48 protein-coding genes and 10 pseudogenes (1 of these 58 running past the window's edge) are annotated in these 57,671 nt (G+C 70.5%); 34 read left to right on the top strand and 24 right to left on the bottom strand.

Annotated features, from left to right (window positions below; all coding sequences use genetic code 11):
* From phnC to BJF85_RS28870, 5 genes are all read right to left on the bottom strand, one after another.
* Positions 1 to 521, bottom strand: the 5' portion of a protein-coding gene (gene phnC / locus BJF85_RS10610; RefSeq protein WP_075846970.1) for a phosphonate ABC transporter ATP-binding protein. The gene continues 271 nt to the left of window position 1, outside the view; only the first 521 of its 792 coding nucleotides appear in the window; it begins with the start codon at positions 519 to 521; the stop codon falls past the left edge of the window.
* Entirely contained in the window at positions 514 to 1,476 is a 963-nt protein-coding gene (locus BJF85_RS10605) for a phosphate/phosphite/phosphonate ABC transporter substrate-binding protein (RefSeq protein ID WP_075846968.1), read from the bottom strand. The genes phnC and BJF85_RS10605 overlap by 8 nt, the downstream gene beginning before the upstream one ends.
* A 31-nt stretch (positions 1,477 to 1,507) precedes the next feature.
* The gene (locus BJF85_RS10600) at positions 1,508 to 2,188 is read right to left on the bottom strand and encodes a phosphonatase-like hydrolase (protein WP_075846966.1); all 681 of its coding nucleotides are present in this window, start codon (positions 2,186 to 2,188) and stop codon (positions 1,508 to 1,510) included.
* A 181-nt stretch (positions 2,189 to 2,369) separates the two neighbouring features.
* Complete coding sequence (locus tag BJF85_RS28875; RefSeq protein WP_222844513.1) at positions 2,370 to 2,555, bottom strand: hypothetical protein; 186 nt, start codon at positions 2,553 to 2,555, stop codon at positions 2,370 to 2,372.
* Positions 2,556 to 2,700: 145 nt separating this feature from the next.
* Positions 2,701 to 3,024 (bottom strand): hypothetical protein, encoded by a 324-nt coding sequence (locus tag BJF85_RS28870; protein ID WP_222844512.1) that lies wholly within the window; start codon positions 3,022 to 3,024, stop codon positions 2,701 to 2,703.
* A 287-nt stretch (positions 3,025 to 3,311) separates the two neighbouring features.
* Between BJF85_RS28870 and BJF85_RS29985 the strand changes: the two genes are divergently transcribed.
* The 6 genes and pseudogenes from BJF85_RS29985 (at position 3,312) to BJF85_RS10575 (ending at position 8,963) form a co-directional block, all read left to right on the top strand.
* Complete coding sequence (locus BJF85_RS29985; protein WP_255375545.1) at positions 3,312 to 3,551, top strand: amidohydrolase family protein; 240 nt, start codon at positions 3,312 to 3,314, stop codon at positions 3,549 to 3,551.
* Positions 3,552 to 3,754: 203 nt separating this feature from the next.
* Positions 3,755 to 3,916: a hypothetical protein gene (locus BJF85_RS28420; RefSeq protein WP_187346898.1), complete on the top strand. Its 162-nt coding sequence runs from the start codon at positions 3,755 to 3,757 to the stop codon at positions 3,914 to 3,916.
* Positions 3,917 to 4,229: 313 nt separating this feature from the next.
* A complete protein-coding gene (locus BJF85_RS10590) occupies positions 4,230 to 5,132 on the top strand; it encodes a septum formation family protein (protein WP_075846964.1) in 903 nt (300 codons plus the stop codon).
* Positions 5,133 to 5,239: 107 nt separating this feature from the next.
* Positions 5,240 to 6,984: pseudogene (locus BJF85_RS10585) on the top strand (alpha/beta hydrolase).
* Positions 6,985 to 7,199: 215 nt separating this feature from the next.
* Positions 7,200 to 7,498, top strand: a pseudogene (locus tag BJF85_RS10580) (helix-turn-helix domain-containing protein).
* Positions 7,499 to 7,568: 70 nt separating this feature from the next.
* Complete coding sequence (locus BJF85_RS10575) at positions 7,569 to 8,963, top strand: Nramp family divalent metal transporter (protein ID WP_075846962.1); 1,395 nt, start codon at positions 7,569 to 7,571, stop codon at positions 8,961 to 8,963.
* Between the two features lie 8 nt (positions 8,964 to 8,971).
* Here the strand turns inward: BJF85_RS10575 and BJF85_RS10570 are convergent, their stop codons facing one another.
* Genes BJF85_RS10570 through BJF85_RS10560 form a run of 3 tightly spaced genes read right to left on the bottom strand, consistent with a single transcriptional unit; the run spans position 8,972 to position 11,593 of the window.
* Complete coding sequence (locus tag BJF85_RS10570; protein WP_075846960.1) at positions 8,972 to 10,129, bottom strand: DUF6297 family protein; 1,158 nt, start codon at positions 10,127 to 10,129, stop codon at positions 8,972 to 8,974.
* Positions 10,126 to 10,743: an ABC transporter ATP-binding protein gene (locus BJF85_RS10565; protein ID WP_075846985.1), complete on the bottom strand. Its 618-nt coding sequence runs from the start codon at positions 10,741 to 10,743 to the stop codon at positions 10,126 to 10,128. Before BJF85_RS10565 ends, BJF85_RS10570 begins: the two co-directional genes overlap by 4 nt.
* Before the next feature lie 10 nt (positions 10,744 to 10,753).
* The gene (locus tag BJF85_RS10560; RefSeq protein WP_075846958.1) at positions 10,754 to 11,593 is read right to left on the bottom strand and encodes a TIGR03621 family F420-dependent LLM class oxidoreductase; all 840 of its coding nucleotides are present in this window, start codon (positions 11,591 to 11,593) and stop codon (positions 10,754 to 10,756) included.
* Between the two features lie 59 nt (positions 11,594 to 11,652).
* Here BJF85_RS10560 and BJF85_RS10555 point away from each other — a divergent pair, with 59 nt between their 5' ends.
* Positions 11,653 to 12,456 carry a class I SAM-dependent methyltransferase gene (locus tag BJF85_RS10555; protein ID WP_075846956.1) on the top strand — a complete coding sequence of 268 codons (804 nt, stop codon included), beginning with the start codon at positions 11,653 to 11,655 and terminating at the stop codon, positions 12,454 to 12,456.
* Between the two features lie 51 nt (positions 12,457 to 12,507).
* Here BJF85_RS10555 and BJF85_RS10550 read toward each other — a convergent pair whose 3' ends face one another.
* From BJF85_RS10550 to BJF85_RS10530, 5 genes and pseudogenes are all read right to left on the bottom strand, one after another.
* Positions 12,508 to 14,337, bottom strand: coding sequence for a phosphoenolpyruvate carboxykinase (GTP) (locus BJF85_RS10550; protein WP_075846954.1), 1,830 nt, complete (start codon positions 14,335 to 14,337; stop codon positions 12,508 to 12,510).
* A gap of 335 nt (positions 14,338 to 14,672) precedes the next feature.
* Positions 14,673 to 15,392, bottom strand: a complete 720-nt coding sequence (locus tag BJF85_RS10545; protein WP_075846952.1) for a hypothetical protein — start codon at positions 15,390 to 15,392, stop codon at positions 14,673 to 14,675.
* A gap of 82 nt (positions 15,393 to 15,474) precedes the next feature.
* The gene (locus BJF85_RS10540) at positions 15,475 to 17,334 is read right to left on the bottom strand and encodes a dynamin family protein (protein ID WP_075846950.1); all 1,860 of its coding nucleotides are present in this window, start codon (positions 17,332 to 17,334) and stop codon (positions 15,475 to 15,477) included.
* Between the two features lie 32 nt (positions 17,335 to 17,366).
* Positions 17,367 to 17,792, bottom strand: coding sequence for a nucleotide exchange factor GrpE (locus BJF85_RS10535; RefSeq protein WP_139320571.1), 426 nt, complete (start codon positions 17,790 to 17,792; stop codon positions 17,367 to 17,369).
* Positions 17,789 to 19,422 (bottom strand): annotated as a pseudogene (locus BJF85_RS10530) (dynamin family protein). The gene BJF85_RS10535 and the pseudogene BJF85_RS10530 overlap by 4 nt, the downstream one beginning before the upstream one ends.
* 185 nt (positions 19,423 to 19,607) lie before the next feature.
* On the opposite strand from BJF85_RS10530, the gene BJF85_RS10525 reads away from it, so the two are divergent.
* Both BJF85_RS10525 and BJF85_RS10520 read left to right on the top strand, forming a co-directional pair.
* A complete protein-coding gene (locus BJF85_RS10525; RefSeq protein WP_083666216.1) occupies positions 19,608 to 21,035 on the top strand; it encodes a sensor histidine kinase in 1,428 nt (475 codons plus the stop codon).
* Positions 21,032 to 21,685 carry a response regulator transcription factor gene (locus BJF85_RS10520; RefSeq protein WP_075846981.1) on the top strand — a complete coding sequence of 218 codons (654 nt, stop codon included), beginning with the start codon at positions 21,032 to 21,034 and terminating at the stop codon, positions 21,683 to 21,685. The genes BJF85_RS10525 and BJF85_RS10520 overlap by 4 nt, the downstream gene beginning before the upstream one ends.
* A 149-nt stretch (positions 21,686 to 21,834) precedes the next feature.
* On the opposite strand, the pseudogene BJF85_RS10515 reads toward BJF85_RS10520, so the two are convergent.
* A pseudogene (locus tag BJF85_RS10515) lies at positions 21,835 to 22,748 on the bottom strand (SDR family oxidoreductase).
* A gap of 492 nt (positions 22,749 to 23,240) precedes the next feature.
* Between BJF85_RS10515 and BJF85_RS10510 the strand changes: the two are divergent.
* The 4 genes and pseudogenes from BJF85_RS10510 to trmB all read left to right on the top strand — a co-directional run bounded on the left by BJF85_RS10510 (position 23,241) and on the right by trmB (position 26,583).
* A complete protein-coding gene (locus BJF85_RS10510) occupies positions 23,241 to 24,179 on the top strand; it encodes an ABC transporter ATP-binding protein (protein ID WP_075846946.1) in 939 nt (312 codons plus the stop codon).
* Between the two features lie 19 nt (positions 24,180 to 24,198).
* Positions 24,199 to 24,950 (top strand): annotated as a pseudogene (locus tag BJF85_RS10505) (hypothetical protein).
* Between the two features lie 402 nt (positions 24,951 to 25,352).
* Positions 25,353 to 25,862 carry a hypothetical protein gene (locus BJF85_RS10500; RefSeq protein ID WP_187346899.1) on the top strand — a complete coding sequence of 170 codons (510 nt, stop codon included), beginning with the start codon at positions 25,353 to 25,355 and terminating at the stop codon, positions 25,860 to 25,862.
* Positions 25,863 to 25,884: 22 nt separating this feature from the next.
* A complete protein-coding gene (gene trmB / locus BJF85_RS10495) occupies positions 25,885 to 26,583 on the top strand; it encodes a tRNA (guanosine(46)-N7)-methyltransferase TrmB (RefSeq protein WP_075846942.1) in 699 nt (232 codons plus the stop codon).
* 109 nt (positions 26,584 to 26,692) lie between these two features.
* Here trmB and BJF85_RS10490 read toward each other — a convergent pair whose 3' ends face one another.
* Positions 26,693 to 29,002 carry an FtsX-like permease family protein gene (locus tag BJF85_RS10490; RefSeq protein WP_075846979.1) on the bottom strand — a complete coding sequence of 770 codons (2,310 nt, stop codon included), beginning with the start codon at positions 29,000 to 29,002 and terminating at the stop codon, positions 26,693 to 26,695.
* Positions 28,999 to 29,754, bottom strand: coding sequence for an ABC transporter ATP-binding protein (locus BJF85_RS10485; RefSeq protein WP_075846940.1), 756 nt, complete (start codon positions 29,752 to 29,754; stop codon positions 28,999 to 29,001). Before BJF85_RS10485 ends, BJF85_RS10490 begins: the two co-directional genes overlap by 4 nt.
* Positions 29,755 to 29,899: 145 nt before the next feature.
* Between BJF85_RS10485 and BJF85_RS10480 the strand changes: the two genes are divergently transcribed.
* The 3 genes and pseudogenes from BJF85_RS10480 to BJF85_RS10470 all read left to right on the top strand — a co-directional run bounded on the left by BJF85_RS10480 (position 29,900) and on the right by BJF85_RS10470 (position 33,728).
* Complete coding sequence (locus BJF85_RS10480) at positions 29,900 to 31,705, top strand: sensor histidine kinase (RefSeq protein WP_083666214.1); 1,806 nt, start codon at positions 29,900 to 29,902, stop codon at positions 31,703 to 31,705.
* Entirely contained in the window at positions 31,702 to 32,358 is a 657-nt protein-coding gene (locus BJF85_RS10475; protein WP_075846938.1) for a response regulator transcription factor, read from the top strand. Before BJF85_RS10480 ends, BJF85_RS10475 begins: the two co-directional genes overlap by 4 nt.
* 45 nt (positions 32,359 to 32,403) lie before the next feature.
* Positions 32,404 to 33,728: pseudogene (locus BJF85_RS10470) on the top strand (amidohydrolase family protein).
* 37 nt (positions 33,729 to 33,765) lie between these two features.
* On the opposite strand, the gene BJF85_RS10465 reads toward BJF85_RS10470, so the two are convergent.
* The 3 genes and pseudogenes from BJF85_RS10465 to BJF85_RS10455 all read right to left on the bottom strand — a co-directional run bounded on the left by BJF85_RS10465 (position 33,766) and on the right by BJF85_RS10455 (position 35,722).
* Entirely contained in the window at positions 33,766 to 34,476 is a 711-nt protein-coding gene (locus tag BJF85_RS10465; RefSeq protein ID WP_075846936.1) for a hypothetical protein, read from the bottom strand.
* Positions 34,476 to 35,353: pseudogene (locus tag BJF85_RS10460) on the bottom strand (ABC transporter ATP-binding protein). The gene BJF85_RS10465 and the pseudogene BJF85_RS10460 overlap by 1 nt, the downstream one beginning before the upstream one ends.
* A 10-nt stretch (positions 35,354 to 35,363) precedes the next feature.
* A pseudogene (locus tag BJF85_RS10455) lies at positions 35,364 to 35,722 on the bottom strand (GntR family transcriptional regulator).
* A 160-nt stretch (positions 35,723 to 35,882) separates the two neighbouring features.
* Here BJF85_RS10455 and BJF85_RS10450 point away from each other — a divergent pair.
* Positions 35,883 to 36,539 carry a TIGR02206 family membrane protein gene (locus tag BJF85_RS10450; protein ID WP_369822141.1) on the top strand — a complete coding sequence of 219 codons (657 nt, stop codon included), beginning with the start codon at positions 35,883 to 35,885 and terminating at the stop codon, positions 36,537 to 36,539.
* A gap of 98 nt (positions 36,540 to 36,637) precedes the next feature.
* Here the strand turns inward: BJF85_RS10450 and BJF85_RS10445 are convergent, their stop codons facing one another.
* Positions 36,638 to 37,327, bottom strand: coding sequence for an SDR family oxidoreductase (locus BJF85_RS10445; RefSeq protein ID WP_075846934.1), 690 nt, complete (start codon positions 37,325 to 37,327; stop codon positions 36,638 to 36,640).
* 100 nt (positions 37,328 to 37,427) lie between these two features.
* Positions 37,428 to 39,481: pseudogene (locus tag BJF85_RS10440) on the bottom strand (PhoX family phosphatase).
* Positions 39,482 to 39,719: 238 nt separating this feature from the next.
* On the opposite strand from BJF85_RS10440, the gene BJF85_RS10435 reads away from it, so the two are divergent.
* Entirely contained in the window at positions 39,720 to 40,361 is a 642-nt protein-coding gene (locus tag BJF85_RS10435; protein ID WP_075846932.1) for an HAD family phosphatase, read from the top strand.
* Between the two features lie 112 nt (positions 40,362 to 40,473).
* On the opposite strand, the gene BJF85_RS10430 is transcribed toward BJF85_RS10435, so the two are convergent.
* Complete coding sequence (locus BJF85_RS10430) at positions 40,474 to 41,562, bottom strand: inositol-3-phosphate synthase (protein WP_075846930.1); 1,089 nt, start codon at positions 41,560 to 41,562, stop codon at positions 40,474 to 40,476.
* Between the two features lie 14 nt (positions 41,563 to 41,576).
* Positions 41,577 to 42,176: a PadR family transcriptional regulator gene (locus BJF85_RS10425; RefSeq protein ID WP_075846928.1), complete on the bottom strand. Its 600-nt coding sequence runs from the start codon at positions 42,174 to 42,176 to the stop codon at positions 41,577 to 41,579.
* 284 nt (positions 42,177 to 42,460) lie between these two features.
* Here BJF85_RS10425 and BJF85_RS10420 point away from each other — a divergent pair.
* The 4 genes and pseudogenes from BJF85_RS10420 to BJF85_RS10410 all read left to right on the top strand — a co-directional run bounded on the left by BJF85_RS10420 (position 42,461) and on the right by BJF85_RS10410 (position 48,063).
* Positions 42,461 to 42,879: pseudogene (locus tag BJF85_RS10420) on the top strand (DUF5318 family protein).
* Positions 42,880 to 43,115: 236 nt separating this feature from the next.
* Positions 43,116 to 43,847 carry a hypothetical protein gene (locus BJF85_RS27250; RefSeq protein WP_139320570.1) on the top strand — a complete coding sequence of 244 codons (732 nt, stop codon included), beginning with the start codon at positions 43,116 to 43,118 and terminating at the stop codon, positions 43,845 to 43,847.
* A 14-nt stretch (positions 43,848 to 43,861) separates the two neighbouring features.
* Positions 43,862 to 46,279 (top strand): transglycosylase domain-containing protein, encoded by a 2,418-nt coding sequence (locus BJF85_RS10415; protein ID WP_083666212.1) that lies wholly within the window; start codon positions 43,862 to 43,864, stop codon positions 46,277 to 46,279.
* Positions 46,280 to 46,473: 194 nt separating this feature from the next.
* The gene (locus tag BJF85_RS10410; RefSeq protein ID WP_075846975.1) at positions 46,474 to 48,063 is read left to right on the top strand and encodes a glycosyltransferase family 87 protein; all 1,590 of its coding nucleotides are present in this window, start codon (positions 46,474 to 46,476) and stop codon (positions 48,061 to 48,063) included.
* Positions 48,064 to 48,070: 7 nt separating this feature from the next.
* Here BJF85_RS10410 and BJF85_RS10405 read toward each other — a convergent pair whose 3' ends face one another.
* A complete protein-coding gene (locus tag BJF85_RS10405; protein ID WP_255375539.1) occupies positions 48,071 to 48,829 on the bottom strand; it encodes a deoxyribonuclease IV in 759 nt (252 codons plus the stop codon).
* Positions 48,830 to 48,972: 143 nt separating this feature from the next.
* On the opposite strand from BJF85_RS10405, the gene BJF85_RS27935 reads away from it, so the two are divergent.
* The 12 genes from BJF85_RS27935 to BJF85_RS10345 all read left to right on the top strand — a co-directional run.
* Positions 48,973 to 49,830 carry a hypothetical protein gene (locus BJF85_RS27935; RefSeq protein WP_222844510.1) on the top strand — a complete coding sequence of 286 codons (858 nt, stop codon included), beginning with the start codon at positions 48,973 to 48,975 and terminating at the stop codon, positions 49,828 to 49,830.
* 149 nt (positions 49,831 to 49,979) lie between these two features.
* Entirely contained in the window at positions 49,980 to 50,951 is a 972-nt protein-coding gene (locus BJF85_RS10395) for a hypothetical protein (RefSeq protein WP_075846922.1), read from the top strand.
* A gap of 226 nt (positions 50,952 to 51,177) precedes the next feature.
* Positions 51,178 to 52,134 (top strand): hypothetical protein, encoded by a 957-nt coding sequence (locus BJF85_RS10390; RefSeq protein WP_083666211.1) that lies wholly within the window; start codon positions 51,178 to 51,180, stop codon positions 52,132 to 52,134.
* 217 nt (positions 52,135 to 52,351) lie between these two features.
* Entirely contained in the window at positions 52,352 to 52,684 is a 333-nt protein-coding gene (gene rpsF, locus BJF85_RS10385) for a 30S ribosomal protein S6 (protein WP_075846920.1), read from the top strand.
* Between the two features lie 10 nt (positions 52,685 to 52,694).
* On the top strand, positions 52,695 to 53,210 hold the full coding sequence (locus tag BJF85_RS10380) for a single-stranded DNA-binding protein (RefSeq protein WP_075846918.1): 516 nt from the start codon (positions 52,695 to 52,697) through the stop codon (positions 53,208 to 53,210).
* Between the two features lie 63 nt (positions 53,211 to 53,273).
* Positions 53,274 to 53,522, top strand: a complete 249-nt coding sequence (gene rpsR / locus BJF85_RS10375; RefSeq protein ID WP_075846916.1) for a 30S ribosomal protein S18 — start codon at positions 53,274 to 53,276, stop codon at positions 53,520 to 53,522.
* Positions 53,523 to 53,536: 14 nt separating this feature from the next.
* Complete coding sequence (gene rplI, locus BJF85_RS10370; RefSeq protein WP_075846914.1) at positions 53,537 to 53,992, top strand: 50S ribosomal protein L9; 456 nt, start codon at positions 53,537 to 53,539, stop codon at positions 53,990 to 53,992.
* Between the two features lie 147 nt (positions 53,993 to 54,139).
* A complete protein-coding gene (locus tag BJF85_RS10365) occupies positions 54,140 to 54,718 on the top strand; it encodes a DUF3558 domain-containing protein (RefSeq protein WP_255375544.1) in 579 nt (192 codons plus the stop codon).
* Complete coding sequence (locus tag BJF85_RS10360; RefSeq protein ID WP_139320568.1) at positions 54,718 to 55,338, top strand: DUF3558 domain-containing protein; 621 nt, start codon at positions 54,718 to 54,720, stop codon at positions 55,336 to 55,338. Before BJF85_RS10365 ends, BJF85_RS10360 begins: the two co-directional genes overlap by 1 nt.
* A gap of 238 nt (positions 55,339 to 55,576) precedes the next feature.
* The gene (locus BJF85_RS10355; RefSeq protein WP_083666207.1) at positions 55,577 to 55,999 is read left to right on the top strand and encodes a hypothetical protein; all 423 of its coding nucleotides are present in this window, start codon (positions 55,577 to 55,579) and stop codon (positions 55,997 to 55,999) included.
* Positions 55,999 to 56,649, top strand: coding sequence for a DUF3558 domain-containing protein (locus BJF85_RS10350; RefSeq protein ID WP_075846908.1), 651 nt, complete (start codon positions 55,999 to 56,001; stop codon positions 56,647 to 56,649). The genes BJF85_RS10355 and BJF85_RS10350 overlap by 1 nt, the downstream gene beginning before the upstream one ends.
* Positions 56,650 to 56,705: 56 nt before the next feature.
* Positions 56,706 to 57,671 (top strand): PPE domain-containing protein (locus BJF85_RS10345; protein WP_075846907.1); only part of this gene is annotated, 966 nt, incomplete at its 3' end.

Genomic DNA, 57,671 nt, shown 5'->3' with positions numbered 1-57,671 from the left:
ACCCGCGGGCCCTGCATCAACGTCCGCGCCAACGCCACCCGCTGCTGCTGGCCACCGGACAACGTGTCCGCACGCTGGTACGCCTGATCGGCCAGGCCCACCCGGTCCAGATGACCCATCGCCTCACGCTTGAGCCGCCCCGACCACGTCAACAACCCGTACCGCGGACCGCGCACCCGGCCGAGCGCCCCGATGAGCACGTTCTCCAGGCACGTCAACCGGCCCAGCAGGTTGAACTGCTGGAACACGAACCCGACGTCCGTGCGCAGCCGCCGCAACCGGGCGGGCCCGCACTCGTGCACGGCGACGTCGCCGACGACGACCTCGCCCTCCGACACCGGATGCAGACCGTTCAGGCACCGCAACAACGTCGACTTGCCCGACCCCGACAGTCCGAGCAGGACGACCAGCTCGCCCGCCTCGACGTCGAGATCCACCCCGTCGACCGCGGTCGTGTCGCCGAACCGCTTGACCAGACCACGCGTGCGCACGACTGTGCGGTCACCGCCTGCCTCAGCCACGGCAGGCCTCCGCCTCGGTCAGGTCGCAGACCTCGCGCACACCGTCGTAATCGGCGTCGGTGGCCGGCTTGACGCCCCACGCGTCCTCGCCGGTGAGCAGGCACTCGCCCTCGCAGTAACCCTGGGAGCGCAGGTAGTCGGCGTTGGCCTTCTCGGTCATCAACTTCGTGAGCCGTTCGACGACGTCCCGGCCGAGTCCGTCGCGGGCGACGAACAACGAACCGGAGATCTTCGGCGACTCCCAGACCTGCTCGAGCTCGCCGCGTTGCAGCTCGCCGTTCTCGACCAGGGTGCGGTCGACCATGCTCTGCATCGAGAAACCGGCGTCGCAGTCGCCGTTCTTCACCGCCAGGGCCGACGCGTCGTGCCCACCGGCGTAGACCGGCTTGAGCGAACGGGACATCTCGTTCTCCGACGCCGAGTCGATCACCCCGGCCTCGACGAGGCCCGCAGCCGGGTAGAGGTAGCCCGACGTGGAACTCGGGTCGACGAAACAGATGTCCTTGCCCGCGAAGTCCTTCAGGTCGTCGATCCCGTTGTCGCCTGCGCGCGTGATGCCCAGCGCGTGGTAACCGGGGTCGTCGTCCTCCGACTCCGTCACCGCGCCCAGCGGAGTGATCTCCGCACCGTTCTCCGTGCCGATCACGTAGCCGAACGAACCGAGGAACGCCATGTCGACGTTGCCCGCCATCAGCCCTTCGATGACGCCGGCGTAGTCGGACGCCTGGCTCAGCTCCACCGTCGCGCCCGTCTCCTCCTCGAGCATCTCGACGATCGGGTCGTAACCGGAGGCCAGGTTGGTCGAATTCTCGTTGGGGATCGCGCCGAGCACGATCGTCGACGGATAACCCTCGGCCGTCGTGGCGTTCTCGTCGGCGGAACCGCCGCAGCCGGCAAGCACCAGGCCGGTCGCGGACAACGCCGCGAGCACTCGGGTGGTCGGGGTGGTGGTCATGGTGGGGACCTCGAATCTGGTGGGGAAGGGGTCAGGAGGCGAGCAGGGCGGGCAGGTCGGCGACGGAGGCCAGCACGTCGGTGTGCGGGACGGTCGCGAAATCGGACGCGGTGTGGGCGCCGGTGAGGACGCCGGCGACGACGCCCGCGCCGGCGCGGTGCCCGGTGAGCAGGTCGGACGTCGTGTCCCCGGCGACCGCGACGTCGTGCACGTCGTCCACGGCCAACCGCAGGACGGCGGTCAGGACCAGGTCCGGGTACGGCCTGCCGCGGCCGGCGTCGGACGGCGACAGCACCAGGTCGGCGATGTCGTGCCAACCGAGCGCGTCGAGGAGTGCATCGCGGGTGTCGGCGGAGAATCCGGTGGTCAGCGCCACCTTCGTGCCCGCGGCGCGCATCGCCGCGATCGCGTCGGCGGCGCCGTCGATCGCGGTGACCCCACCGGAGCGGATCGCGTCGAGGTAGGCCGCCTCGAACGCGGCGTTGGCGCGGTGCGCGGACGTCTCGTCGCCGGTGACGGCGCGGAAGACCTCGATCTTCGACTGGCCCATCGTCTCGACCGTGTAGTCGACGGCCTTCTGCCGTTCCGGCGTTCCGTCGGCGAACCCGACGGCATCGAGCGCCGCGGCGAAGGCCGTCAGCACCGCCCCGTCGTCGCCGACCGTCGTCCCGGCCATGTCGAGGCAGGCCAGGCGGCATCGCGGTGCGGTCATGTCAGGTCCCTTCGCTCGGGCCGACGGACCGGCCGTCGGACGCGACCCCGACTGTCCGCCGCCCGGGGGAACGCCTCACCCGTGCGAGGTGAACCCGAGGAGAACCGTCGTTCATCTTCCGGACGACCTGTCCGGACAGGCTCGGTGGAATGTCTCCCTGGCTGCTCACCACACCCGCCGATTACGACCTGGGGCACGTCCGCGCCGTGCTGCCCGACCGGGTGGTCGACGACGCGCGGATCGTCGTGCGCTCCGGGGTGATCGTCGACGTCGGACCGCACCCGCCCGGCGCGTCGGCCGACGTCGACGGCGGCGGGCTGCACCTGCTGCCCGGGTTGATCGACGTGCACAGCGACTCGTTGAACACCGAATGCCACCCACGTCCCGGCGCCTCCCTCGACCCCGGCCTCGCCCTCGCGTCGACGAGCGCCCGGCTCCGCGGCGCCGGCATCACCACCGCGTTCCACGGGCTTGCCTACCAACAGCGCAGTGCCGTCGGCCTGCCGATCGACTCACCGGCCGCCGACGAACTCGCTCCGACGATCGACGCCGCCGAATCCGGCGGGCTCGTGGAACACCGCGTGCTGCACCGGCTGGACATCCGCTGCCCGTCCGGCCGTCGGCAGCTGGAACAGCGACTGGCCGAGCTCGACGGGTCCCGGCCGGTGGCCGGTGATCGTCCGGTGGTGTCGCACGAGGACCACACGCCGGGCCAGGGTCAGTACGCCGATCCCGCGACGATGCGCCGCTGGCTCGAGGTGGGCGAGGGGATGACGGCGGACCGCGCGGCCGAGCACGTCGCGTGGTGGCAGCGGAGCCGGGAGCAGGATCGGCACGTCCGCGCCGAGACCCTCACGTGGCTCGGCGACCTGCGCGCGCGGACCGGATCCGGTTGTGGGGACACGACCCCGACAGCCCGAAGGAGGTCGACGCCCTGCTCGACCGTGGTGGCCGGGTCGCGGAGTTCCCCACCACGCGCGCGGCCGCGGAACGCGCCCGTGAGGTGGGAGCGCTGGTCGTGGCCGGGGCGCCGAACGTCGTCCGGGGCGGTTCGCATGCCGGCAACGTCTCGGCCGCCGAACTCGCGGCCGCCGGTCTCGTCGACGCGCTCGCCTCCGACTACCTGCCCACGGCGCTGCTGCCCGCGGCCGTCCGGCTCGCCGAACACGGCGTGCGCAGCCTGCCCGAGGCGGTCGCGTTGGTGACGAGCGGACCGGCGAGCGCCGTGGGGTTGGCCGACCGCGGCCGGATCGCCGCCGGCATGCGCGCCGACCTGGTGCTGGCGGACCTGTCCGGCCCGCATCCGCTCGTTCGGTGGGTCGCACGGGGACAGGGCTTCATCGAGCCCTCTACAGGACTCTAGGAACAGTCGTAGAGACCGATATGCGGACCTAGCGGAGATTCTCACCCGGATGGACGACCCTTCGAACGTAACGCTTGCCGTGGATCGTCCGGAAGGTAAGCCAGCTCACCGAAGATTCGGTGGCGGACACCGCGAAGGGCGCGGATAATAAGTGACGTAAGCGTAAAAGTCGATAGCTCCATGAAGGAGATGCCACACCACTGATGTCGAACCTCGCCGCCCGCCTCCGCGTCCGTCGAGCCCACTCCCGCACCCGCCGCGCCGTCACCAAGGCGATCGACACCGCCGCCGCCACGACCGTGCGCGACGAGCTGATCACCATCGCGCAGAAGCACGGCTATCAGAAGCCGAAGGCGCGTGTCTGAACCACACGATCTGTGAGCTGAATTACACTGGGGTTCAGGTGTAACGCTGCCCGTACCGGTGGCGATACCCCTCATGACCCCGTGATGCTGGCGGACCCCCGACCTGGCAGCATCACGGGGTTTCCATATGTCTGGACCTGGGATTTCTCCGATATCGACGGCAAAATCCCCCACGTCCGACGTCGCGAGTGGACACAACCCGCGCCGCGTCGTCGATCTTGCGAAGATCGACGATCACGGCCGCCGGAAGATCGATGTCGGCCATCCGCACCACGACTGTCGACCCCATGGGTTCACTCGATAGAGTGACGCCGTGTCTGGCTCCGGGCGAATCGCACTGGCCGTGTCCGCACTCGCGGCCGCCCTCGTACTGGCCGGCTGTGCCGACCCCACGAGCGGACTCGCCGAACCCGACCTCGCGCGCGCCACCGACGCACCCGACGCACCCCAGCTCGACGACCTGCCGAACGAACCGGCGCACAAGGCCGCCGCCCGGACGATCGTCGCCGGCACGGGGGAGTGCCTCGACTCGCAGCACCCCGGCCCCGTCGACTGCGCCGAACCGCACACCGTCGAGGTGACGAAGGAAGGCACGTTCGGCGGCGACCTCGCCGGCGCGCTCACCGACACCCCGCCCGACGACGCGGCCGTGTTCAACCAGATCTTCCCGCAGTGCCGGCAGGCCGCCGCCGACTACCTCGGCAGCGACGCCTACGACGCCTCGACGCTCGGCGCCTGGCTCGTGTGGGCCGACGCCGACGACTGGAAGGCCGGCAACCGCTGGTACCGCTGCGGCGTCGCCGAACTCGACGGTGACGGCCAGGCGCAGACGCGCAGCGGTTCGGTCCGCGGCGCGCTGGCCGAGGACTTCGGCGACTACCGCCTCTGCTCGACCACCCGCCCGTCCGCCGAGCTGCCCCGACCCGTCCCGTGCGAGGAGTCGCACGTGGCCGAGGCTGTCGGGGTCGTCGGGGTCGGCGCCCCCGACAGCCCGCCGCCCTCGGAACGCGAATTCGACGCGAAGGCCCGCAACGCGTGTGGCACGAAAGTCACCGAATACGTCGGCGAGGAGCGGCGCGACGTGGCACCTTCGTGGCGTTGGCCGGACGAGATCAACTGGCGAAACGGATTCACGAACATCACCTGCTACGCCGAATTTCAGCGCCCGACCTCGGGATCTGCGCAGAACCCAGGGTCGCCCACTTCGCCCAATTAGGACGTTCGGACCCTGTCAACCCCGAATTTGATCCGACTTCCGGCCGGTTGATCCCGGCACGGCCTCCCAGCTTGAATGACCTCGATCATTTCACCGATTGAGGGTTCATGACGGACAAGACACTGCGTTCAGGGCTGCGGCGTTCGAGGCTGGGCGGATCGAGGCTGCGTCGTGCGGTGGTCGCGAGCGCGCTGGCGGGCACGATGGTCGCGACGATCGCGCCGGCCGCCGCCGCGGAGACCGAACCGCCGCGCCAGCAGGAGACCGCCGCGTCGACCGGGGCGAACGAGACGACGCGGGCCCAGCCGGAGGTCGTCGACGAGGTCCCGGCGCGCTACACCGAGCAACAGCTGGACTGGCATCCGTGCACCGAGGAGGAGCTCGACTCGACTCCGCCGCCGGAGCATCCGATGGAGTGCGCCACCTACGTGACGCCGCAGGACTGGAACAACCCCGACGCCGGTGAGGACATCACCATCGCGGTCAGCCGCCTCGCGGCCACCGGCGAGTCCACGGCCAGCGTGCTCACCAACCCCGGCGGTCCGGCGCGCCCGGACGGGACTTCCCGTTGCGGTTCGCCGACCAGGACCGGCTGCGGCAGAACCAGGACGTCATCGGGTTCGACCCGCGCGGCACGGGCCGCAGCACCAACATCACGTGCGGCGGCGCGATCGGCACGGGCGACTCGCTCGACCCGCGTGACCGCAGTCGGGACAACCTCAACCTGATCCTCGACGCCACGGAGTACGCGGCCGATTCGTGCCAGCTCAAGTCCGGCGAACTGGGACCGCTGATCAACACGTTCCAGACCACGCACGACATGGATCTGCTGCGCACGCTGCTGAACCGGGACACGATCAACTGGGTCGGCTACTCGGCGGGCACGTGGCTCGGCGCGCACTACGCGCAGCGGTTCCCCGAGCACACCGGACGGTTCGTGCTCGACTCGGCGACCGAGTTCACGACCACGTGGCAGCGTTCGTTCGACTGGCAGCCGCTCGGGTTCGAACGCCGCTGGCGCGAGGACTTCCTGCCGTGGATCGCGCAGTACGACGAGCGCTACGGCTTCGGCACCACCGGCGAGCAGGCCCGGCAGACCTACGAGGACGTGCGGGCGGCGCTGGCCGAGGAGCCGGTCGAGCTCGACGGGCAGACCGTCGGGCCGAACGAGCTCGACTCGGCGATCGCCGGCATGCTCTACAGCAAGTCGTCGTTCCCGACACTGGCCGAGAACCTGTCCTCGCTGCGCGAGCTGACCGGCGAGGCGCGGACCTCGTCGACCCGCATGCTCGACGCCGTCCGCAGTCTCGTCGACGAGACGAAGTCCCGCGGTCCGCAGCCGCTCGTCGTGGATGGCGGAGTGGACGGCGGGGTCGACGGGGCTGCCGGCCAGGCCGACGACGCCTACGACGCGAGCTTCTGGACGATCCCGTGCAACGAGGGTCCGTGGCACGGCAACCGGACCACCGCCACGATGCAGTCCGAGCTGATGGGCCGGCAGTGGCCGCTGCTCGGCTGGGGTTGGCTGATCCAGCCGTGCATCTTCTGGGAGGGCAAGCCGATCGAGCTGCAGGAGATGGACGGCGAAGGCGTTCCGCCGACGTTGATCGTCCAGTCGGAGAACGACCCGGCGACGCCGCTCGAGGGTGCGCAGCGGGCGCACGAGAACTTCGCCGGCTCGCGGATGATCACCGTGACCGACGAGGGTGACCACGGCATCTACGCGGGCGACAACCCGGCGGTCGACCGGGTCGTCGAGGACTACCTCGTCGACGGCGTCGTGCCCGAGGACCAGAGCCTCCCCGGAGCGCCCCTGCCGACGCCGGACGCACCGCAGGCCGCGAACGGCTGACGCGCGTCCGGCCGACCACGGCCGGGCATCGCAGGACACGGGCCGCCTTCCCCACCGGGGAGGGCGGCCCGTTCCCTGTGCGGACCCCGACGTCCACAGTCGGGGGCGCGGGGTGCACAGGGGTTGTGCACAACTTGCCGCGGGTTTCCACAGAGTTATCCACAGGGTGGAGCGGGTGGGTGGGGACACGGGCGATCGGTATTACTATTGGTGCCATGGTCCGAGTGCCGCTGAGTGACGCCGAACGTGAACGGGGCGAACGCCTGGGCGCCGCCCTCCGGGAGCGCGGGGCGAGCGCAGCATGGTCAGCGTCGCCACCGAAGCGGGCATTTCGGTCGAAACGTTGAGAAAAATCGAAACAGGTCGAATTCCGACACCGGCGTTCTTCACGGTTCTGACCATCGCCGACGCCGTGAATCTGCCTCTCGACAGGCTCCGCGGCACGCTCGACGCCGACGTTTCCACTGGTGACGAGCCCGGCGAAGGGTCGGGGCCACACCTGGTCGCCGGCTGAATCACGCCGACCGCCGACGCGATGAAATACCCTCTATCCGCGTCGGGCCCATTCCTTTACATTGCTCCGCATGTCCCGCGATTCTGATCATGACAATGGTGTCTCCGGAGCCGCCGACCCGTCGGACGCGTCCGATGCCACGTCGTCCGGTGCTGCATCCTCCGGTGCTGCCTCCTCCGGCGCACCGACCGGCACGGCCGAACCGGCGGTTCCGGTCGGTTGGCGGGCGAAGCTCCGCCAGATCGGCCCCGGCATCATGGCCGCGGCCACGGGCGTCGGTGCCGGTGACCTCGTGGCGACGATGGTGGCCGGATCGCGCTTCGGCTACACGCTGCTGTGGGCGGTGATCGTCGGGACGATCTTCAAGATCGCGCTCGGGGAGGCGGTCGGCCGCTGGCACCTGACGTCGGGCAGCACGATGCTGTCGGGCTGGCGCGTGCTGGGCCGGTGGGTGCTGGTCTACTTCGGCGCGTACGCCGTCATCTGGGGTTTCGTGTACGGCGCGACGGCGATGTCGGCGAGCGCGCTGCCGCTGAACGCGTTGTTCCCGGTGCTCGACGTCCGCTACTGGGCGATGTTGGCGGGCGTGTTCGGGTTCGTGCTCGTGTGGTTCGGCCGCTACGCGGTGATCGAGAAGGTCATGACCGTGCTGGTCGGGGTCATGTTCCTGACGGTCGTCGGCACGGCGGTCCTGGTGACGCCGAACCTCGTCGAGACCGCGCAGGGCTTCGTGCCGCGACTGCCGGACGGTTCGTTCGTCTACGTGCTCGGGCTGATCGGCGGCGTCGGCGGAACGATCACCATGGCCGCGTACGGCTACTGGACCCTGGCCAAGGGGTGGCGTTCGGCGCGGTGGCTGTCGATGATGCGCCTCGACAACACCGCGGGCTACGTGACGACGGCGATCTTCGTGCTGGCGATGCTGATCGTCGGTGCCGAACTGCTGATGGGCCAGAACGTCGTCGACGGCGACGAGGGTCTGTTGCTGCTCGGCGACACCCTCGCCGCGGACTACGGCCACTGGGCGCGGATCCCGTTCCTGGTCGGCTTCTTCGCCGTGTCGTTCAGCTCGCTGATCGGTGTGTGGAACGGCGTGAGCCTGCTGTTCGCCGACTGGTGGCGCACGTGGCGACTGCCGCGCTACCGGGCCGGTGAGGCCGACTCGCTCAGCGATTACGACCACCGCGCGGGCATCGGCAGCCCGGTGTTCCGCGGCTACCTCGTGTGGCTGACGTTCCCGCCGATGGCACTGTTGTTCCTGGACAGGCCGTTCCAGCTGACCGTGACGTACGGCGTGCTCGGCGCGCTGTTCATGCCGTTCCTCGCGGGCACGTTGCTGGTGCTGCTGAACTCCAACCGCGTCAGCCGCGAAGGCCGCTCCGGCTGGCTGTCGAACTCCCTGCTGACGATCTGCCTCGCCCTGTTCGCCTACCTCGCCGTCAACGAAATCGTCGGCCTCTTCTGAGGAACCGTTCAGCGCACGATCGCCCAGACCACGCCGAGCACGGCGACCACGAACGCCGCACCGGTCGACATCGCCGCCGTCACGGCAGCGACGAGGACGAGGTCCGGACCACGCAGCAGCTGCGCACCCAGGTGTACCGGCGCCTGGCCGAACGGCGTGTCCGTGACGCCCGGCGTCGAGTAGTCGACAGGTGGGCGAGTCGCTGTCCGGACCACCGCCGCAGCGACGACCACCAACACCGGCCACGTCGTCGTCGGCACCGCACCACCGACGACGCCCACAACACCCGACAGCACCGCACCCCACGCCGCAGCGACCACGACCAGCGCGGCCAGGTGCCACGCCCGCAGCACGGAGTCCGGTTCGTCGAGCCAGCGCCGCAGCCCCGGGGACCGCCACAGCCACCCCGCTCCGCCTCCGAACGGCACCAACGCCGCGTACCCAAGCGCCGCGACGATCACCGGCGTGGGGACCGCAGGCAGGAGCGGGCCGGCCAGGCCGGCGACGGCCGCCAGCAACACGGCGACCGGTGCGAACCGCGCCCGCCCGCGGATGCCCGCGATGACCAACGAGCGCACGGACCGCACGCGCACGGCTACGGGTTTCGCGGCCGGCATCAGCATTCCGGGGTCGAGGAAGGTCACCGACACGGTACGGACGACACGTTCACGCCAGCCGTCGACCAGCCGGTCCCGCCGCGCGGCGGCGGTGACCGGCAGTCGCCACGGCACGCCGATGCCGGCGGCCGCGGGCAACGCGAGCATCCCGCCGCCCACGACCACGGCGGTCAACGCCTGCCACGTCGACGTCGGGACGCTCCACAACGCACCGAGCAACGCGGCGACGTAGGCGAGCGCGACCAGCCGGATCACCCAGTGTGTCCACACGCGACCGCTGATGACGACCGCGCGGTCGCGGCTACGCGTGAAGTCGCGCCACATCAGCTCCGCCGGGTCGGCCCACAGGAACCGCCTGTGCAGCATCGAGGCCCACGTTCCCGCCGCCACTACCGCAACCATCGCCGTCACAAGGACGTCCGCGGTGCCGTGGACATGGAAGACTTCGCGCCAATCGTCGAGCCGGTAGAACACGCTGATCAGCCAGCTGACGACGAACAGGCTCACCAGCGTCGACGTGCCACCGCCGAAGAGTGTCCGCAGGGTCATGACGCCGCGGCGAGGTCGAGCACGTGATCGGCGGCGTCGAGCAGCAGTGGGTGGTGCGTCGCGAGGACGATGACGGCGCCGTCGCCGGTCGCGCGGGTGATGAGCTCGGTCAGCCACTGCCGGCCGTCGGCGTCGAGGGCGCGTTCGGGTTCGTCGAGCAGCAGCACGTCGAACGGACGGGCCGTCGCACCGAGGAGCAGCAACCGCCGGCGTTGTCCCGCCGACAGCGAGCCCGCGGCGACGCCCGCGCGATCGTCGAGGGCGGCGTCGGTAAGCAGGGCGTCGATATCGAGGTCGACGTCGAACGAGCCGGCAAGCAGCTCCAGGTGCTGTGCCGGGGTGAGCTCGGCGAAGAAGTCGGAGTCATCCAGCAGCACGGACACCCGGCGGCGGAAGGCACGGTCGCGTTCGTCCGGACGCTCTCCGCCGACGGTCACGCGGCCTTCGGCGGGTTCCTGCGTGCCATGCACGAGGTTCAGGAAGGTCGACTTGCCGCTGCCGTTCGGCCCGGTCAGTACGAGGCATTCGCCCGGCCGCACATGCTCATCGATGCCGCGGAACAGCCACACGTCGCCGGCCCGCACGCCGAGCCCGTCGGCGACGACCTCCGTCAACACAGCTCCTTCAACGCAGCTCCTCGATGACCTTCGCGAAGGCGTCCAGGTCCTTGTCCATCACCGTGATGTAGGTGAATCCGAACCGTGCACGGTGGGCGCGCAGCTGGTCGGCGAGCTGCCGCTCGGTGCCGACGAGTAACACCGGTGCCTCGCCGAGCTCGGCGGCCGGTCGATCGGGGGCGTACCGGCGGAGGTTCTCCAATGCGGCGGTCCGGTCGCCGGTGATCTCGACATGCTGGATCAGCAGGTTCAGTTCGGGATCGCGGTCACCCGCCTCGGCACGGACGAACGCCACTCGTTCGTCCAGTTCGGACGGGCCGACGAGCGTGGCCGCGGCACCGTCGCGATCGAACCGCACGCCGGTGAAGCCGACGACGTCCGCCTCCCTGGCTGCGATCCGCAGCATGCGGTCGCGCTGTCCACCGAGGACGATCGGCGGCAACCTGCGCTCAGCGTAGTGCTCCCGCAACACGGCAAGGCACCGTTCCAGGTGGTCGAGACGGGAGCCGGGGCCGGGGAACGGCAACCCCGCCGCGTCGAACTCCTCCCTGGCGTATCCGGTGCCGAGGCCGAGTTCCAGCCTGCCGTCGAGGAGCAGGTCGGTGGTGCCGACGTCGCGGGCGAGCAGCGTCGGGTTGTGGAACGCCGTGTTGACGACGAACGTCCCCAGCCGCACCCGTTCGGTCGCCTCGGCTGCCGCGACCAGCGAGGGAAACGGCGCGGGCATACCGATGTGGTCGGGTACGGCGACGACGTCGAACCCGAGGTCCTCGGCTCTGCGGCACCTGTCCTGCCAGTGAGTCCGCTCCCCCGAGGCGAGCATGTTCACGCCGAATCGGAACCCCATGCCCGCACGCTACCGAAAATCGGTCGCCGGGACGGGTCGGTGGATCTACCGTGCCCGGTATGCCCGATGCGATCTTCGCCGACCCCCGGCTCGCGCCGCTGTACGACACGTTCGACGGCGAGCGCGACGACCTCGAGCTCTACCGCGGCATCGTGGCCGAGGTCGGGGCGCGGCGCGTGCTCGACGTCGGGTGCGGGACGGGCGCGCTGGCCGTTCTCCTGGCCGGCGAGGGGTACGACGTCGTCGGCGTCGACCCGGCGGCGGCCTCCCTGGACATCGCCCGCGGCAAGAGCGCCGACGTCGTGTGGGTCCACGGCGACGCGGCCGCACTCACCGACACGGCGCAGACCGGCACTGTCCTGACCGACACCGCGCCGACCGGTACCGCCGAGACCTGTGTCCCGTCGGACTGGCGCGCCGATGTCGCCGTGATGACCGGGAACGTTGCGCAGGTGTTCCTCACCGACGACGACTGGCACGCGACGCTCGGCGCGATCCATGCGGCGCTCCGGCCCGGCGGATGGTTCGTGTTCGAGACGCGGCGGCCCGAGGCGCGCGCCTGGGAGCGGTGGTCGGACGCCGAACCCGGGACGGCCACCGTGCCCGGCGTCGGCGACGTCACCCAGGACCGGACGGTGACCGACGTCGACCTGCCGTTCGTGTCCTTCCGGCACACGTACCGATTTCCGGACGGGACCGTGCTGACATCCGACTCGACGTTGCGGTTCCGCGACCACGACGAGGTCGTCGCGAGCCTGCACGCGGCCGGGTTCGACGTCACCGACGTCCGCGACGCCCCCGACCGCCCAGGCCTGGAACGCGTCTACCTGGCCCGAAGCACCCCGCGCACGTCCCGCACATGACGACGGCTCCCCGCGGAAGTCCCGCGGGGAGCCGTTGTCACGACAGAACGGTCAGCCGAGGCGCTGCTTGAGGGCCTCGAGCTCGTCCTTCAGGGCGGACGGGATCTTGTCCTCACCGATGGAGGCGAACCACTCCTCGATGAGCGGGATCTCCTTCTTCCACTCGTCGACGTCGACGTCCAGGGCGGCCTGGATGTCCTCGAGCGGCTCGGACAGGCCCGACGTCTCGATGTCGTCGGCGCTCGGCACCAGGCCCACCGGGGTCTCGCGGGCGCCTGCCTTGCCCTCGAGACGCTCGACGATCCACTTGAGAACGCGGGTGTTCTCGCCGAAGCCCGGCCACAGGAACCGGCCGTCGTCGCCGCGGCGGAACCAGTTCACGTAGAAGATCTTCGGCAGCTTGGCCTCGTCGGCGTTCTTGCCGGTGTCCAGCCAGTGCTGGAAGTAGTCACCGGCGTGGTAGCCGAGGAACGGCAGCATCGCCATCGGGTCGCGGCGCACCTCGCCGACCTTGCCTGCCGCGGCCGCCGTCTTCTCCGACGACATCGTGGCGCCGAGGAACACGCCCTGCTGCCAGTCGCGCGACTCGTTGACCAGCGGCACCGTCGTCTTGCGGCGGCCACCGAACAGGATCGCCGAGATCGGCACGCCCTTCGGGTCGTCCCACTCGGGCGCGAGCGTCGGGATCTGCGAGATCGGCGCGCAGAAGCGCGAGTTCGGGTGGGCGGCCGGCTCGTCGGAGTCCGGCGTCCAGTCGCGGCCCTTCCAGTCGGTCAGGTGGGCGGGCGCCTCCTTGGACATGCCCTCCCACCAGACGTCGCCGTCGTCGGTCAGGGCGACGTTGGTGTAGACCGTGTTGCCCTTCTCGATCGTCTTCACGGCCACCGGGTTGGTCTTCTCGCCGGTGCCCGGCGCGACACCGAAGAGGCCGAACTCGGGGTTGATCGCGTACAGCCGGCCGTCCTCGCCGAACCGCATCCACGCGATGTCGTCACCGACCGTCTCGGCGCGCCAGCCCGGCAGGGTCGGCTGCAGCATCGCGAGGTTCGTCTTGCCGCAGGCGCTCGGGAACGCGGCCGCCACGTAGTAGGCCTTGTTCTCCGGCGAGATCAGCTTGAGGATCAGCATGTGCTCGGCGAGCCAGCCCTCGTCGCGGGCCATCGCCGAGGCGATGCGCAGCGAGTAGCACTTCTTGCCGAGCAGCGAGTTGCCGCCGTAACCCGAGCCGTAGCTCCAGATCGTGCGCGACTCCGGGAAGTGCGTGATGTACTTCGTGTCGTTGCACGGCCAGGGAACGTCCTGCTCACCGGGCTCGAGCGGCTTGCCGACCGAGTGCAGCGCGGGCACGAAGTCGCGTTCGGTTCCGTCCTCGGTGATGAACTTGTCCAGCGCCTTCTGACCCATGCGGGTCATGACCCCCATGGACGAGACGACGTAGGCGAAGTCGGTCACCTCGATGCCGAGCTTCGGGTTGTCGTCACCGAGCGGACCCATGCAGAAGGGGATGACGTACATCGTCCGCCCACGCATGCAGCCCCGGTAGAGCTCGGTCATGGTGGCCTTCATCTGGTCCGGGTGCATCCAGTTGTTGGTGGGCCCGGCGTCCTCTTCACGCTCCGAGCAGATGAAGGTGCGCTCCTCGACCCGCGCGACGTCGGTCGGGTCGGATGCGGCCCAGAAGGAGTTCGGCCGCTTGTCGAGCTTGACGAACGTGCCAGCCTCGACCAGTTCCTGGTTGATCCGCTCGGCTTCTTCCTCGGAACCGTCCACCCAGACCACACGGTCCGGCGTCGTCAGTTCCGCCACCTCGCGCACCCAAGACAGCACGCCACTGTGCGTGGTCGGTGCGTCGTCCAGCCCTGGGATGGCTACTGCAGTCATCTCTTCTCCTGTCTTCGACGACAAGAGCCCACACCGAACTTCCTCGTTGGGTGCGGGCTCCGTTGCCGGCGACCGAAATGGCTTCACGCACCGCGGCCAAGCGGTGCGTGCGTTTCTTGGGGATTCCCTGAGACTAACGGCCGGATTGCGAACTCAGGCAGGTCAGCTCTGTCGGTTCTCTCACAAGAACGATCAGGGAATCGATTCAGACGCCTAGCGGGAGCTGGTGACGGGCGGATTTCCAGCAGGTGGAAACGACAATTCGACCACCCGAACAGAGCAGAGCCCCGAGGACCTCTGCGGTCCCCGGGGCTCGGTCGTTCGGTACTGGCTGCTCAGTTCTGGCTGATCCACTGGCCGGTGGCCGAGTCGATCTTCGCGACGCCCTCGACGCCGGCGCCCACAGGCTGGGTGCCGTCGCCCCATTCGGCGCCGGCCGAACCGGCCTGGGCCATCGGCGCCGCCGCGGACTCACCGGCGGGCGCACCGGTGCCGGTCGTCTCGGTCCACTCGCCGTCGCCGTCGGTCTCGAGCACCGTCTGGTTGCCGTTCTCGTCGATGACCACGGCGACATCGGCCTGGCCGTCACCGTCGGCGTCGGTGAACGCGATGGTCGTGCCGTCCTCGGTCTCGACGATCGCGGTGTCGTTGGTGCCGTCCTCGTTGGTGTCGATCGTCGCCGGCCCGACCTCCATGTCCCCGTCGCCGAGGTCGGCGGTGATCGTGCCGCCCGCGCCCGCGTCCCGCTCGGGCGCATCCGACGACGGCCCGTCCTCGGACATCTCCACCCACGCGCCGCGCTCGGCGTTGTACTCGGCCTCGACGACGATGTTGCCGCCCGAATCGGCCTGCGCGTAGAGGTCCGCCTCCCCGTCGCCGTTGCTGTCGGCGAACAGCTGCGCGCTGCCGTCGTCGTGCTCGACGACGGCGGCGTCGTACACCCCGTCGCCGCTCAGATCGGTGTTGAGCTCGGCCGTGTATTCCTCGCCCTCCACGGTCACCGTGATGTCTTCCGCGGTGCTCGTGGTGTCAGCGGTTCCGTCGTCGACCCACACTGCTAACTCCCCCTCAACAGGGCTACTGGCTCACATCTACCAATGGGACTCACGTTAGGCCCGTTCGGTTCCCTGCACCAGCTCACTGTTCGGTGCGAGGGCGGTCACGCAGGCCGCGCATCCGGGCGAGCAACGTCTCGGCGCGGTCCCGGCCGTCGGCGAGGTCGGTGACCCGCTTGGTCGCCACGGCGAGGGAGCGCTTGCGTTCCTGCTCGTCCATCCTGATCGTCTTGTCGACCTCTTTGAGCTCGGCCTCGATGGCCTCGATCCGCCTGCTCAGGGCGTCGTCGAGCGCGATGGACAGCTGCTGTTCGGCCTCGATGAGCTGTTCCGACACGAGCTGCTCGAGCGTCGAGCGGGCGTCGGCGATCGACTCGACCAGCCACTGCTTCATGTGCTGCTTGTCGGCCGAGTGCCGCCGCGTGCGCCCGACCCACCAGCCTGCGCCGAGGCCGACGACGATCGTCGCGGGCAGCACCACCGGGTTGAACAGCGCGACCCCGGCCAGCGGCGCCGCGGCGAGCTTGGCCGCGGCCGTTCCGCTGGTCAGACCCATGAACACGAGCAGTTTGTCCTCGGCCGACGACGGCCGTTTGTCCTGCGGCCGGAGCACCACGGGCGGGGTGCCGCCGCGCAGGAACTGGCCGCGGATGACGTCGAGCTCCTCCGGCGAGAACAGGTCGGCCAACGTCGCGTCGGCGACCTCGTTGAGCCGCTGCGCCAACAGCGCCGACACCTGCTGCGACGTCGCCTGCAGCGCGGCGTCGACCTGGGCGGGCAGCTCCTTGAGGGCCTGCCGGTCGGCGCCGTCGACCTGCTGGCGGAAGTGGGCCTGCGCGTCGCGCATGCGCCGCGCGGACTCGTGCGTGACGTCGACCCGCGCCCGCTGCACCTCGCCGCGGAGCTTGAGCTGCCAGCCGCGGGTCGACGAGCGGCGCGCGGTGGTCAGTTCGTCGCGCCGCGCGCGCAGGCTCGCGGCCTCGTCCTCTCCCGAGGTCAACGCACGCTGATCGACGAGCGCCTTCGCGTGCTGTTCGGCCAGCGCCGTGGACAGGGCCCGCATCGTGTTGGCCTCGGCGAGCATCGCGGCCCGGCCCACCAACGTCTCCTGCAGGGCGCCCTGCAGTTCGGCGACGCCGGACTTCTCGCGCAGCGTCGCCGCGGCCTGTTCGCCGGACGCCTTCGCCGCCATCTCGAACATGCGCGCCGACACGGGGTGGAACACCGCCTCGGCGAACCGGGGCGCGTGCTCGGCCAGCAGCGCGCGGTCGGCGTCGAGCACCTCGCGCCAGCCGCGGAACTGGTCGGTCTTGGCCAGCGCGAACAACACGGTCTCGACGCGGTCGCTCATGTCGGCCAGGAACCGCAGCTCCGTCGACGTGAACGGGGCGGACGCGTCGACCACGAACAGCAACGCCGTCGCATTGGCGGCCGCCTCCATGGCCAGTTCGCCGTGCCCCGCGTCGAGCCCGCCCACCCCGGGGGTGTCGACGACGGCGATGCGCTCCAACAGCGGGCACGGCCCGTCGACCTGCACGTACCGCGGCGGGAGCTGCCCCTCGGGCAGTTCGTGCGACGCCGACGCCCACCGCACGAGCTCGTCCATCGGGAAACCCACGGGCGCCAACTGCCCCGGATAGCAGGCCTGCGCCTGCCATTCGGCGGCGTGGTCGAACACCAGATACGTCGACGTCGCGACCTCCGCGTCCACCGGCGACAGCCCCGGTTCGGCCAACAATGCGTTGACCAGCGAACTCTTACCGCGGTTCGTCTCGCCGACCACCACGACGGTCGGTTTCGACGCCGAGGCCCGGCGCTGCTGCTCGACCCACGCGGCCGCCTCCGGGTCCTGACCGCGCAACAACGTCAGCAGCGTCGTCCGCGCCTGTTTGACCTGCGCGGGCAGGCTGACCTTGCCGAGCGAACCAGTCGATGCGGACACACCCGAACCCTAGAACGTCGCCCCGGTCACCTCTACCGGCGCGTGTACACGGTGACGATCGGTGCGCGCAGCAGCCGGTCGTGGTCGGTGAAGCCGGGAACCTCGGTCTCGGCGACGACCCCCTCCAGGCCGGGATCGGTGGTGGGCACGGCGCCGCCCGCCTCGTGTCTGGCCGGGTCGAACCGCACCCCGTCGGGCCGCACCGCGTGCACGCCGACGGCGGCCAGGCTCTGCTCGATGCGTTCGGCGACGCCCTCGCTGTGCGCCCGGTCCAGGGCGTACAGGCAGAGCTGGATCAGCGCCTGCCGGTCGGCCAGCGCCTGGTCGCGGGAGATGCCGCTCGCGAGTGCTACGGGGTCCACATCGGTTTCGGACGCGCTACCCGCCGGTACGGTTCCCTTCCCGGCCGATCCGATGTCGACGGATTCGGTGTCGCTCCGCGAGTCGGACACGTTCACCGGCGCACGCCCTGGTGCGCGGGCGGGGCCGGGTTCTGCCCGCCGCGGCCCTTCAGCCGCTGCCAGAGCAGGAAGTACGCCCGGTGGACGACGTGCGCGACCCGCGCCTGACCCGGCGTCGCGCCGAACGACGCGAACGACCGCCACCAGCCGGCCCGTTCCAGCGCGTAGGCGGCCAACTGGTCGGCGGGCGCGCCGGGCATGCCGAGCTGCGCGGCGACGTCGGCGTTGCTGCCGACGCGCAGCACCTCCTCGGTCAGGTCGTCGGGCATCTCGACCGCACCCGACGTGACCAGGGTCAACGTCTCGAGCAGCCGCAGCTGGTGCGCCTCGGGCCGCGCCAGCAGCATCTCGATGGCGTCGTGCACGCGCTGCTTCTCGGCCCTGTCGCCGGAGTCGTGGGCGAACGCCGTGATCGACGCCAGCGCGGCCGCGGCCTTGATCCCGTCGGCCCTGGCGGCGAACACCTCGGCCAGCCGCGTCCGCACCGCGGCCAACCCGGAGACGTCGAGCAGCTTGCGGTGCAGCGCCCCGACCGTCACACCCGGCTCGGCGCGGATCACGTCGACCGCGTGCCGGATGCCGAACAGGTCCAGCTTCTCCAGCAGCCGCACGCGGACGCCGGCGGGCACGTCGCACTCCCAGCTGGTGAAGATGTCGGCCGAGACGAGCATGACCTCCAGGTCACCGTCGTCGAGCCCGGCCAGCGTGCGCAGCGCCTCCGCCTCGGTCGGGGTGAACGCACCGGTCTCGGTCGATTCGGCGAGCAGGCCGATCACCGGCAGCACGTCCGCCACCCGCGGACGCAGCACCGCGGCCTGCTTGCGCGCGAGCAGCGACGCCGCCGTCCACACGTCACCGTCGGCACCGTCGACCGACTCCGGCGGGATCGTGTCGGCCTTGTTCAGCACGGCGATGGCGTTCACCGGACCGGCCTCGCGGGCGGCCGTCGCGGCCGTGAACGCGGCGAGCGCCTGGTGGTCGTCCGACCGCACGCCCTGCGTGACGACGTACAGCACCGCCTCGGCACCCACGAGCGCACCGCGGGAGTTGTCGTCGAGCGTGTCGTCCTCGGCCGAGGTGTCACCGGTGCTGTCGTCGTCGCCGTCCAGGGAGCCGCTGAGCCGGGTCGCGCCGAGCAGCTTCTGGGTGCGGGCGACCGACGACGAGTCCAGCGACCCGAGCCCCGGGGTGTCGATGACGGTCATGTCTCGCAGCACCGCGTTCGTCAGATACGCCTCGACGTGCGACACCCGATCGATGTCCACCCCCAGCTCGGCCGGGATGCCGCCGTCGGGCGCAAACGGTTGCACCTGCTTCGTCCCGTCGGTGAACACGACCTCGATGCGGTCGACCGTGCCGTACTGGAACCGGGTGACCAGCCGCGTGCACTCGCCGACGGCCGTCGGCGCGACCCGGCGTCCGATCAGGCGTTGACCAGCGTCGACTTCCCCGACTTGATCCGCCCGGCGACGGCGACCTGCAACGGAGCCTCCAGGCGCGTGAGCACCTCGGTGAAACCCGCCGCGGTGCGCCGGCCGACCTGACCGCGCAGCCGGGTGCACAGATCGGCCACCAGCGCCGCGAGCGGCCCGAGCGATCTGCCGCCGTCGGCGTGCCCTGCGTTCACTCCCCGCCCCCTCCGAGTCCTTGCGGTCCGGGACGCATCTTCCCACCCCCGGCCGACATTCCGTAATTCCCCGGCCGCCCGCCCACCCGGGTCATCCTGCGAGGCCACCCGGATGAGACCTCAGACGGACGCGCGCACGCGTGCGAGCCGCCTACCGTGGGTGAGTGCGCCGGATCAGTCTCTGGATGAGAGCCCGCCCCGTCGTGGGCGACAGCCTCATCGCCGTCGTGCTGTTCCTCGTCGACGCGCTGTTCATCATGCTGCTCAACGCGTTCCCGACGCCGGAGACCGAAACCCCTCGCTGGTACGTGGGCCTGCCGCTGGCCGTCGGCCTGCTCGCCGCGATGCCGGCCCGCCGTTCGCACCCGGTGCTCATGGCCTACTGGGTACTCGGCTGGAGCATCCCGCACGTCGCGCTCGGGCTCATGGACGCGCCGCTCAGCGTCGCCGCGGCCAGCTGCATCGCCCTCTACACGCTCGTCGTCTACACCACGCGCAGGACGGCCGCCGTGTACACGGCGTTGACCGTCGGCGTCAGCATGTCGCAGCAGCTCATCGAATTCCCCGACGACGTGCTGGTCAACATGATCACCATCGTGCTGTCCCTGGCGTTGTGCTGGGTGCTCGGCGAGTTCGTGGGCGCGCGCCGGGCGTACCAGGCCGAGGTCGAGGCGCGCCTGGCGTTGCTGGAGAACGAACGCCACCAGTCCACGCGCATCGCCGTCGCCGAGGAACGCGAACGCATCGCCCGCGAACTGCACGACGTCGTCGCGCACTCGGTGAGCGTCATCGTCGTGCACGCCGACGGCGCCTCCTACGCCGTCCGCAAGGACCCCGACCTCGCCGAACGCGCCATCGGCACGATCTCCGAGACCGGCCGCAGCGCCCTCGCCGAACTCCGCGGACTGCTGGCGATCCTGCGCGACAACCGGGACGAGGGGGAGGGCTCCGATTCCGGTTCCGACGGTGCTGACTCCGAGGGTTCCGGGGGCGGAGCCGGTTCGGGCTCCGCCCCCGCGCGGACGCCGCAGCCGACGACCGCCGACCTCGACGAACTCGCCGACCGGATGCGCGGCGCCGGGCTGCTCGTGCGGCTCGAGACCGAGGGCGCGCTCGACGACCTGCCCGCGGGCGTCGCACTCGGCACCTATCGGATCGTGCAGGAGGCGTTGACCAACAGCCTCAAGCACGCGGGCGTGGGCGCGCGGACGCACGTGCGCGTACGCCGCGCCGACGAGGGCGCGGCGGTGAGCATCGACGTCGAGGACGACGGCGCCGGACGCGCCCATCCCGTGCTGGCCGGCCGGGCCGACGTGGACGGAACCGGTGCTGCGGGTGCCGGTGTGGCGGCCGGCGCTTCCGGCTCGGGTTCGTCGGGCGCGGGTGCTGCGGGTGCGGCTGTTCCGGCGAGCGGGAACGGGCTGATCGGAATGCGGGAACGGGTCAACGTCCACGGAGGCACCCTCAAGGCCGGACCGGCTCCGGGCGGCGGCTGGCGGGTGCGTGCGGTGCTGCCCGTGCCCGCCGACCCCCACGGCCCGGGCGGATCGACCGGTGCGAGCGCCGGTGGTGCCGAGTCGCGGGACGCGGACTCCCTAGGGTGGCGTTCATGATCCGGGTGGTGCTGGTCGACGATCAGGAACTGATGCGCGTCGGCTTCCGCATGGTGCTCGGCGCGTCGGACGACCTGGAGGTCGTGGGGGAGGCGGCCAACGGCGACGAGGCGGTGCGGCTCGCGGCGGAGCTCGAACCCGACGTCGTGCTGATGGACGTGCGGATGCCCGTGCTCGACGGAGTGGAGGCGACGCGGCGAATCGTCGCGGCGGCGAGTTCGCGCGTGCTGGTGATGACGACGTTCGACCTCGACGAGTACGTCTACTCGGCGTTGCAGGCCGGGGCGTCGGGGTTCCTGCTGAAGGACACGCCGCCGGACGACCTGCTGTCGGCGCTGCGGTCGGTGGCGCGGGGCGATGCGGTCGTCTCACCTGCGGTGACGCGCCGGCTGCTCGACCGGTTCGTCGACAACGGCCGCATGGCGCCGCGCGACGCGAGCGCGCTCGACGTGCTCACCGACCGCGAACGCGAGGTGCTCGCCCAGGTGGCGCGCGGCCTGTCGAACACGGAGATCGCGGCCGAACTGTTCCTGTCGGAGGCGACCGTGAAGACGCACGTCGGCCGCATCCTCGCGAAACTCGACCTCCGCGACCGCGTCCAAGCCGTCGTCCTCGCCTACGAAACCGGCCTCACCGCCCCCGGCAGTTAAATGCTCCCGAGGGCCCCGTGGTCGCGCCCACCCGTCGCCCGACCACCGCCCCCCCAAGGACGCGCTGGCGCGCGGCTGCGCTCAATGCAACCAATCTTCCCTTCGCGACTCGCGGCCGCCCGCTACTCGCGGCCGACGCCGGCGCGGGCCTATCGGTAGGCCGTCATGTCGACATCGCGGGGGTCGAGGCCGGCGGCGTGGACCTCGGTGAGGAACCGGCCGAAGTCCGGACGGCTGCCGTCGACGTCGGTCACGCCGTAGGTGCGGCCGAGCGTCCACGAGGCGAGCGTCGCGCCGGCGAACCGGCGCACGTCGGGGTCGGTCGCCAACGCCGTCACGCCGCGCGCCAGGTACGTCGCGTCTCGGAGATCGCGAACTCGGGACGTTCGTCGGTGACGGCGTCGCGCCAGGTGTCCTCCGTGACGCCGAACAGGTCGAGCATCGCCTCCGACCGCAGGAACCCCGGTGCGACCGACAACCCGGTGCAGTCGTGTTTCGCCAGCTCGGCGCCCAGTGCCCGCCCGATCGCCCGCACCCCTGACTTCACGAGGTAGTACGGCACGCCCGCGCCGTGGTACTCGTCGTCGTCCCCGTCGGTCACCTCGACGACGAGCCCGCCCGGCGCCGCGACCACGAACGGCAGCAACCGGTGCAGCGCGATCAGGTGCGTCTCCAACCCGCCGCGCACCATCGTCAGGGCACTGTCCAACGACGACTCCCAGTACGCGTGCTCGAAGTCGGCGTACGGATCGCCGCCCCACACGTCGTCGACGAGCACGTCGATGCGCCCGCCCGCCTCGGCGATGCGTGCCGCGAGAGCGTCCACATCGGTCACGTCGGAGAAGTCGCACCGGACGGGGATGCCGTGACCGCCCGCGGCGTCGACGAGGTCGGCGGTCTCCTCGATGGTCTCCCTCCGACCCATCGGTGACGCGTGCTCGCGGGTCGTCCTTCCGGTGACGTACACGGTCGCGCCGGCCCGGCCGAGTTCGACGGCGATCGCCCTGCCGCACCCCCGCGTCGCGCCCGTCACCACGGCGACCTTGCCGGCCAGTCCACCCATCCGTGCCACCCCTTCGCTCGCGCCGCCCCCTCGCCGAACCGCTCGGCCCACCGAGTAACTCACATGCCCCCGACAAAACCGCACCCGCGAGGGGAACGTGCGGTGGGAACTTTGGTCGCGTTCAACGCACCCAACGGCCCCATGGCTGCGTTCAACGCGACTATGGGGCCCTCGGGAGCACCCCTGGGGTGGGGATTCAGGGGGAACTCAGGGTTGTCACGGATCGCCGGGTCGTCCGAAATGCGCGAAGCTATCTGTGCACCGCAGCCAGGACGCCGGAGCACTGTCGAACCCGCAGCCGAACGGCCATCGCGTGTACGACCAGGGGCTGGGGCGAAGTTCGGTCTACAGGATGACGCGCGAGGCGCCGGTTCCCGGCGAAGATGACAGCCACACAGGCACAGCAACACCCGCCACACCACAGGCACCGAGCCGACCAGGGGATTCAGCGGCGGCCCGCCGTAACGGCCGGTGCCGCCACAGGAGGGAATCATGATCGAGGCACAGGGCCTCACCAAGAAGTACGGGGACAAGGTCGCCGTCGAAGACCTCTCGTTCACGGTCAAGGAGGGCAAGGTCACCGGCTTCCTCGGCCCGAACGGTGCGGGTAAGTCCACGACGATGCGCATGATGCTCGGGCTCGACAACCCGACGAGCGGATCGGTGACCATCGGGGGCAAGCGTTACACCGAGCTGCACCATCCACTCCGGACGGTCGGCGCCCTGCTGGAGGCCGGCTGGGTGCATCCGAACCGGTCGGCCCGCGCCCACCTGGCGTGGATGGCGAAGTCGAACAGGATCTCGCCGAAGCGCGTCGACGAGGTCCTCGACATCGTCGGGTTGAGCGAAGTCGCCAACAAGCGCGCGGGCGGGTTCTCGCTGGGCATGTCGCAGCGGCTCGGCATCGCGAGCGCGTTGCTCGGCGACCCCGAGGTGCTGCTGTTCGACGAGCCGGTGAACGGTCTCGACCCGGAGGGCATCCTCTGGATCCGCAAGTTCATGCAGCGCCTCGCCGACGAGGGCCGCACGGTGTTCGTCTCGAGCCACCTGCTCTCGGAGATGGCGTTGACGGCCACCGAGCTCGTCGTCATCGGCAAGGGCAAGCTGATCTCCCAGAGCAGCACCGAGGAGTTCGTCGCCCGTGCCACCGAGAGCACCGTGAAGGTGCGCAGCCCGCATCTCGACCGGCTCCGGCCCGCGCTCGAGCGTGTCGGCGCGGCGGTGACCAGTGCCGACGACGGCCTGCTCGTCTCCGGTGCCAGCAGCGACAAGATCGGCGAGCTGGCCATGGAGAACCAGGTGACGTTGCACGAGCTCGCGCCGCAGCAGGGATCGCTGGAGCAGGCGTTCATGCAGATCACGGGCGACTCGGTCGAGTACCACACCGACGTCGAAGCAGGCTCCGCGACCACAGCCACCGCGGCGAACTGATCAGGGGGATCGAAGAGACATGACACTTCTCGCAGTCGAACGCATCAAGCTCCTCAGCACCCGTTCGCCGTGGTGGTGCGCCATCGCGGCGCTGGCGCTCACGGGCGGGTTCACGGCCCTGGTGGTCGGCTTCTCCACCGAGGAATTCCCGGCGACGGTGGCCTCGACCCAACTCTCGTACAGCTTCGGCATGGCCGTGATCATGGTGTTGGCGGCGCTGGCGGTCACCACGGAGTACCGCTTCGGCACCATGCGCACCACGTTCCAGGCGGTGCCCAACCGCGCTGCGGCGTTGTTGGCCAAGACGGCGGTCGTCGCGCTCGTCGGCCTGGTCATCGGCCTGGCCATGGCCTTCGGCTCGTGGGCCCTCGGCTGGCTCCTCGCGCCCGCCGGTTCCGACCTGGCGCTGAACAGCACGGCGGACTGGCTGAACGTGGCCGGCGTCGGCCCGGCCAGCGCGCTGGCCGCGGTGGTCGCGGTGGCCGTCGGCATCCTCGTGCGGCACAGCGCGGGCGCGTCTCGCTGGTGATGATCTACTTCCTGGCCGTCGAGGGCCTGGTGAATTTCATCCCGAACATCGGGTCGGACATCTACGAGTGGATGCCGTTCAACGTCCTGCACAAGTTCGTCGCCGGTGACGGCGGGGGCGTGCCCGGCGAGCCGGTCTCGACGGCGACGCTGAGCCCGTGGTGGTCGCTGGCCTACTTCGCGGCCTTCGCGGCGGTGCTGCTGGCCATCGCGATCGGCACGGCCCGCAAGCGGGACGCGTAACAGCACCACAGGAACCACACCGGGGGAGCTCCGTCCGCGGGGACAGCGGGGGCTGTCGGACGGAATCCGGGGTAGGGGGAGACCCGGCCGGGCCGCATTCGGGGGCGGCCCGGGCCGGGTCTTTTCGGTTCACTCGTCGGAATCGCCGAGAACAAGATCGACTCGCCGCTCGACCCGCGGCTGCTCCATCCGAATTAAGAATCGGTTAATTGCCTGTGAGTACCCCCACGGCGGCCCACATTTCGCGGCAATTTGGGGGATGCTGGGTGTCAGCCCGTCAGGACTCTACGGAGGTGACCCTTGACGGTGTTCAGTATCTCGCAGGAACCACGCGGCAGCGATGCCCACGACGGTGTCGCGCCCGGCGACGCCCGGAACGACGCACCACCCAGTCTCGAGCCGATGATGGGCCTCGAATGGTCGCAGGCCATCGAGCTGCCGCTCGCCACCGGCGACGCCGCGACGCCCACCGATCTGCGCATGGCGTGGGTGCACCGCGGACCGCTGAGCCAGGTGCTCTCGCTGTACCGCGCCGCGTCCCGATCCGACGAGCCCGTGCCGGCACCGTGGTGGTTGCGCGCACTGTCGGCGGGTCAGCTCGAATCGCGGGACGCCGGATTCCGCGTCGAGGACCGAGTGCACAAATTGCTCAGTAAGCGTCCGGGTTGGGAATTCGTCCCGTGGCCCGAGGACGGGGAATCCGGATACTGGGAATTCATCCCGTCCGAGGGAACGGGCGGCGACCGACGCATCCCCACGACCGTCGTCAACACCGCCCGGCACACCGGCTGGATCGACGTGCTGCCCGCGCACTGCGTCGCGCAGCAGAACGCATCCCCGCCCGCGCCGCTCGCGATCGACGGACTCGCCGGACTACGTGCACGCCTGGGGGAGATCGAAGCGGTCCGCTGACCCGCGGCTATCGTCGACGTTCGTGGAAAGCGAAGGACAGCCGCGGTTGCGCAGCGTCGTCAGCTACGTCAAACGCGGCGGGCGGATGACCGTCGGCCAGCAGCGCGCCTGGGACACGAGGTGGCCCGAACTGGGACGCACCGTGTCCGAGCTCGAACCCGGCGCCATCGACGTCGAGGGCTGGTTCGGCAGGTCGGCGCCCGTGGTGCTCGAGATCGGCTCGGGCATGGGCGAGGCGACGGCGCAGCTCGCGGCCGCCGCGCCCGAGGTCAACTACATCGCCATCGAGGTGTACGAGGCCGGCCTCGGCCAGCTGATGCTGCGGGCGGACAAGCTCGGCGTGGACAACCTGCGCCTGCTGCACGGCGACACGGTGCCGCTGCTGCGCGACCACCTGGCCCCCGAGTCGCTGGCCGGGGTGCGGATCTTCTTCCCGGACCCGTGGCCGAAGAAGCGCCACCACAAGCGCCGGCTGGTCCAGCCCGATTTCGTGGCGTTGGTCGCCTCGCGCATCGCCGCCGGCGGCACGCTGCACCTGGCGACCGACTGGCAGGACTACGCCGACCAGATGCTCGAGGTCTGCTCGGCCGAACCGTCGCTGACCAACCGCTTCGACGGCTGGGCCCCGCGTCCCGAATGGCGTCCGGTGACGAAGTTCGAGCAGCGCGCCGAGGAGGAGGGCCGCATCTCCCACGACCTGATCTTCGAGAAGCGCGCCTGACCGCGCGGGTGGGCTGGGCGTTCCCCCGACGAAACGCCCAGCCCACGTCGCTTCCCCCAGTCACCTCCAGGGGTGCCTCCCCTCCCGTGTAACGCGTTGTGCCCTCGACTTATTCGTCGGCGAGGGGTTCTTGTCGGACGCGGTTGAGGGCCGGGCGGCACACCGACGAGGCGATCAGCGCGACCGCGACACCGAGTACCAGCGGCGCCGCCAGCCACGGGGAGAAGACCACGACCGGATTGTCGGCGTCGTCGACGAGGTTGATGAACCCGACGCCGACGAGCACCCCGGCGACGCCCGCACCGGCCGTGGCGATGAACGCGGGCAGTCCCGACTCGGCGCGCAGCGCCCTGGTCAGCACCCGCACCGGGGTGCCTGCGGCGATGAGCGCGCCGAACGTGCGACGCCGGTCGAGCACCGAGCCCGCCGTCGTGATCGCCGCGCTGCACCCGCCGAGCAGCGCCGCGACGGACAGGCCGATCACCGTCACGCGGCGCAGGTCGGCGAGCTGGTTCTCCTGTCCGGCCAGGCGCACCTCGCGGCTCTGCACCTGCTCCCCGCCGGACCCGGCAACCAACGCGGTCCGGACGATGTCGCCGTTCGCCGCCGTCGACGGCACGGCCACGGTCACCAACGCCTCGTCCGACCCGACACCCGAGCCTGCGTCCGGTCCATCCGGCAGGAGGCGCGAGTCGACGACCACGGTCGATGCGGTGTCCCTCCCATCAGCACTGCCACCGTCACTGCCGCCGCCGAGCGCCTCGACCTGGCGGACCGGGACGTCCCCGAGCGGGGTGCCGGCGTCGGCCATGGGGTCGGCCACGAGCGACAGCGGGCCCTCGCGCAGCGGGTAGGTCGAGTACACGGCGGGTTCGTCGGCGCAGACGTCGCCGAGGTCGAGCGGCAGCACCCGGTTCGCGTCGCCGCAGTCGGCGACGGTGACGACCTGTTCGGCGTCCCGGGAGTCGCCCACCCGCAGGTAGGCGCTGTGGAGCACGGCGGCACGTTCGGTCTGCCCGTACTGCGCCAGCCGCGCGTCGGTCCCGTCGGCGATGCGCTCGGCCTCGGCTCCGGTCGTGTCGACGTACTGCACGCCGTCGCGGAACGACTGCGGTGCGCCGGCCGAGGCCTCCAGGCTCGGCATCAGCGTCAACGCCATCGCCCCGGTGAACACGGCGAGCACGACCCCGGCGGTCGCGCGGTAGGCGCCGCGCGGGTCGTCGGTCAGGCGGCTGCCGGCGAGCAGTCCCGACGGGCGGCGCCAGCTGCGGCGGAACATCCGCCCGACGAGCGCGGTGATCCACGGTCCGGTCAGGTTGATCGAGACGACGATCAACGCCATCGACAGCAGGATCACCGACGCGTCGACGCCGCGCTCCTGGGCGGCGGCGATGAGGTACGCGAACACCAGGCCCGACAGCGGCAGGGGCAGCAGTCGCCACCAGTGCAGTCGTTTCGGGGTGTGCCCGCCGACCGCGCCGAGCGGGGTCGACAGCACCCGGTTCAGCCCCAGCACCGCGGCGACGAGCACCAGGTACGGGACGCCGACCAGGACGGCCAACGTCGTCGGGACGCCGGGGCCGAAGTCGGACAGGTGCCACGTGCCGCCGTCCCACGGCACGAACGTGGCCGCGTAGTACAGCAGCGGACTCGCCGCCAGGCCGAGCAGCGCACCGGCCGCGGCGGCCAGCACGGTCTCGGCGGCGACCATGGAGACCACCTGGCGTGGCGTCGCGCCGGCGAGCCGGAACACCGCGAGTCGCTGTTCCCTGCGGGCGGCGATCAGCCGCGCGGCCGAGGCGATGAGCACGAGGCTCGGCACCGTCAGCACGACCACGCCGACGCCCGCGAGCAGTGACAGCATCGGGTCGACGGTGCCGGTGTCGCCGAACCCGGCCAGCGACGTCGCGGCGGCCGGCATGTCCCCCTGTTCGTGGCCGACGAGCACCACGAGCTGCTCCGGGTAGGCGAGTGCGTCCTGGCCGAGCGTGCCGGTGACCTCGCCGTAGCGGTCGCCGAGTTGCGATCCGGGCGCGCGGTCGAGCAGCGCCGCCAATTCGGGCGACACGAGCGCCTCGCCGGGCGCGGGCAGCCGGTCGATGCCCGCGGGCAGCGGGACGTCGGCCGGGTCGACCAGGGCCGCGACGTCGACGCGCTGGATCTCCCTGCCGTCGGGGGTGACGTCGACGCCGGCGGCGTGCTCGACGGTCCCGCCCTCACCGGTGACCTCGGCGGAGGTGTGCCCGGCGGGCAGCTGCCACGCCGCGCGGTCGGCGCGTTCCTGGGTGGCCCCCGGCAGCGACACCAGCAGCAGGACCAACGCGGTCGCGAACGCCACGCCCACCGCGATGAGCAGTGCGGACGTCCGGGTGCGGGCGTCGGTGCGCAGCACCCGCAGCGCGATCCGGAAGGAGCTCACGGCGCCGTACCCCCTGCCGCCGGGACCGACGCGGCCTGGCACGTGTCGGACTCGATCCGTCCGTCGCGAAGGGACACCGTCCGGGGCAGTCCGGCGGCCAGTTCGCGGTCGTGCGTGACGACCACGACCGCGGATCCGCATTCGGCCGCGGACGCCAGCAGTGCGCCCATCGTGTCGCGGCCGGTGCGGGTGTCGAGGGCGCCGGTCGGCTCGTCGGCGAAGATGACGCTCGGCCGGTGCGCGAGCGCCCGCGCGATCGCGACCCGCTGGGCCTGCCCGCCGGACAGTTCGCCCGGCCGGTTGCGTTCCTTGCCGCCCAGCCCGAGCTCGCTCAGCCGGCTGCGCGCCTCGCCCAGCGCACGCGCGCGGTCGACCCCGGCCAGCAGTGACGGGAGCGCGGCGTTCTCCTCGGCCGTCAGCTCGGCGACGAGCATGCCGCTCTGGAACACGAAGCCGAACTCGCTGCGGCGCAGTTCGCTGCGCGCCGACTCCCCGAGCGTGTCGACGCGCCTGCCGCCGAGCCACACCTCCCCGGAATCCGCGGGCAGGATGCCGGCGAGCACGTGCAGCAGCGTCGACTTGCCCGAACCGGAGGGCCCGACGATCGCCACCGCCTCGCCCGGCGTGATGTCGATGTCCACTCCGGACAGTGCGGTTTCCGAGCCGTAGCGCTTCACGAGGCCACGTCCCCCGAGCGCGGGCCGTGCCTCCGATTCCGCCCGGTGCGGGGCGGTCGAGATCCGTGTCGTCATGGCTGTTGAGCCTGGCCGAACGGCGGCGCCGGCCACTTCGGACGGAAGGCCGGACCTCGGGGCCGCGACATCGGCCGATCGGCCGATGCAGCACCGACCTTCCGGCCGGGTCGCGCCGGCGGTGGTCTGGACTACCGTTCGCCCCATGCACGACACGTCGCCCGGCAGCGGGTCCGCACCCGGTGGTCCGGTGCGGTCCCCTCGCGCTCTCGAACACCGCGTGACCCGGCTGCTGCAGACCGGCGGGCTGTCGGGCATCGTCCTGGCCGCCGCCGTGCTGGTCGACGTCGCCATGATCGCGCCGAGGGCGCTGGACGGCAGCCGGGACGGTGGGGACCTCGTCCTACTGCCGGGCATCGTCGCGTTCGCCGCGTGCGCGATGTGGGCGCGCCGCCGGTCGGTCGTGGCGGGGCTGACCGGCGCCGCCGTGCTCGTCATGAGCTCCGTGCTGACCGCGTCGACCGGCGCGATGCCGTCCATGACGCTGCTGGTCACGATGTCGCTCGCGGAATGCGTCGCGGGCACCCTGCTCGTCTACTACTGCGTCCGGTCGGCGGCGGCGATCCCCGGCGCGGTGACGGTGGTGCTCCTGCTCGTCGCGCAGCTGGGCAGCATGGAAGTCCGCGGCATGTCCGTCCGTGGGCTCGGTCTGGGGGGACTGCTGCTCGGGGCGGCGCTGGTGACGGGAGCGATCGCGTTCGGCACCCTCCATCGCACCGTCAGGGCCCGGAGCCCGTTCGGGGAACTGCTGCGCCACCAGTGGTTGCTCGTCGGCATGCTCGCGCTGACCCTGTTCCTCGACGGGTCCATGATCCTGGGTGGCGACCGGACCTACGTCGTCATGGCCCTGCCCGCGGCGGCGAGTGCGCTGGCCGCGCTGCACGCGACACGCAGGCCGATCCGGGCCGTCGGCGCGCTCGTCGTGATCTACATCCTCAGCAATGTCCTCATGCGGACGGCCGGGCTCGAGGCGTACACCGGGTTCGGCGGCCTGACCACCACCGCGGTGGTCGCGGGCATGATCACGGTCGCCCTCGTCGTGCGGACGCAACCGCCCCTGCGGGCGACCGTCGCCGTCGCGACCCTCAGTGCCGTCGTCGGCAGCGGCGCGATCATCCAGGTGCTGCTGACGAGCCGGGTCGCCGGCACGTCGATGCTGCCGGGGCTGGTCATCTCCGCGTCGCTGCTGCTCGGGATGTCCATCGCGATCGGCATGTTCCTGCGGGCCCGCGACTCGGAACGCACGACCTCGGTCGAAGCGGCCGTCACCGAGGCCCAGACCGCCGAGCGGATGGCGTTGGCGCGCGAACTGCACGACATCGTCGCCCACTACGTCACGGGCATCGTCGTGCAGGCGCAGGCGGCGAAGATCGTCGCGAAGCGCGATCCCGACGTCGTGCCGGACTCGCTCGACCAGATCGAGAACGCCGGCACCGAGGCGCTCGTCGCCATGCGCAGGCTCGTGCGCAGCATGCGCGGCGACGGGGACGGCGTCGTCGACGAGTCGGCCACCACCGACCTCGCGGCCGACCTGCAGGCCCTCGCGACCTCAGGTGCGCACGGGGTGCGGATCGAGCTCGACGCCGACGTCCCGGACGACCTGCCGCAGGAACTCGCGCGGTCGGCCCTGCGGATCGTGCAGGAATCGCTCACCAACGTCAGCAAGCACGCCGCCGGCGCGACGACCGCGTGGGTTTCCGTGCGGCCGGATCCCGATTCCGATGGGGATCCCGAGGATTGCGCCGGGTTGCGCGTTCGGGTGGCCGACGACGGATCGTCCGGTGGTGCGGGGCCGTTGTCGGTGCCGGGCGGCTACGGTCTCGTCGGCATGCGCGAGCGGGTGGCACTGTTGAACGGCACACTGCGCACGGGCCGCGGTGCCGGCGGCTGGGTGGTCGAGGCGTGGCTGCCGCTCGCCGGCGAACCCGCGGGGGACGAGGAGAACGAGTGATCCGGGTGTTGATCGCCGACGATCAGGACATGGTGCGGACCGGGTTCCGCATGATCGTCGACGCGCAGGACGACATGGAGGTCGTCGCCGACGTCGCGGACGGCGTCGACGCGGTGCGCACAGCCCGGGAGCTGCGGCCGGACGTGTGCCTGCTCGACATCCGCATGCCGGGGCTCGACGGGCTCCAGGTGACACGGCAGCTCGCGGGGCCCGACGTGGCCGATCCGCTCAAGGTGGTCGTGGTGACGACGTTCGACCTAGACGAGTACGTGCACAGCGCGCTCACCGGGGGCGCGTCGGGATTCCTGCTCAAGGACGCCGGCCCGGCACTGCTGCTGGAGGCGATCCGCGCGGCGCACCGCGGGGACGCGCTCGTGTCGCCGCAGATCACGGTCCGCCTGCTGGAGCACTTCGCCGACGCGCCGGCGGCCGAGCCCGTGGTGGCCGAGCAGCCGTCGGAACCGTTGACCGCGCGGGAACTGGACGTCGTCCGCGCGACCGCGCAGGGCCGGACGAACACCGAGATCGGCGAGGAGCTGTACCTGTCCCTGTCGACGGTCAAGACGCACCTGGCATCGGTGCAGGCCAAGGTCGGTGCTCGCAACCGCGTCGAGATCGCCGCCTGGGCCTGGCGAAACAACATCCTCGGCTGACTCGGTTGCTCCGGGCCTTGCGCGCGACTCGTTAGAGTGGCCGGCATGGTGTCGCGTGCTCACATCCACCGTCTGACCGCTCCCGTGGTGCTGCCCGCCGACCCGGCGTGTTCCGTGGTCCGCGACGGCGCGGTCGACATCGACGAGTCCGGACGCATCGTCTACTGCGGACCGGCATCCGCGGCACCCGGCGAGGCCGACCGCACCACGGCGAAGGACGGCATCCTCCTGCCCGGCCTGGTCAACACGCACGCCCACAGTCCGATGGTGCTGATGCGCGGCATGGGCGGCGACCTTCCGCTGCTGCGCTGGCTGCGCGAGGTGATCTTCCCGCTCGAGGCGAAACTCCAGCCGTCCGACGTGCGCGCGGGCATGCTGCTCGGCTCGGTCGAGATGCTCCGCCGCGGCGTGACGACCAGCTCCGAGATGTACTTCCACGCCGAGCAGATGGCCGACGCGGTCCTGACCACGGGTGCCCGCGCCGTCATCGGCGGTCCGATCATCGACCTGCCGGGACTGGACTGGCGCACACTCCTCGCCGCCGCCAATTCGTGGATCGACGCCGACGGACTGCGCTCCGGCCCCGGCGAGCGGATCGAACTGTCGTACGCGGGACATTCGGCCTACATGCTGCCGCCCGAAGCACTCGAGGCGATCGCCGACGAGGCCCGCGGCCGCGGTGCGCTCGTGCAGATCCACGTCGCCGAGACCGCCGACGAGGACGCCGAGCAGCGCGCCGCGCACGGCTCGGTTCCCCGGCTGCTCGACAAGGTCGGCCTGCTCGACGGCAGGCTCATCGCGGCCCACTCGGTGCATCTGTCCGATGAGGACATCGCACTGTTCGCCGCCCGCGGCACCGGTGTGGCGCACTGTCCCGGTTCCAACGCCAAGCTCGCCTCCGGCCAGGCCCGACTGGCCGACCTCCGCGCGGCGACATCCATGTCGGGCTGGGCACCGACGGTCCGGCCAGCAACGACGACCTCGACCTGTGGGAGGAGGTCCAGCTGTCGGCGATGCTGGCCCGACTGTCCACACAGGACGCTACCAGGGTGACCGCGGCGGATGCGCTGCTGCTGGCCACCCGTGGTGGCGCCGAGGCTCTCGGCCGCGATGACATCGGGGCGCTCGAACCCGGCCGGTGGGCCGACGTGGTCCACGTCGACGTCGACGATCCCGCGTTCGCCACCGGACTCGACGTTCCCGATCTGCAGCTGCTCGGCAACCTCGTGTGGGCGGCGGGTTCGCGGCGGGTCAGTGACGTCTGGGTCGCCGGCGAACAGGTCGTCGCCGGCGGCGAATCGTCCCGTGTGGACCGCAGCGAAGCGCAGGCGAACGTCGCCGTAGCGGCCGCTCGCCTGCGCTCCACCTGATCCGGCCCGGCCCCCGAACGCCGGGCCGATTCCCCCGTTACCCCACGGCCCTGCGCGAGGTCGCGTAGGTCGCGGCCGCGAACACCACGGCGATCACCGTGGGGTACACGCCCAGCAGCACGACCGTCGGCGTGTCCGTGAAGAACGAGCCGACCGACGACCACCAGTCCTGCCAGCCCACCACTGCGGTCGCCCCGACCAACACCGCTGCGAACGACAGGATCCATACCCACACGCCGAGCTGGCCCCACCGCTGGAAGACGATTCCCGCCCACAAGCCGCAGAACGAGACGAACAGGAACGGTGCGGCGAAAACCAGAATCTGCGTGAGTGGGTTGGCCGTCTCCATGAACGCCAGGTCGAACATCGCGACGTTGACGCCCCAGCCGCCCGTCGCTCGTTCGAGCAAGCGCATTACCCACAACACGACGCCGTACAACAGCGCCTGCCCGACGACCACCGCTCCCGCCGCGAACACGAAGTCCCGTCGCGTGATGCTCATGCCCAAGGCGAAGGGGAGCGTCTGCGACATCGTCTGGACGTGCACGATCGCGGTCGCGATGTAGATGGAGATCACCGCGCCGGTCATCGCCATCCCGTCCTCCGGCTCCGGGAACGGGACGGCGAGGAACAGCGCCAGGTTCACGGCAAACACGCAGAGCAGGATGAACAGCGGAAGCCCGATCACCATGACCTTGTTGACGAGCTGGATCCGTGCGACGTTCAGGATCCGGTTGCCGACAGTCATCACGCTGCCCCCTTCCCGTTGGCCGCACCGGCCGGTGCGGAGTCGGACATCTGCGCGGTGCGCACGACGAGCTGCTGCAACGAGACCGGTTCGACCTGGAGGCTCGTGGTGTCGCGACCTTCGGGAACGCCGGAGACCAACAGACGCGCGAAGCCGCCGACGTCCTCACGGTGCAGCACCCGGTGACCCTCGGCGAAGCGTTCGACCGCCTTCGTCGGACCGCTGACGGTCACGGCCTGGCTGCGCAGGTTGTCGGACAGGTCGTCCATGACGATCCGGCCGCGGTCGATCACGACGACGTGCTCGATCAGGTCCGCGACCTCGTCGATCAGGTGCGTGGACAGCACGATCGTGCGCGGGTGCTCGGCGTAGTCGGCGATCAGGTGGTCGTAGAACGCCTGCCGGGCGACCGCGTCGAGGCCGAGGTACGGCTCGTCGAACAGCGTGATCGGCGCCCGCGCGGCGAGTCCGATGATCACCCCGACCGCCGACAACTGACCGCGCGACAGCTTCTTCGCACGCGTATTCAACGGCAGCCGGAATTCGTCGACGAGCTGCTCGGCGAATTCGGCGTCCCAGTTCGGGAACACCAGGCTCGCGGCTTTCAGCGCATGCTTGGCGACGAAAACGTCCGGGAATTTCTGCGATTCCTTGATGAAGCACACCTGACGCAACACGTCGCGTTCTCGTACGGGTTCTCACCGTGCACGCGAATCTGGCCCGCAGTGGGCACGTCCTGCCCGGTGATCATGCGCATCACCGTGCTCTTGCCCGCGCCGTTGCGGCCGAGCAGGCCGTGGATGCGGTTCTCGTGCAGGTCGAACGACACGTCCTCGACCGCCGTGGTGCGGCGGTAGCGCCTCGTCACCCCCCGCAGGTCGCCACGCTCATTCTTCGTCCCTCCAGTTTTCGATCATCTTCTTGACGTCGTCGGCGTCCATTTCGAGCCGCTTGGCCTCGGCAAGCAGCGGGGCGATGTAGGTCTCGCCGAAGGCGTCTCGGCGGCGTTGCACGAGCTTGTCCCTCGCGCCGGCGGTGACGAACATTCCGACCCCCCGTTTCTTGTAGAGCAGTCCGTCGGCGACGAGTTTGTTGATGCCGTTCGCCGCGGTGGCCTGGTTGATCCGATGGAACGCCGCGAGCTCGTTCGTCGACGCGCCCTGGTCTCCTCGGGCAGCGAGCCGTCGATGATCGACTCCTCGATCTGCTCCGCGATCTGCTGGAACAGCGGCCGCGTGTCGTCCATCAGCCCCACCATCCCCCGAACCACTGGGGTTCCTTAGTCATGTGGGTAACCATGACACCAGTCGACTAATGGTGTCAACTCGGAACGCGAAAAAACCCCGAGGCAGGCGGAACGTCGCTGCGGGCGGCCGCCACCGTTAGAGTCCGCAGGTGTGGAACCGGTGGTCGCAGCCGCGGCGGAGTTCTCCCAGTACGGGCCGTCGCACTGGCTGGCCGTGGGAGTCTTCGCGGTCGGCGCAACGCTGCTCGTCCACCTGGGCCGCAACCAGCGGACAACGGCGCGGGCGCAACGCTTCAGCCGATTCTTCGCGGCGACGCTCCTCGTCGTCAGCGCGGTGGACCTGGTGTACGACGCGGTGCCTCCGAGCCTCGAACGCTCCGTGCCGCTACACCTGTCCGACCTGGTACCGCTGGTCGCCGCGTACGCCCTGCTCTTCCGGCGCCCGTGGGCCCACGCCCTCGCCTACTACTGGGGCTTGGCACTGAGCACCCAGGCGCTGATCTCACCCGCGTTGACAGGGCCGGACTTCCCGCACCCCAACTACCTGCTGTTCTGGGGCGGCCACCTGCTGGCCGTGCTGGCCGCGATCTACCTCACCTGGGGACTGGGCATGCGCGTCGACTGGCGCAGCTACCGACTCGCGATCGCCGTCACGGTGGGATGGGCGGCCGTGACGATGACCTTCAATACCGTCGCCGGCACCAACTACGGCTTCCTCAACGGGACGTCGGACACGGCGTCGATACTGGACGTGCTCGGCCCGTGGCCTGGTACCTCCTGCCGGTCGCCGCACTGTTGCTCGCGGTGTGGGCACTGATGACCTGGCCGTGGGTACGGCTCCGCGACCGCGACCACGCCACGTGAGACGCCACGAGGCCGGGCCGCGACGCGGATGCCCACGGTGCGAGCGGCGGCCTAGCGGTGGGGGCGGGGGCGGACGGTGATGTCGGTCAGGTGCGCGTCGGGGCTCGCCAGGACCGCGGCGGCGACCGCGCCGGCGACCGACTCGGGACGCAGGTACTTCGCGGGGCTGTACTCGCCACCCTCGGCGGCCACGACGGCCTGCTGCATCTCGGTGTCGGTGCGCCCGGGGTAGACCGACGTGACGCGCAGGCCGTTCGGTTCCTCCTCGGCGCGCAGCACGTCGGCGAACGCGCGGGCGCCGAACTTGCTCGCCGCGTACGGGCCCCAGCCCTCGCGCACGGACAGGCCCTGACCGGAGTTGATCACCACGACATGCCCGTTCGCGGCGCGCAGCGCGGGCAGCAACAGGCGGGTGAGCTCGGCGACGGCGACCACGTTGACCTCGTAGTTCCGCCGCCAGGCGTCGGCGGAGGAGTGCGTGACGTCGGCGAGCTGCGCGACGCCCGCCGAATGGACGAGCACGTCGAGCCGGTCGATGCCGGCCGCCGCGTCGGCCACCGCGGCGTCGTCGGCGAGGTCGACGACCCACGGGCGGGCGTCGGGCAGCTGCGCGGCGAGCGCCTCGAGGGCGGCGCTATCGCGGCCGCCGAGGAGGATGCGGTGTGTGTCGGCAAGTGCGCCGGCGACGGCGGCGCCGATACCGCGCGACGCCCCGGTGACGAGTGCGAGTGGACGATCCATACGCGCCACCGTAATCCCGAGGCATGGTCGCGTTGAGCGCGACCATGGGGCCCTCGGGAGCTACATCGGTTGGGCTGGGTGGGGGTTCACCCGATGGGTGTCAGGCGCCGATTCGGCCGCCGCCGGACTTGTAGGTGGCGACGATGGCCGGGCGGGCGTGGCCGCCGTCGGGCCAGGTCGAGCCGGGCTCGCCGCCCTCGCCCGGGTGCTGCACGGCGACGAGCACGATGTCGTCGCGCACGACCGGGCCGCACGTCTCCGCACCGACGGGAACGGTCAGGAACTGCTTGACCTCACCGCGGTTCGGGCCGTCGACCGGCACCGAGAACAGGCCGTCGTTGGAGCCGAGCGCGTTGCCGTCGGTGGAGATCCACAGGTTGCCGTAGCCGTCGAACGCCAGGTTGTCCGGGCAGGAGATCGGGCTGACCTGGCTCTTGTCGAACCCGCCGAAGTAGGTGTCGGCCGTGGCCGGGTCACCGCAGACGAGCAGCAGACGCCACACGAACGTCGTCTCCGCGCCGTCCTCGTCCCACTCGAGGATGTGGCCGTTCTTGTTGCCGTTGCGCGGGTTCGGCTCGTCGGCACCCGCCTCGCCGGTGGCGCCGCGGTCGTCGTTGTTCGTCAACGCGGCGTAGATGCGGCCGTTGACCGGGTTCGGCTCGATGTCCTCGGGGCGGTCCATCTTCGTGGCGCCCGCCTTGTCGGCGGCCAGGCGCGTGAAGACGTACACCTCCTCGGCCGTGAAGCCGTCCACAAAGGACTTGTCGCCGCTGGCCAGCGGCAGCCACTCGCCGGTGCCGTCGAACTGGCCGTCCGAGGGCAGCGTGCCCGAACCGTCGATCTCCTCGGCGGGGCTGTTGCCCGTGAACTTCGCGACGTACAGGGTGCCGTCGTCGAGCAGCGCCATGTTGTGCCGGCGCGCGTGCGCGCTCTTGCCCGGCTTGTACCTGCCGTTGGAGACGAACTTGTAGATGTAGTCGAACCGCTCGTCGTCACCGGAGTAGACCGCGATGCGGCCGTCGCGGGTGATCTTGACGTTGGCGGCCTCGTGCTTGAACCGGCCGAGCGCGGTGTGCTTGATCGGCTTGGCGTTCGGGTCGTTCGGATCGATCTCGACGACCCAGCCGAACCGGTTCGCCTCGTTCGGCTCCTGGCCGAGGTCCCACCGCTTGTCGAACCGCTCCCACAGCCGCGTGCTCGCGCCGGCCTCGAAGCCGTACCGCTCGAGCCGCTCGGCGGTGGCCGGGTCGGTCACCTTGTCGGCATTGCCGAAGTACTGGTGGAAGTTCTCCTCACCCGACAGCACCGTGCCCCACGGCGTGACGCCGCCCGCGCAGTTGTTCTGCGTGCCGCGCACGATCGTGCCCGTCGGGTCCTCCGACGTCTTGAGCAGGTCGGATCCGGCGACCGGGCCGCGCACCTCGAACTCGGTGTCGAGCGTGATGCGGCGGTTGTACCGGCTCGGCACGACCTTCAGACCACCCTCGCGGGTGCGATCGGCCTGGACGACGGTCAGCCCGTGCGCCGCCCACGCGATGCGCACCTGCTCCTCCGTCGGGTTCTCCTCGTCGTAGGCGCCCTCGGGGAACATCTCCGTCTCGGTGGTGTACTCGTGGTTCACCACCAGGAAGTTGCGCTTGCCCGAACCGTCCTGCGGGATCAGGCCGACGAAGTCGTTGTTGTAGCCGAACTGCTGGGCCTGCTTCTCGGCGGTCTGGTTGTGGAGGTCGAACTCCGGACCACCGGGCAGCACCGGGTCGCCCCAGCGGATGACGACCTGCTGCTCGTAGCCCTCCGGGACGACGACCGCGTCCTTGGTGTTCGGCGCGACCGGCTCGAAGTTCGTGCCCGGGGGCGGCGTCGCGGTGCCCGGGCGACCGGCCGGCCCGCGGGCTGCGCGGCCAGCGCCGGGACCTCGGCCGACGCCGTGCCCGACAGCGCGGCGAAGCCCGCCGCCGTCGCGGCCAGCACGCCACCGGCGCGCAGTGCACCGCGCCGCGACACGACATCCCGCACGACGTCGCCGAAGTACTCGTTGTCGGACGTGTTCGGAGCGGGGTGGGAACACTGATTGCCGCACCGGTACTCACACGTCACCGGCGAGCGGCCGGAACGATGGGTGGTCAGCAGCGGGAGCAGTCGCTTGGCGGACACACGGCCTCCAGTCACTCAGTCAGGGGAACGCTGGTGACTCTACGTTCGGCATCCGAGTCGGAATGGTCGAAAAGGTAAACGACGAGCGAACGAGATTCGACGTCGAACACGGAAGCGAACCAATATTTCGTCGGTAAATAGACGAAAAGAGCAAATCGGACCACGAGAGCGCGTCGTGTCCATGACTGCGCGGATGTCCACCATGTACGTACCGGCTACGGGGACGTAGGTTCGGGGGATGCGAGCTGTCGTTTTCGATATGGACGGAGTGCTCGTCGACTCCGAGCAACTCTGGGACGAGGTGCGCCGCGACCTGGTCGCCGAGCACGGCGGGACCTGGACCGACGAGGCGACCCGCGCGTTGCAGGGGATGAGCACCCCGGAATGGGCCGAGTACCTGGTCAACGAACTGGGCACGCAGCTCGCCCCGGAGGAGGCCGCCGCGCGGGTGATCGACGAGATGCGCATGCGGTACGCCGACGGGCCGCCGATCCTGCCGGGCGCGGAGGACACCCTGCGCACGGTGTCGGAGAACCTGCCGACGGCGATCGCCAGTTCGGCACCGCCGGTGCTGATCGACTCCCTGCTGACCGCGACCGGGCTGACCGACCGGATCCGCGTGGCCGTGTCGAGCGAGCAGGTGGCCGCCGGGAAACCGGCACCCGACGTCTATGTCGAGGCCGCCTCGCAGCTGGGCGTACCGGCCGGCGAGTGCGCCGCCGTCGAGGACTCGACCAACGGACTGCGGTCCGCGCTCGCGGCGGGCATGACCGTGTACGCGATCCCGAATCCGCACTTCCCGCCCGACCCGGACGTGGTCGCGCGGACCCATCAGGTGCTCGGGGCGATCGGCGACCTACCCGCGGCGCTCGGCATCTGACAACACGGCGACGCAGGACGCCAACACGGCGACGTGGGGTGCTGACACGGCGACGTGGGATGCTGACACGGCGACTCAGGGGTGGGCACCTGGTGGCGCCCACCCCTGTTCGTCACTCGTCCGAGGTGCCTTCGATGAACTTCTCGACGGCGTCGCGGGCGGTGGAGTCGTCGTACTGCACCGGCGGCGACTTCATGAAGTACGAGGACGCCGACAGGATCGGACCACCGATACCGCGATCCTTGGCGATCTTCGCGGCGCGCAGCGCGTCGATGATGATGCCCGCCGAGTTCGGCGAGTCCCACACCTCGAGCTTGTACTCGAGGTTCAGCGGCACGTCACCGAACGCGCGACCCTCGAGGCGCACGTAGGCCCACTTGCGGTCGGACAGCCACGCGACGTGGTCCGACGGACCGACATGCACGTTGGACTTGCCCATGTCGCGCTCGACCTGCGACGTCACGGCCTGGGTCTTGGAGATCTTCTTCGACTCCAGGCGCTCGGACTCCTTCATGTTGAGGAAGTCCATGTTGCCGCCGACGTTCAGCTGCATCGTGCGGTCGAGCTGCACGCCGCGGTCCTCGAACAGCTTCGCCAGCACGCGGTGCGTGATCGTGGCGCCGACCTGCGACTTGATGTCGTCGCCGACGATCGGCACGCCGGCCCGCTCGAACTTCTCGGCCCACTCGGGGTCGGAGGCGATGAACACCGGGATGGCGTTGACGAACGCGACCCCCGCGTCGATCGCGGCCTGCGCGTAGAAGCGCGTCGCCTCGGTCGAGCCCACCGGCAGGTAGGACACGAGCACGTCGACGTCGGCGGCCTTGAGTGCCGCGGCCACGTCGACGGCCTGCTCGTCGGACTCCTCGATGGTCTCCTTGTAGTACTTGCCCAGACCGTCGAGCGTCTGCCCACGCTGCACCGTGACGCCCAGCGGCGGCACGTCGCACAGCTTGATGGTGTTGTTCTCGCTCGCGAGAATCGCCTCGGACAGGTCCTGGCCGACCTTCTTCGCGTCGACGTCGAACGCGGCGACGAAGTCGACGTCACTGATGTGGTAATCGCCGAACTGGACGTGCATCAAGCCGGGAACGCGCGCACCCCGGTCGGCCTCGCGGTAGTAGTGCACACCCTGAACCAGCGAGGCCGCACAGTTGCCAACGCCCACGATGGCCACCCTCACGCGGCGGTTCTCGCCCATGCCGGTATCTCCCTTTACTCGTGTTCCGTAAAACCTGGTTCACGCCGAGGCGCGGTCGATTCGGACCGGTGTTGCTCGGCCTGTTCATGCGCGATGAGCTCGTTGAGCCAGCGCACCTCCCGCTCGCTGGTCTCGAGCCCCAGCTCGTGCAGCTCACGGGTGTAGCGGTCGATCTTCTCCTCGGCCCTGGCCAACGCTGCCCGAAGACCTTCCCGACGTTCCTCGACCCGCCTGCGCCTGCCCTCCAGAATCCGCATGCGGACATCTGCGGGCGTGCGCGAGAAGAACGTCAGGTGGACGCCGAAACCCTCGTCGTCCCACGTCTGCGGCCCCGCGTCGGCGAGCAGTTCGTCGAACCGCTCCTTGCCCTCCGCTGTGAGCTTGTACACGCGTTTCGACTTGCTCGCCCTGCGGTTCCACGACGTCGTGGGGTCGGCCGCATCGGCCACGTCCTCGGCGATCCAGCCGGCCCGCTGCATCCGGCGCAGGGTCGGGTACAGCGATCCGTAGCTGAACGTGCGGAACATACCCAGCGACTCGTGGAGTCGTTTCCGCAGGACATAACCGTGCATGGGGTGCTCGTGCAGCAGCCCGAGAATCGCGAACTCCAGCACACGTGCACCCCCTTACCGGGAACGAATCGGCGTCGACCGGCGTTTCCGCCTGTCGGGTGATGCCCGGGACATCGTGCGCCGAGCGTCACCCATGACCATGCAATGTACCGACCCACTATATCGCGCCGATACATCGGAGTGGTGGAGCTAACCGTGAGGATACCCCCACGGAGGGCAAACTTCACCGGACCGTTATCGACGTCGACGGCGTGTCGCGTCGCACCGGTCGACGATCCCGCAGAACGGGACGTGGCCTTCCGCCGCGGACCACGTACTCTGTTGAGGTGCAGAACCAGCGGCAAGTCGTCGACTACGCGCTCCGGCGCCGTGCGCTGCTGGCCGAGTTCCGCTCGGGACGGGCCAGCGTCATGGACGTCTGCGACGCCACCCCGCAGTTGCTGCAGGCTGCCAAGTTCCACGGCACGCCTGCCGGTGACGCCTGCCCGGTGTGCGGCAAGCACACGTTGGGGCAGGTCAGCTGGGTGTACGGCGACGAGCTGCAGCACGTTGCGGGTTCGGCGAGGAAGCGGAGGAACTCGAGCGCATGGCCGCGCGATTCAGCGAGTTCACCGTGTACGTGGTGGAGGTCTGCACGGCGTGCGCGTGGAACCACCTGGTGCTCTCGTACGTCCTGGGAACGGCCGACTCGCCGGAGACGGCACCGCGCACTACGCGGACCACACGGAGGACTGCGGGACAGTGACATCTGATGCACTCGAGGCAGTAACGACGTGAGTGCCGCGACCATGTGGCGGGGCCTGCGACAGGTCCACGCCATGCACACGAGAGGGTTGGGTCCGCAGAACGGCGTCCCCCGACGCGCCATTCTGGGAGGGTCTTAGGTGAACGACCAGGGAAATCACGGTTGGCCGGAGCAGGAGCCCGGGCCCCCGCAGCGGCCGCAATGGCCCTCCGGTGGTGACGCTCCGCAATGGCCCGGTGACAGCGGCGACGAACCGCCGAGACCTCCGCGTCCGCCGCGGCAGGCACCCGGCGGCGACCATCGGCAGCCGCCTCCTCCGCCCCGTGGGGATGCCGGCCGACCCGATCAGCCACCCCAGCCTTCCCGCCGTCCCGATCAGCCCCCGCAGCAGCCGCCCCGGCAGGCGGGCGGCCCGCCGCGCCAGCAACCCGGCCAGCCCGGTCCGCCCGGCCAGCCGCCTCAGCACGGCCAGCCGCCGCGGCGTCCTCAGCAGCCGGGCCCCCAGGCGGGGCCCGGTCAGAACCCGCCTCCTCCCGGCGCGTCCGGGCGGCGAACGCCGCCCGCAGAACCCCCAGCAGCCGCCGCGTGATCCGCAGGGTCGTCCCGTTCCGCCGGGCGGTCCGCAGGATCCGACGCAGGCTCGGCGCCAGCCGCCCCGCCGTCCCGAGGACCGCAGACCCGAGGACCGCCGCCCCGAGGGTGGGCGGCCGGATGGTCCGGACCGCGCGGCCGGTGGCGCGGCGGCAGGCGCGGCCGGTGGCCGTGGTCGTCCCGCGGACGGGCGTGGGCAGCCGCCCCGCCGCCCTGAGGACCGCCGTCCGGAGGGTGGCCGTGGCGAGGGCACGCAGCAGCGCCGCGGACTCGGCGGCGCCGCCGCGGCGGGCGCGCGGGTGCGGGCGCGGCCGGTGCGGCCGGGTACGCGGCGAGCCGCGGCGGTCAGCCGCCGGAGCCGCGCGAACCCGAGCTGATCACGCATCAGGACATGAGCGGCACCGGTCGCGGGTACGACCCGTACGACGACCGCTACGACTCCGACCCGTACGGCACCGGCGCGTACGGGTACGACGACGACGGCTTCACCGGCGGCGACCCGAGCGCCCCGGACGGGCTCACCGCGGTCGCCGCGGCCGACGGCCGCGACGATCCGAACGACGACTCCGAACCGGCCGACGGCGGCTCGAAGGGCAAGGCGGCTCTGCTGACCCCCGCGCAACGCAAGAAGCGCCGGTGGCGCATGGTGCGCCGTTCGCTGTACGCCTGCGTGGGCGTGTTCATCGTGCTGCCGGCGCTGGCGTTCGTCATCACATACTTCTTCGTCGACGTGCCGACGCCGGAGGAAGTGGCGGCGAGCCAGGACAAGGTCGTCAGCTACTACTACGCCTCCGGCGACAAGATGGCCGAGGACGCGCCCCAGGACGGGCGCCGGGTGATCCTCAAGCCCGAGGACGTCCCGCCGGTGATGCGGTACGCGGCCTACGCGGCCGAGGACTCCACGTTCGAGAGCAACTCGGGCTTCGACATCAGCGGTATCGCGCGCGCCGCGTGGAACCAGGTGCGCGGCGGCGTCGGCGGTGGTTCGACCATCAGCCAGCAGTACGTGAAGGTCGCCACCGAGAACGACGACTACTCGTACCTGCGCAAGTGGACCGAGATCGTCCGCTCGTTCAAGATGAACAACGAGCAGTCGAAGAGCGAGATCATCACCGGGTACCTGAACACCATCTACTTCGGACGCGGTGCCTACGGTGTCGAGACCGCCGCGCAGGCCTACTACGGCAAGAGCGCCAAGGACCTGAACGCCTCCGAGGCTGCGCTGCTGGCCGGCATGATCCAGCAGCCGGGCCGCAGCGAGGACGAGCAGGTGCGCCAGCAGCGCTGGGGGTACGTGGCCGACCAGATGGTGGCCAACGGCTGGGTGAGCCAGGCCGAGCGCGACGGCATGGAGCTGCCCCGGCTGATCCCCGAGAACGAGTCGCGGCCGGATGCGCTCGACGGTCCGGACGCGTTCGTGAAGAACCGGGTGATGGCCGAGCTGGCCGCGAAGGGCTATTCGCAGGACGCGATCCAGACCGGCGGCTACAAGATCACCACGACGATCGACAAGCGCGCGCAGGAGGCCGCGAAGCAGGCCGTCAACGACATCATGGAGGGCGAACCGGGGAACCTGCGCAAGTCGCTGGTGGCGGTCGACCCGAAGAGCGGTTCGGTGCGGGCCTACTACGGCGGTCCGAACGAACCGGGTGTCGACGAGATGGACTGGGGCAACGTGCAGCGCAACCCCGGTTCGGCGTTCAAGCCGTTCGACTTCACGGCCCTGTTGCAGCAGGGCAAGGGCGGGCTGTACTCGACGTACGACGGGACGTCGCCGCGCGAGTTCAACGGCATCACCATCGGCAACGCCGAGGGCACCGACTGCGGAACGGAATGCACCATCGAGGACGCGATGGCCCGTTCGATCAACACGGTGTTCTACGACATGGTCACCAACGACACCGGGCCGCGGGCGGTGAAGGAGGCCGCGATGGCCGCCGGCATCCCCGAGAAGCACGGCGACCAGCAGACGATGGCCAGCCTCGACGGCAACATCTCCATCGGCGGTGGTGACACGCTGGTGACGCCGACGGACATGGCCGGCGCGTACGCGACGTACGCGGCGGACGGCATCCAGCGGGACACGCACTTCGTGGCGAAGCTGGAGACCTCCGACGGCGAGGTGCTGTTCGACGAGACGACCCCGGCGGCGAAGAAGGGCGAGCCCGCCTTCGACCCGGACGAGGAGCAGAACCAGACGATCACGCGGAACGTCACGGCCTCGATGGAGGGCGTGCTGCCGGAGGCCGACCTGTCCTGCCCGGGTGCGCACGAGTGCGCCGGCAAGACCGGTACGCACCAGTACGTGCAGGGCGGCAGCGAGGACGTCGCGGACGCCGATCCGACGCAGAAGGACAACGCGCAGGCGTGGATGGTCGGCTACTCGCGGCACATCTCGGCCGCGGCGTGGGTCGGCACGGGCACGGGTGAGCCGATCCGCAACGCCGCCGGCGGCATGATCTACGGCAGCGGGCTGCCGGCCGAGATCTGGCAGGAGTTCATGGCGAACTACCTCGAACCGTTGGATCCGGAGCCGTTCCCGCCGCTCGAGGAGGTCATGGGTCCGCAGGAGACCGTCGTGGACGACGCCCCGGCGACGACCGAGGAGACGACGGAGGAGACGACGACCGAGGAGACCACCACGGAGTCCTCGCCGCCGTCGACGACCCGGCCGCCGCCCTCGCCGTCGGAGCCGTCGTCGCCGCCCTCGTCCCCGTCGGAGGACGACGACGAGGACGAGTCGGAGGACCCGGGCGGCCCGATCTGGGGCCGACCGACCGATGATCCGAACGACAACGGCGGTGCGTGAGGTGCGCTTGTAGCATCCGGTGCGTGTCCGGCGATACCTCTTCTCCGTCCTCGCGTGCCCACACCGAGGAGACCGCGGAGAGACGGGTATCGCCGGACACCGCAGCGGAGGACACCGCCCCGGGCACGGGTCCGGACGACACGGCCCCTGACGACACCGCTTCTGACGACACCGCTTCTGACGACACGGCGTCGCTGGGGCCGACGGACCGGGCGATCCCCAGCCGGGAGGAGCCGCTGGTCGCGCGGGCGACGGCGCCGCTCGGCGGTCCGCTGGGCCGGCACGCGACGGTGGGCCGGCACTGGTTCTGGTCTCCGCTGCGGGTGTGCCTGCTGCTGGGCGTGATCGCGCTGTCGCTGTCGTGGTTCGGCAAGGCGGCGTGCATCCAGCAGTACGAGGACCCGTCGGGGCAGCTGCGGCTCGACTGGCAGTCGGGCCGGCAATACGTGGCGATGTGCTACTCGGACATCGTTCCGCTGTACTCGGCGCAGCGCCTCGACCAGGGCGACACGTTCCCGTACGCGACGCACTGGTCGGAGGAGACCCAGGCGGGCGAGCACGAGCGCCGGTACATGGAGTACCCGGTGCTGACGGGCCTGTTCCAATGGGTCAACGCGAAGCTCACGCACGGCTGGACGGGCGTCGCCGATGCCGGATTCCTGCCGGGCGCACTGCCGGTGGCGGTGTACTTCAACATGACGGCGTTGTTCCTGGCCGCGGCGTGGTTGACGGCGATCTGGGCGACGGCGCGGATATCGCGGCACCGACCGTGGGACGCGGCGCTCGTGGCGATCTCGCCGCTGGCGATCGTGCACGCGTTCACCAACTTCGACACCCTCGCGGTCGCGCTGGCCACGTGCGGCCTGTTGGCGTGGTCGAGACACAGACCGGGGCTCGCGGGCCTCCTCATCGGACTCGGTGCCGCGGCCAAGCTGTATCCGCTGTTCCTGCTCGGTCCCTTACTGGTGTTGGGTATCCGCGCGGGCAGAGTGGCCGAGTGGGGGAGGACGTTCCTGGCGGCGGCGGTCGCGTGGTTCGCGGTGAACCTGCCGATCCTGCTGGTGTTCACCGAGGGCTGGCGCGAGTTCTTCCGGCTCAACTCCGAACGCGGGATGGACCCGGACTCGATCTACAACGTCGTCTCGTACTTCACGGGCTGGCCCGGCTTCGACGGCGAGCTCGAACCGGGACAGGCGCCGACCGTGCTCAACACCGTCAGCGGTGTGCTGTTCCTGGCGGGCTGCGCGGTGGTCGCCTACATCGCGTTGACGGCGCCGCGGCGGCCGCGGGTGGCGCAGCTGTGCTTCCTGGTGGTGGCGGCGTTCCTGGTGACCAACAAGGTGTGGAGTCCGCAGTACTCGCTGTGGCTGGTGCCGCTGGCCGTGCTCGCGATCCCGCGCTGGCGGCTGCTGCTGAGCTGGATGGTGATCGACGCGCTCGTGTGGGCGCCGCGGATGTTCTCCTACCTCGGCGTCGAGAACAAGGGACTGCCCGACAGCTGGTTCCTCGGCACGGTGATCGTGCGCGACATCGCCGTGGGCCTGCTGTGCGTGTTGATCGTGCGGGAGATCTACCGGCCGGCGGCCGATCCGGTGCGGTCCGGGCCGACGGCGACCGACGACCCGCTGGGTGGTCCGCTCGCCGGGCAACGGGACGTCGTCGTGCTGCCCGGGTTGTCGACGTTGCTGCCGGCCCGGATCGTGCCGCGGAGACTGCGTCCCTCGGGGCGGCACTCGGCGGAGTCGGACCGGGAGCGAGCGGGATCCTCGGGGCCGCGGTCGTAGCTCCGGTTCAGCCGCGGAGGTGCGCGATGTCGGCGCGCTGGCCCTCGGCCGGGGTCTCGACGACCACCGGGGCTCCGGCCTCGCCGGCCGCAACAGCGACGGCGCGCAGCACGTCGGGGTCGATCGTGCCCTCACCGCCGACGACGTTGGCGTGCCGGTCGCGCTGCGAACCGGCCGCGTCGCGCGAGTTGTTCAGGTGCAGCAGGTCGATGCGGCCGGTGATCGCGAGGACGTCGTCGACGACGGTCTCGAGGTCCCAGCCCGCGGCGTGGGCGTGGCAGGTGTCCAGGCAGAACCCGGCGCCGAACTCGCCGACGGCGTCCCACAGGCGCGCGAGCATGTCGAGGTCGCGGGCCATCGCGGCGTCACCGCCCGCGGTGTTCTCGATGAGGATCGGCACGTCGAACGAGGTCCGTTCGAACAGCTTGCGCCAGTTGGCGACGCCCTCGGCGGGGTCCTCGCCCTTGCGGACGTGCCCGCCGTGCACGACGAGTCCGCGCGCGCCGATCGCCGCGGCCGCCTCCGCGTGCTGCGTGACGCCCTTGCGCGAGGGGATGCGGATGCGGTTGTTCAGGGACGCCACGTTCAACACGTACGGCGAGTGGATGAACACCGCGACGTCGGACGCGAGCAGGTCGTCGCCCCTCGGGTGCGGCTGCGGTTTCTTCCAACTGCGGGTCGGACAGGAAGAACTGGACCGCGTCGCGCCGACGTCCGCGGCTGCCGAGAGCGGATCGTCGTCACCGACGTGGGCACCGATCTGCATACCGCGAGCCTATCTACGTGCGAAGACGATCATCGAGTACCTTCACCCGTGCAACGGAGATCGCTCGCGCGCGTGCGCAGAGTGATGCAGCAACAGCGAGGGGTGGGCTCGTGAGGATCGGCCGGAACACACTGCGGACGACCGTGACGGCAAGCGTCGTCGCGCTGGGGTCGCTCGGCATCGGCGGCGTGGCTTCCGCGCAGGAGGACGCCGAGCCCGAGTTCATCAGGGGCGAGTGCGCTTCCACGCTGAAGGGCGAGGACGGCGAACCGCTGACGCTCGACACCCTGGCGGCGATCAACGGCGGCGAGGGCCTGGCCGGCATCGGCACCGGTGAGGGCAGCGACGCGCTCGTGACCCTGCCGGTGAAGGAGCTGCTCGCGGGGCTCGGCATCAACCGGGCCGAGGTCGTCGTCGATTCGCTCGGGCAGATCTGCGACACCGCCCAGAGCACCGCCAACACGACTGTCAACGCGCTGCGCGCCCCCACGACGCCGGACGAACCCGAACCGGAGCCCGAGCCCGCGCCCGAGCCGGCACCCGAACCGCAGCCCGAACCCGACCCCGCGCCGCCGGAGGACGACCCGGAGACACCGGCTCCCGGTGACGGCGGTCCCGGGGACGACGCGCCTGGTGACGGCGCCGGTGGCGAGACCCCGGACGGGCTCGACCTCGCGGCGCCCGCGCCGGACCCCGGTGCCGCTGCCTCGCCGCTCGAGGACATCGAGATCCCGGGCGGCCCGCAGACCCCGCCGGAGGCCGAACTGCCGCCGGGTGCCGACCTGGACGTGCCGGAGGCGCCGGTCGGCCCGGGCATGGACAGCCCCGAGCAGGGCAACCGTCCCGGCGAGCAGGAGAACGCGGCCCGCAAGTCCGGCACCGCGCAGGCCCTCCCCCAGGCGGGCGAGCGCGACCGGGCACCGCTGGTGCTGTCGGTGGCCGCACTCCTGGTGGTCATCGGCGCGTTGAGCCGGGCGTGGATCGCGCGCAAGAACGCCTGATCGTTGGTGTGCGTGACGCCGCGGGATGTGGTTCGTTAGTTACTACGAACCGATCTCGGAGGGCACGCGATGCGAGACGACGACAATCGCGAGAACCGTGGTGACGGCGAACCGGGCGATCTCGGTGCCTGCGGCGGTCCGGTGGGCGCGTGACCCGCAGGGTCGCGAAGCCGGCGGCCGTCACGACCGCGGGTGTCCTCCTGGCGATGACCGCGGGCGCGGTGGCGCCCGCGCAGGCCCATGCCGAGGGTGAGACCAAGAAGGTGCGGTGCGGCCAGACCGTCACCGCCGAACCCGGCGACCGCATCCAGGGCATCACCGCCCTCGGCGTGCCCCTCGACCTCGGAGTCGTCACCGACACGGTCGGTTCGCTGCTCAGCGGCCTGTGCAAGGTGACGGTGAACGTCGTCGACACGGCCGTGAAGCCGATCCCGGGCGCCGGCGAACCCCTGTCCGACGGCCTCAACAACACGGTCGAGGGCGTCACCGGCGGGGCCCGGCAAATGACCGACTCGCTCGGCAACGGCCAGGTCGTGCCGCGTCCCGACGAGCCCTCCGAACCCTCGGAGCCCGAGCCGTCCGAGCCCGCGCCGTCCGAGCCCGACTCCGGTGCCGGCGACGGCGGTGACTCCGGCAGCGGATCCGGTGGTTCCGACGGCACACGCGAACCGAACAGCCCCGTCGTGGGCGACGGCGGTTCCGGGTCGGGCGGCGGGTTGTCGTACGCGGCCGGTGGGTCGGCGGGCGATCCGGCCCTGCGCTACGCGGGCGTCCCCGCCGCCGACGGCGCGCTGTTCTCCGCGGCGCCCGGCCTGCGCTACGGCGGGCAGATCCCCGGCTACAGCCCCGACTTCGGCCTGCTCGGCGAGACGCCGCCCAGCCCGAACGCGGGCGTGCCGGACATCCGGGCCCTCGAACAGCAGACCCCCGGCCAGTCCACCGGGCACGGCCAGCAGCAGGGCGCCGACGAGGTTCGCAACGCGGGCGAGGCGTCGTCGCTGGCGCAGCAGAGCCCCGCGGGCGGTCCGTCGCTGCCGTTGATGCTGGCGGTGTTCGCGCTGGCGGGTGTCAGCGCCGGCCTCGCCCGCAGCTGGGTGCTGCAGCGCGCCGGCGGCTCCTGAGCCGCGGTCCGTCAGCCGCGGTTGTGACGTCGCGGTTGTGACCGGCCCTGTGACCGGCCCTGTCACCGGTTCGTGGCCGGTTCGCCCGATGCGGGGACGAATCGGGCACGAGCGGTAGCTACCGACCCGTATCCCCAACGCCGAGCGGTCGTTTATCTTGTTGACGCCCTGCCGTGCCAATGAGGTCCAGGCAGGGTAAGCCGTTCGGAAAGGGATACCGTTCGAAGTGCGTACCAACACCGCCCTCAACCGGGTGCTTGGACTGGTGGCCGCGACGGCGGTCGCCGCGGGACTGACCGCGTTGGCCGCGCCGGCCGCAGGCGCTCAGACGCAGGCCCCCGTCAACTCGTGCACCGCGACGGTAGCCGCCCCGATGGGCGCGAAGGTGATGCTGAAGGGCTCGTCCGTCGCCGGCCAGGTCGAGGCCGGCGCCCGTGAGGCCGACCGCTTCCTGCAGTTCACCTTCCCGAAGAACCTCGCCGAGGAGATCAGCAAGCACACGCTCGAGGTCGGCACGGTTCCGCACCGGGCGACCGGTGTCGTCGGCGGGGAGCGGGTCGCGAACATCGTGACCGACATCCTGGACGGCAACCCCGCGCTCGGCTGGCCGCACAAGCGACAGCAGGTGCTCGACTCGATCCACCGCAAGGTTGCCGGCACGTGCGGCATGCCGCTCGAGGCGACGAACCACTCGGCGCCGAGCTCGCAGCCGCAGCGCGGCGGCGGTGACGGCCACTCCGGTGGTTCGGCGCAGCCGCAGCAGCCCGGCGGTCACGGTGGTTCCGGCAGCACGGCGCCCGGCGCGCCGCAGCCCGGTGGTGTGCCCCCGACGCCGGACTCCCCGCAGGGAAGCGGCGACGCGTGGGCCGCGCCGCGCGACTACGGCAACATCCCGTCGGCCGACGCGCCCACCGGCGGCGCGGCCGTGCCGCCGGACATGCGCTACTCGCCGCAGGACGGCGTCCCCGGTGCGCCCGACTCGCCGGAGTTCGGCGTGCTCAGCAGGGTGGGCAGACCGGTGCCGGCGCGCAGGGCGACGTCCGCAACGCGGGCAACGCCGACGCACTGGCCGCCGCGCCGGCTCCCCGGGCCAGGTGCAACTGCCGATGCTGCTCGCCGTCGTCGCCCTCGCCGGCGTCACCGCAGCCTGGTCCGAACCTGGGTCCTCCGCAAGACCACCTAGCTCCGCAAGAAAGCTCCCGAGGCCCCATGGTCGCGCCCACCCGTCGCCCGGCCACCGCCCCCCAAGGACGCGCTCGCGCGCGGCTGCGCCCACCCGTCGCCCGGCATCCGTACCCGGGAGCGGGGGTGTCGGGGGTGGTGGCTAGACTGGCGAGTCGACATTGCCCTCCTGCCACGGACGTTCCGTGGCCGCCCGAGCCCATAGGAGGTGAGTGGTTGTGTCACGCCATTACGAGGTAATGGTCATCCTCGACCCGTCGCTCGACGAGCGGACGGTCGCACCCACCCTGGAGAACTTTCTCAAGGTCATCCGCAACGGCGGTGGCAGCGTGGAGAAGGTTGACGTCTGGGGCCGTCGCAGGCTCTCGTACGAGATCAACAAGAACGCCGAGGGCATCTACGCCGTCCTCGAGCTGATCTCCGAGCCGGCCGACGTGCAGGAGCTCGACCGGCAGCTGTCTCTGCAGGAGACCGTGCTGCGCACCAAGGTGGTCCGCCGCCAGGAGGTGCGTGGAACGAAGCGCGCCGCGAAGATCGCCGCGAAGGCCTGAGGCGGCAGCCATGGCCGGAGACACCATCATCACGGTGGTCGGCAACCTGACCGCGGACCCGGAGCTTCGGTTCACGCCGTCCGGCGCGGCCGTCGCGAACTTCACCGTCGCCTCCACCCCTCGCCAGTTCGACCGGCAGAGCGGTGAGTGGAAGGACGGCGAGGCTCTGTTCCTGCGCTGCAACATCTGGCGCCAGGCGGCGGAGAACGTGGCGGAGACGCTCACGCGCGGCGCCCGGGTCATCGTGCAGGGCCGGCTCAAGCAGCGGTCGTTCGAGACCAAGGAAGGCGAGAAGCGGACCGTCGTCGAACTCGAGGTCGACGAGATCGGTCCGTCGCTGCGGTACGCGACGGCCAAGGTCAACAAGGTCAGCCGCGGCGGTGGCGGTGGCGGCGGTTTCGGTGGCGGCGGCGCGGCTGCGTCGGCCGGTGCCGGCGCCGGTGCCGGTGCGCCTGCCGACGATCCGTGGGGCAGTGCGCCTCCCGCCGGTGGCGGTGGCGGCTTCTCCGACGAGCCGCCGTTCTGAGCTGCTCGCAACGAGCCTTCCCAGACATCAGCAACCACGCAATAAGTTCCCCAGGAGTACACAGTGGCTAAGCCACCCGTTCGTAAGCCGAAGAAGAAGGTCTGCGTCTTCTGCAAGGCCGTGAAGCAGGGCCACCCGGAGGCCATCGACTACAAGGACACCAACCTGCTGCGGAAGTACATCTCCGACCGCGGCAAGATCCGTGCCCGTCGGGTCACCGGCAACTGCAGCCAGCACCAGCGCGACGTCGCCATCGCGGTCAAGAACTCCCGCGAGATGGCGTTGCTGCCCTACACCTCGACCGCTCGCTGAGAAGGGAGTCAGACATGGCGAAGATCATCCTGACGACCGACGTCGCGCACCTGGGCGGTCCCGGCGACATCGTCGAGGTCAAGGACGGCTACGCGCGCAACTACCTGCTGCCGCGCGGCTACGCGATCCCGTCCACGAAGGGCGCGGAGAAGAACGTCCGCACGATCCGGCGTGCCCAGGAGGCCCGTCGCGTGCGCGACCTCGACCACGCCAAGGAGCTGAAGACGCAGCTCGAGGGCCTGGGCCACATCGCCGTCGCGGCGAAGGCGTCCGAGGGCTCGAAGAAGCTGTTCGGTTCCGTGACGACCGCCGACATCGTCGGTGCGATCAAGGCCGCGGGCGGCCCGCTGCTCGACAAGCGGGTCATCCACGTCGACGGTCACATCAAGACCGTCGGCAAGCACTCGGTGACGGCCCGTCTGCACCCGAGCGTGAAGGCGGACGTCCGGCTGGACGTGCAGCCCAAGTAAGCACCCCACGAAAGGTGGCGGTTCTCCGGAGACGGAGGACCGCCACCTTTCGTATGTTTGGACCATGACGCTGTTGAGGGGGGCGCGCGGACGCGCAGCGTGGCGAACCGGTGGGGCTTGTCCGTTGGGGCGGCGGTGGCCGGGTTGGTGCTGACCGCCTGCGGCACGGGCACCGAAGGCGAGGCAACCCCCGACGACGACACCCCGGCAACCCCGGCAGCCGAGTCGTCACCTGCGGGTGGCAACGGCGCCGGCGAGGTGCCGCGGGTCCCCAACCCGGTGGACGTGGCACCACTGGAGCAGGACCCCTGCGCGGCGCTGGACGATCAGCAGATCGACGAGCTCAACCTCGAAGCTGGCCAGCCCGAGGAATTGACGGACGGCGAGTGGATCTGCAAATACCGCTATGCAGCCGATACAAACACCGTCGTGTCCTTCGTCCAATCGCCGACGCTTACCAACGGCTTGAGCGACGTCTACGACCGGAAAGATGCGGTCGTCGTGTTCGAGCCGACGGACGTGGCCGGACACCCGGCCGTGGTGACACAGACCCACCGCGACTCTCGCGACCAGGGTTACTGCGACCTGCAGGTCGGCTTGACCGACAGTGACGTCGTCACGGTGGTCGCCCAGATTGCCGAGAGCAATGACGACTATCCGCAGGGCTGTGCTGTAGCTGAGGTCTTCGCCGAAGAGATGATCGAGAACCTGCGGGGAGGTGCGTGATGACCCGGCGCTTCACCGCATCCCGGGCGGCCACGGCAATGATCGCCGGTATGGCGGCCGGCCTGATCCTCTCCGCCTGCGGCACCGACCCCCAGCAGGGCGAGGCCAGCCCGGACAAGACCACTGCGGCGACCGACACCGGCAGCACCGGCGAGGCACCCCGAGTGGTGAATCCGGTCGACACCGCCGCCCTCCAGCAAGACCCCTGCGCCGCGCTCTCGGATGCGCAAGCTGCGGAGCGGAATCTCGAACGTGGGGTGTCAGAAGAGCTCGACGGGGACCCGAGCTGCATCTACCGGTACACGGATGACTCGGGCAGCCGTGTGCGCTTCGCTCAGAATCCAGATCTCACCAACGGGCTGGATGACCTGTACGCACAAAAGGACACCTTCGGCCTCTTCGAAGAAGCCGAAGTGGCGGGCCAACCAGCGGTGTTCACAAGTCAGTATGACGACGACCGGGACGAGGGTTTCTGCTATCTGCAGCTCGGGCTCACCGACAACGAGTTCATGTCGGTGATGGTCTCGGTCAGACCTTCGAGCGACGACTACCCACAGGGCTGCGACGTCGCCGAAGCCGTCGCCGGCGACATGATCGAGCACCTCCGCGGAGGGGCGTGACCGGCGATAGCCGGCACGTGGGCTACTCCACTCGGGTGATGGTCGGTGCGCTGACGGTGCAGTACTACCAGAAGTACTCGCTCGCCCCCGGGATCTGAGAAGATTTTCCCGAGCAAAGGAAACCTTCGCGCGCCTGCCGTCGTCATAGTGGTCGAGACGGTTGACGCCCTGAGCACAGGGCGGAAGGCTTTGCGGAGACTTGGAGCGACCGCGAGGGGTCCACGAGGAAGGGGTCGAGATGTCCAGCATTCCCCAGATGCCGACGCCCATGATCGGAATGGCAGTGGGTGGCGCAGTGGGCGCAGGTGCGTCGTTCGCGGCGAAGGCCGCCGCGTCACCCGCAGGTGGCGGCTACGAGTTCAGCCCCGAAGAGATCGACAACGCGATCCAGCAGTGGGAAGAGCTGCGGAGCGGCCTACGCGACGACATACAACTCGCGCGGCAAATCGCCAACGTACAGGCGCCCGCCGACGAGCCGGCCAGCAGCATGTTTACGGGCTCCGCCGGGACCTCGGGCGAGGCGCTTGTCGAACAAACGCAGGCGATGATCGACCACTGCAACGAGTACATCCGTGCCCTGAAAAGGGCCAAGGGCGTCACGGAAGAGACCGACGCCCAGGCGGCCCAGGACGCGACGAGCTCCGGAGGCGGAGCACTCTGATGCCGCGTCGCTCCACCGCATCCCATACAACCTCGGCCGTCATCGCTGCCGCGGCCGCGGGACTGATCCTGTCCGCCTGCGGCACCGACCCCGAACAGGGCCAGGCCAGCCCCGACAACGGCGGCGCGCCCTCCGCACCGGCGAGTGCACCTGCCGAATCCTCGGCGGCAAACGGCAACGGAGAGGCACCGCGCGTGCCGGACCCAATCGACGTAGCACCGCTCGACGAGAACCCCTGTGCCGTGTTGTCGGATGCGCAAGTCCGCGATCGCAATTTCGAGCCCGGCGAAGCGCGGGTTCAACAAGGCACTCCCGAATGCCTGTACGAGTACACCGACGGCTCGGGGAGTCGCGTCGCATTCGTCCAAGTGCCTGACTTCACCAACGGTCTCGACGACGTCTACGCCCGCAAGGACGCGGTTGCGCTGTTCGAGCCCACCCAGGTCGCTGGACATCCCGCCGTCATCACCAGCAACTATTCCGACGACCGCGACGAAGGCTACTGCGACCTGCAGGTCGGCCTCGCCGACAACTACGTCATGTCGGTCATGGTGCAAGTCGGCGAAGACAGCGACGACTACCCGCGAGGCTGCGAAGTCGCCGAAGCTGTCGCCGGCGACATGATCGAGACCCTCGGCGGAGGTGCGTGATGTGCCGCGCCGACGCGTTCCGTCTCATCCACATCAATCAGGGGAGTTGATCCGAGATGGTGGCACCGTTCCTTATTCCGGCCGCCGGCGCGTATGTCTACGACTCGCTGGCCAACGGCGAGGAGGCCCAGCGGCAGTCCAGCACGCAGGGCTGTATCGACGCCTACCAGATCTACCAGAAGATCACGTCCGGCCGGGGCACCGCGTCGCTCCATGAGGGTCAGGCCGCGAGCTTGGAGCTGTCGAATCTCCACAGCCAGCGTGCCACCCAAATCAGCCAGATCAACTCGACGATGGCCTCCGCCTGGACCGGTGAGGGTGCCGAGAGCGCCCGAATGGGCGCCCAGCCGCTTCAGACGTGGATGGGCGACGCCAGCGCTAACCTCGGCACGAGCGGCCAGGTGATGTCGACCCAGGCCGGGGCATTCGAGAATGCGCGCAACAACGTGCAGCCGCTCCCGGCCGAGCCGCCCGAGAACAGCTGGGGCAACAAGCTCAAGCCGTGGGAGACGGACCTCGACCGCGACATCGCGGAGTACAACGACAACGCGAACAAGAACGTCCAGGTCTTCAACCAGTACCACGACACGAGCTCGCAGAACGCTGGCCAGATGCCGCAGTACAGCACCATGTCCGGTGCCTACGGCGACGTGAGCCTGGGCGAGTCGGGCGTGAATGGTGGGCGTACCGGGCCGGTCAGCATCAACGAGCCCGGTGGTGGCGGCGGTCAGGGGACCGGCGGCGCGGGCTACCAGTCGCCCGGTGTGTCGTCCGGCGGCGTGCAGACGCCGGCCGCGTCGTACCCCGGTGGCAGCACGCCCGGCGGCGGTGCCGGCGGCGGGAGCTACCCCGGCGGGCCCGGCGGCAGCTACCCCGGTGTCCCGGGGGGCGGCGGATCGTCGACCTACCCGACCACCCCGTCGCCCAACGACGGCACCAGCTCGTCCAACTACAACCCCAACTTCCCCGGCGGCCCCGGCGGCGGATCGTCGACCTACCCGACCACCCCGTCGCCCAACGAC

The sequence above is a fragment of the Saccharomonospora sp. CUA-673 genome, assembly GCF_001942305.1.
GTDB lineage: Bacteria > Actinomycetota > Actinomycetes > Mycobacteriales > Pseudonocardiaceae > Prauserella.
This window is presented reverse-complemented; position numbering and strand designations above follow the sequence as displayed.

Coding starts and splice junctions, on each gene's coding strand:
- BJF85_RS10485 (WP_075846940.1), bottom strand. CDS start 29,754: ATGACGACACGGATCTCGACCGCCCCGCACCGGGCGGAATCGGAGGCA.
- BJF85_RS10600 (WP_075846966.1), bottom strand. CDS start 2,188: ATGACCGCACCGCGATGCCGCCTGGCCTGCCTCGACATGGCCGGGACG.
- BJF85_RS10480 (WP_083666214.1), top strand. CDS start 29,900: ATGCACGACACGTCGCCCGGCAGCGGGTCCGCACCCGGTGGTCCGGTG.
- BJF85_RS28420 (WP_187346898.1), top strand. CDS start 3,755: ATGTCGAACCTCGCCGCCCGCCTCCGCGTCCGTCGAGCCCACTCCCGC.
- BJF85_RS10415 (WP_083666212.1), top strand. CDS start 43,862: ATGAGCGGCACCGGTCGCGGGTACGACCCGTACGACGACCGCTACGAC.
- BJF85_RS10500 (WP_187346899.1), top strand. CDS start 25,353: ATGATGGGCCTCGAATGGTCGCAGGCCATCGAGCTGCCGCTCGCCACC.
- BJF85_RS10350 (WP_075846908.1), top strand. CDS start 55,999: ATGCCGCGTCGCTCCACCGCATCCCATACAACCTCGGCCGTCATCGCT.
- rplI (WP_075846914.1), top strand. CDS start 53,537: ATGGCGAAGATCATCCTGACGACCGACGTCGCGCACCTGGGCGGTCCC.
- BJF85_RS10575 (WP_075846962.1), top strand. CDS start 7,569: ATGTCCCGCGATTCTGATCATGACAATGGTGTCTCCGGAGCCGCCGAC.
- BJF85_RS10560 (WP_075846958.1), bottom strand. CDS start 11,593: ATGGGGTTCCGATTCGGCGTGAACATGCTCGCCTCGGGGGAGCGGACT.
- BJF85_RS10525 (WP_083666216.1), top strand. CDS start 19,608: ATGAGAGCCCGCCCCGTCGTGGGCGACAGCCTCATCGCCGTCGTGCTG.
- BJF85_RS10465 (WP_075846936.1), bottom strand. CDS start 34,476: ATGACTGTCGGCAACCGGATCCTGAACGTCGCACGGATCCAGCTCGTC.
- BJF85_RS10555 (WP_075846956.1), top strand. CDS start 11,653: ATGCCCGATGCGATCTTCGCCGACCCCCGGCTCGCGCCGCTGTACGAC.
- BJF85_RS10550 (WP_075846954.1), bottom strand. CDS start 14,337: ATGACTGCAGTAGCCATCCCAGGGCTGGACGACGCACCGACCACGCAC.
- BJF85_RS10605 (WP_075846968.1), bottom strand. CDS start 1,476: ATGACCACCACCCCGACCACCCGAGTGCTCGCGGCGTTGTCCGCGACC.
- BJF85_RS10380 (WP_075846918.1), top strand. CDS start 52,695: ATGGCCGGAGACACCATCATCACGGTGGTCGGCAACCTGACCGCGGAC.
- BJF85_RS10405 (WP_255375539.1), bottom strand. CDS start 48,829: ATGCAGATCGGTGCCCACGTCGGTGACGACGATCCGCTCTCGGCAGCC.
- BJF85_RS10435 (WP_075846932.1), top strand. CDS start 39,720: ATGCGAGCTGTCGTTTTCGATATGGACGGAGTGCTCGTCGACTCCGAG.
- BJF85_RS10570 (WP_075846960.1), bottom strand. CDS start 10,129: ATGACCCTGCGGACACTCTTCGGCGGTGGCACGTCGACGCTGGTGAGC.
- BJF85_RS10520 (WP_075846981.1), top strand. CDS start 21,032: ATGATCCGGGTGGTGCTGGTCGACGATCAGGAACTGATGCGCGTCGGC.
- BJF85_RS10360 (WP_139320568.1), top strand. CDS start 54,718: ATGACCCGGCGCTTCACCGCATCCCGGGCGGCCACGGCAATGATCGCC.
- BJF85_RS10510 (WP_075846946.1), top strand. CDS start 23,241: ATGATCGAGGCACAGGGCCTCACCAAGAAGTACGGGGACAAGGTCGCC.
- BJF85_RS10430 (WP_075846930.1), bottom strand. CDS start 41,562: ATGGGCGAGAACCGCCGCGTGAGGGTGGCCATCGTGGGCGTTGGCAAC.
- BJF85_RS10355 (WP_083666207.1), top strand. CDS start 55,577: ATGTCCAGCATTCCCCAGATGCCGACGCCCATGATCGGAATGGCAGTG.
- BJF85_RS10445 (WP_075846934.1), bottom strand. CDS start 37,327: ATGGATCGTCCACTCGCACTCGTCACCGGGGCGTCGCGCGGTATCGGC.